Here is a 55,798-nt window from a genome sequence, read left to right as displayed (position 1 = left end):
ACGTTGGGGCGCGCGTTGACGGGGCGTCGGCGCATGTAGAGCGGCTTCGCCGCACGTGCACGAAACCTCGTAGCAGGGGTCGAGTTTCCACTCACGACCCGGAGTTGTGCACACCCTGTGGATAGATTCTGACGTGGGCGCTGGAAACCGGCCATCCTGAGGTCCATGAGGACAAGACCAGCGGGTACCTGGCAGCGATTATTGGACGAGCAGCACGGAATCATCACCACGAAACAGATGCATGCTTTCGGCGTCAACAAGGATTCGATCAACCACTACGTGGAAACCGGGCAGTGGCTGAGAGTGTTTCGTGGAGTCGTCTCGGTGACCAATGGGCCGCTGACTCGTGAGATGCAATTGTCTGCAGCGCTGCTGTACGCAGGGCGGGGAGCGTTGCTCAGTCACACCACCGCCGCGGAGGAATGGGGGTGGGTTCGGCCTGCGGCAGGCCCGGTTCACGTCACCGTTCCGTACGGATGCTCGGCCACCAGCAAGCCGGTGACGATGAGGCACGCCAAGCAGAACTTCACCTCGGAAAGCAACGAACAAATCCATCCCGGGGTAGTGGTCCACCGTTCCCGAGCCATGGGACACATCGGTGTCGAGACGAATCCGGCTCGAACGAGCACCGTCGATACGGTCCTCGATCTCGTTGTCGCAGAGCCGACGTCGAGGCAAGCGACGACCACATTGGTCTCGGCGATGTCTTCGGGTGGCGTGAACGTCTCAGCCATGACGAGCAAGGTCGAAGTCCGGCGACCGATGCGCTACCTCAAACCGATTTTGCACACGCTGGCTCTCATGCGCGACGGAGTCCATTCTGCACTCGAACACCGTTATGTACTCGACGTCGAGCAGGCACACGGTCTGCCGGTCGGGCAGCGGCAGGCCCCGGTATTCGTTGACGGCCGACAGCTTTTCGAGGACATTCGCTATCAGATCTGCGACCTCATCGTCAGGCTGGACGGCCAGGCCTTCCACTCTGCCAAGCAGCGGCGATTTCGCGATCGCAGGCGTGACAATGCCGCGGAGCTGAGGAACCTGCCGCGGTTGATGTACGGCTGGCGCGAAGTGACCGACGACCCGTGCGGTGTGTACCGCGAGGTCCGCGAGGTGCTGGTCAGAGAGGGTTGGGACGACGCGTCGTACCCGTGCGAACGTTGCGCCTTGTGAGTGGAAATTCGTAGCGGGCTACGAGTTTTCATTCACGTGCGGCGCAGCCGCTCTTTACGTAACTGCGCAACCTCGGCAAGCTCGAGGGGAGCGAGAGTGGTGCCCAAGGCACGCTCCAACAAGTAGTCCGCCAATTCCGGGTTTCGGGCGAGTACCGGGCCGTGCATGTACGTGCCGATCACAGAACCCTGCACGACGCCTTCGCGTCCGTCGCCGACACCGTTGCCGACACCGTGGGTGACCTTGGCCAACGGCGACGCATCCGGGCCGAGAGTCGTTCCGCCGCGGTGGTTCTCGAAACCGGTGAGCTTCTGAGTGAGTCCTTCGAGCGCGGGTTCGGTGACGACTTCACCGATCGAACGCGTCGCCTGCGGTGCGGTGGTGACGTCGAAGAGCGAGATGCCGTCGACGCGTTCGCCGGCAGAGGTTTCGTACCAGTGGCCGAGGACCTGGATCGCGGCGCAGATGGCGAGCACGGGCGCTCCGCGGGCAGCGGCGTTCTGTAGTCCGGGGTATCGGGTGAGGTGACGCGTCGCCAGGCGCTGCGCCGAATCCTCGGCTCCGCCAAGGGTGTACACGTCCAGTGAATCGGGAACCGGATCGCTGAGGGTGATCTGCACGACCTCGGCGTCGATGTCTCGCATCCGAAGCCGCTGCCGCAGAATGAGCGCGTTGCCGTTGTCGCCGTAGGTGCCCATCACGTCGGGCAGGACCAGACCGATGCGGACGGTGGACTCAGACATTTTTCACCTCACGTGCCAGCGCGCGCCCGAGATCGCGGAACGCGGTGTAGTTGGCGAGCACTTCGACGCGGCCCGGCGGACAGGACGCGATGGCCTGCAACGGATCTGCGATGGTGGTGTGCTGCGAACCCGCGTACAGCAGGCGAACTCCGAGGTCGGTTGCACGTTCGCCCGCGGCGACGACGGCCACGTTCTCGAAATGCTCGAAGCGGACGTCCCACAACCACGACAGGTCTTCGCCGTCGGGAACCTGACCGTTGACGGCGATGACGAGCCCGTCGCAGGTGGGGTCGATCATCGACAGCGCCTCCTGCCAGCCGGCAGGGTTTTTCGCGAGAAGCATTCTGACGGAATGAGATCCGTACTGGATGGTGGAGTAGCGTCCGGCTACTTCGTCGACGCTCGACGCGGCGGCGACGGCACCTTCCGCGCTCGCGCCGAGGGTCACTGCGGCGGCCACGGCCTGAGCTGCGTTGCCGCGGTTGGCTTTACCTGGCAGTGACAACGTCATCGGCAGGACGAGTCCGTCGGGCCCGTAGAGATTCTCGTCGTCGAGCCACCAGTCCGGCGTCGGGCGCTTGAAGTCGCTGCCGGTGCTGTACCAGTGCTCGCCCTCCCACAGGATGGGTTCGCCCGTGCTCGGGCAGCTGACCGAATCGCCGGCCCATCCGCCGCCGGCCGCGACCCAGACGACGTTCGGTGCGTCGAATGCTGCCGACGTGACGAGGACGTCGTCGCAGTTGGCGATGACGACGGTCTCGGGATGCCGGGCCAGTCCGGCGCGCAGCTTGCGTTCGATCATGTTGATCTCGCCCACGCGGTCGAGCTGATCGCGACTGAGGTTGAGCATTACGATGGCCGCCGGTTCCACCTCGTCGGAGACATGGGGGACGTGCAGTTCGTCGACCTCGAGAGCAGCCAGTTCGGCATCGAAGTGAGCGTGCAGGGCCGCGACGATGCCGGCATCCATGTTCGCGCCGTCGGCCTGGGTGGCGACGTCACCGAGGGTGGCAAGGGCAGCGGCCGTCATACGCGTGGTGGTGGATTTGCCGTTGGTGCCGGTGACGATGACGGTTCGTCGTCCGCGACCGAGCCCGCCGAGGATGTTCGGATCGATCTTCAGGGCGACGAGTCCGCCGATCATCGAGCCCTTGCCCCGACCCGCCTTGCGAGACGCCCAGGTCGCCAGCTCCGCCGCGCGCAGTGCCACACGGCCACGTGCACCGATACGTCTGCGCTCACCCACTTCAACCATCCGCCGAGTCTGGCACAGAAGAGCGTGCAGTTTCACGTCGGCGGTTTCTACCCCTCGGTCATTCCGCAGGCTCCACTCCCGCGACCCCCGGGTCGTTCCGCAGGCTCCACTCCCGCGACCCCCGGGTCATTCCGCAGGCTCCACTCCCGCCCTATTGGGTCATTCCGCAGGCTCCACTCCCGCCTCTCACACCGGTGCTTTCTCCCGAACTTCGACCGAACGTCGCACGGCCATGCCGCCGAGGCATCCGCCGATCACGACGACGCCACCGATCAGTGCGAGCACGGACGGGTTCTCGCCCAGGAATATCCAGGCACCGGCGATTCCGACGACGGGAACGAGCAGTGAGAACGGCGCGACCAGTCCGGCGGGGTTGCGGCTCATCAGGATGCTCCAGAGACCGCTGCCGATGATGGTGGCGGGAATCACGATGTAGGCCAACGCGACCAACCCTGGCCAGCCTTGCGGACCGAACGACTCCGTCAGCGCATGCCAGCCGGTGCTCGGGCCCTCGAAGATCGCGGACAGCGCCAGCATCGGCAGCGGCGGAACGACGGTCATCCACAGCATCAGCGTCATCGGCGAATCGGACTTGGCGAGTCGGTTTCCCAGATTGCCGAACGCCCAGCCGAGGCCGGCGAGGAGGGTGAGGATCACCGGAAGCAGGGAGGCGTTCTGAGCGCGGTCCCATCCGATCAGGACCATGCCGAGGACGGCGACCGCGATGCCGATCGCCTGTCTGCGAGAGACGTGTTCGCGCAGCAGAACAGCGCCGAGCACAACGGTGAACGGGGCGGACGACTGCAGCACGAGTGACGCCAATCCGGTGGGCATGCCTGCTGCCATCGCCGCGAACAGGAAGGCGAATTGCAGAAATCCGAACCCGAAGCCGTAGAGCAGCAACCACTTCAGCGGCACTTTCGGCCTCGGGACGAACAGGACGACCGGGATGGCGATGACCAGGAAGCGCAATGCGCCGAAGAAGAACGGCGGAAAATGATCGAGTCCGACGCGAATGGCGAGGAAGTTCAGTCCCCACAGCACGGCGACGGTCAATCCGAGGAGGCGGTCGCGAGTGGTCATGGCGTCCATCGTGTCCGCTGCGAATGATCAGCACAATCGAATATATCCGCATCAACAGTTAAGATTTACTGCATGAACGTGGAGCGGCTGCGGATCCTCGCGGAACTCGCCGACCGTGGAACTGTCGCAGCGGTGGCCGACGCGATGTCGATGACCCCCTCGGCGGTATCCCAGCAACTCAAGCTGCTGGCCAGGGAAGCGGGTGTGACGCTCCTCGAACCGGACGGTCGCCGGCTCCGACTGACCGACGCGGGACGTGCTCTGGTGCTGCGTACCGACGAGGTGCTCGCTGCGGTCAGCCGCGCTAGAGCCGAGATGGATCGGTACCGTGCGTCCCCGCGGGGACGCGTCCGAGTCGCGTTGTTCCCGTCCGGTGCTGCCCTGCTGCTGCCCGGGGTGCTGACGCGGTTGGGTAACTCGGACGTCGACATCGAGGCACGCGACGAGGACCTTCCTGCATCCTCGGTGCCGGAACTGTTGGCCGACTACGACGTGGTGCTCACCCACCGCGACGAGCGAGCCCCGTCGACCGCAGGCCCGCGCATCGAAGTGACGACCTTGATGCGTGAGCCGATCGATCTGGTGCTCCCGCCCGGTCATGGTTTGGCGCAACACGAATCGATAGACCTCAGGGATCTGGTCGACGAACGATGGATCAGTGTTCGCGGCGGATTCCCGGTCGACGACGTGCTGCTCTCGGTAGCCGCGGCCACGGGCGTCGAACCCCGAGTGGTCCAGCGAGTGAACGATTTTCGCGTCACCGAGGTGTTGGTAGCGGCCGGTCACGGCGTGGCCCTCATGCCGCGGTACGCCGTGGTGCATCCCGGTCTGGTGCGTCGAGAGTTATCGGGTGTTCGGGCCGGGCGCATCTACGAACTTGCGACCAGGCCCGACGCTCGACGCCTACCGGCGATCGCGGCCGTGCTCGACGCGTTCCGGGCGGAGGCAGACCTCAGGACAGAGCTTTGGCCTTCAGCGTCCTGAACTCGTCCTGATCGATGGTTCCGTTGTCCAGCAATGTCTTTGCGTGTGCGATCTCCTCCGATGCGGACCGACCGGCCACTTCTTTGATGTAGTTCTCCTGCTGGTCCTTGGCGTGCTGCAGGGCGGCAACCTGACGCTCGGCCATGTTGCCGCCGTTCACGATGAGGTAGATCAGCGCGGTGAAGAACGGCGCGATGATGAGGAAGAGCACCCACGCGGCTTTCACGAGCCCGGATGCTTTGTGGTTTCGGAAGAGGTCTCCGATGATCGACAGCATCACCATGAGGTAAGCCACGAATGCGAAACCGACGATGAGAAGCCAGAGAAAATCCCAGAAAGAATCCATGGCGAACTTCCATTCCCTAAAGTGCCCCGACGGCAGGTTCATTGTCGCACGCGGCGTACCAGCTGAGCGTCGATAAACAGCGAAAAGCCGCCCATTCGTGATGATATGGGCGGCTTCGCGTCGAGCAGAGAATCTACTTCAGTGCGCGGTTCACAGCCGACACCACGGCACGCAGTGACGCGGTGGTGATCGACGTCGCGATGCCGACGCCCCAGACGGTGGTGGCGACACCGGCAGGAGAGGTGACCGAGGCCTCGACGTAGGCCGCGGCCTGGGCGTCGTCGCCGGCGGACATGGCGTGCTCGGAGTAGTCGAGGACGCTGACGTCGTATCCGATGGTGGACAGTGCGTCGACGAACGAGGCGAGGGGGCCGTTGCCGGATCCGGAGATCTCCTGCTCCACGCCGTCGACCTTGACCGTCGCGGTGATCGTGTCGGTGCCACCGTCGTGCTCGGCCGCGATGACCGACTGCTTGATGCGCTCGAGGGGGCGGATCGGGGTCAGGTACTCCTCGGCGAAGACGTCCCACATCTCCTTGGGCGAGACCTCGCCGCCCTCACCGTCGGTGATGCGCTGGACGGCCTGGGAGAACTCGATCTGGAGTCGACGCGGCAGGTTCAGGCCGTGATCGGACTTCATGATGTACGCGACGCCGCCCTTGCCGGACTGCGAGTTGACGCGAATGACGGCCTCGTAGGTGCGACCGACGTCCTTCGGGTCGACGGGCAGATACGGGACCTGCCAGGTGACGTCTCCGATGTCCGAACCCTGTTCGTCCGCAGTGACTTTCATCGCGTCCAGGCCCTTGTTGATGGCGTCCTGGTGGCTGCCGGAGAAGGCGGTGTAGACCAAGTCGCCGCCGTAGGGGTGACGCTCGGCGACGGGAAGTTGGTTGCAGTACTCCACGGTTCGACGGATCTCGTCGATGTTGGAGAAGTCGATCTGCGGATCGACACCGCGGGTGAACAGGTTCAACCCGAGCGTGACCAGGCAGACGTTGCCGGTGCGCTCGCCGTTGCCGAACAGGCAGCCCTCGATGCGATCCGCACCGGCCTGGTAGCCGAGTTCTGCTGCGGCAACACCGGTTCCGCGGTCGTTGTGCGGGTGCAGTGACAGTACGATGCTGTCGCGCCGATCGAGGTTGCGGCTCATCCACTCGATCGAGTCGGCATAGACGTTGGGTGTCGCCATCTCGACTGTCGCAGGCAGATTCAGGATCAGCGGCTTGGCGGGAGTGGGATCGATGATCGCGGTGACCGCGTCGCACACCTCTTTGGCGTAGGACAGTTCGGTGCCGGTGTAGGACTCGGGGGAGTACTCGTAGCGCCAGTCGGTATCGGGGAACTTGGCTGCTTCTTCGAGGACCTTGCGGGCACCGTCGGTGGCGATCTTCTTGATGACGTCACGCTCGGCCCGGAACACCACTCGGCGCTGCAGGATGGACGTCGAGTTGTAGAAGTGCACGATGACGCTGCGGGCACCCTCGCACGCGACGAAGGTGCGCTCGATCAGCTCGGGACGGCACTGCGTCAGCACCTGGATGGTGACGTCGTCGGGGATCGCGCCGTCCTCGATGATCTCGCGGACGAAGTCGAAGTCGGTCTGACTGGCCGACGGGAAGCCGACCTCGATCTGCTTGTAGCCCATGCGAACCAGCAGGTCGAACATGCGGCGCTTGCGGGCCGGGCTCATCGGATCGATCAGCGCCTGGTTGCCGTCGCGCAGATCGACGGCGCACCACTGCGGGGTGCGGTCGATGATCTTGTCCGGCCACGTGCGGTCGGGAAGGGTGACGTGCTCGACCTCCTCGGCGAACGGCCGGTAACGGTAGGTCGGCATCGAGGAGTTCTTCTGGGTGTTCCAGGCGGGCTGGTCGCTTGGTGCGGGCCGCGAGGGCGGGGTGATGGTGCGAGTTCCCGAGGTGAATGCGTCGGCTGGTGACATGGTCTTCGTCTCTCCGTACAGATCAGAGCAATGTGTTCGACCGGCGCAACGAACCCCGCGACGGGAAGCCAGTCTGGTCTCAGACCCCGTCGCGGCTGTTAAGAAGGAGAGCTCGCAGCATGGGCTGAGTGTACTACCGCGCGCCGACCGCCTACCCCAGGGTTGACGAGTGGAATTCTGCAGTTGCTGCATCGACTCTGCGCTGCCAGTGCCCGATGTCATTCATTCGTCCGACGTCGGTGATCGTCCAGCAGTGCGCGAGGAGTTCGTACCCGAGGCGATCGACCTCGGCATGCTGCGACCACACCCGATGAGCCCACCGCCGATCGTTGTGTGCGGCCTCGGCACCGGCCAACGCGGACCCGACCAGCTCGAACTGGACGTCGCGCCGGGCGGTGAGAGCGCTCGATCCGGCCACGTCCTCGGTGCGCAACACCGTCAGCAGATCGGCGCTGAGCGTCAGGACTCGGCCGTCGGACCACTGCAATGCGCGCCTGAACGCCCCGGGAAGCAGCAGCCACAGCGCAGCGAAGGCCAGAGCGACGCCCACCGTGGTTTCCACGATCCGGTCCACGACGATGTCCTCCAGCACAGCTCCCGGATGTGTCAGTGTCCCCATCAGCAGGGCGAGCGGAGTGATGAACGTGACGGCCAACCCGTAGTTGCGCGCCACCGACACCTCGATCGCGAACTGCAACACCATCAACACCACGATGACGGCCAGACCGGTCAGCGGCGAGAGGAAGATGGCGGAGAACAGGGCCACCCCCGCGAGGGTTCCGCCGAGCCGCTGCAGGCCGCGATAGGTGCCGTGCACCCGGTCGGGACCCTGTTGCAGCACCAGGACGGCACCGAGGATCGCCCAGTCCGGTCGGCTCAGATCCAGCGCGACGCTGATCCCGCCTGCCGCCGCTGCCGCGCAGAAGACCCTGATCGCCGTGGACGATGCGTGTGAATCCCGGTGCAGCGAGCGCCGCAACCGGTAGGCGATGCTCGGCCTCGCCAGCGGCAGCTGATCCGGCACCGAGTCGACTGCCTGGTCGGCATCCATGCCTCGAGAGGTAGTGGCCGCGAACGCCCGATGGGCGTCGAACAGCCTCTGCACCAGCACCGGCCTCGACGACAACCGTGCAGCACCGGCGTCGTACACGGCGGCCCAGGCTGCGTGCAGACGCGCGGCCGCGACGTGACGATCGGCGGCAGACGGCGTCGGCGAGCTCGTGTATTTCTCGATCGCGCCCACCGCGGCTCCGACGGCCTCGCGCTCGGGTCCTCGCGGATCCCACAGCACCCCGGACATCGACACCAGCAGCGCCGACGCGACGCCGATCGCCGCGCAGACCGCTCCGTGAACGGCGCCGATGCCGGCCCCGGGGATGTACGACGACACCGCGCACACCAGCACGAAGAAGAACGCACCCGGCGGTCCGAGTCGCAGCGCAGCGATGACGTAGACCGCCACGAGAGCCAGGAGCGAGAGCAGGGTCACCGGGATCATCTGCGCCCATCCGGTACTCCCGAGATCGAGCGCCACCTGCCCGGCCGTCGCCCCGAGCCACACCGACGCCACCAGTGCGCCGCCCGCGGTCAGGACGACCCACCAACGCGAACGATAGGGACGCCCCTCGCCGTAGATGACGGCGAAACTGCCCGAGACCACCAGCAGGGCCTCGGTGTGGAACCCGAGAACCCACGCCGCGATCGCGGGGATACCGAACGCCAGAGCCGAGCGCAGTCCACCCGGCCAGCGACGGCCGACGGCAGGGAGCCCGAAGAGCACCCGCAGACCTCGTGGGGGTGGGGGTGGGCGGTGCTCGGGAAGGGTCACCCGAACATGTTAGGTCAGGTGTATCCGCAGGCGAACCGCCCTAAAGTCCCAGCTCGGAGCTACCCGGGCCACTGCTCGGGGCATTCGCTCGGTAGGGTTACCCCGGAACAATCGCCCGATTGTCGGCTATCCAGCGGAGGTAAACAGGCGTGGCTCTCATCGTCCAGAAGTACGGTGGATCGTCGGTGGGAACCGCCGAACGTATCCGACGCGTCGCTGAACGAATCGTCGAGACCAAGAAGGCAGGCAACGACGTCGTCGTGGTCGTGTCGGCCATGGGCGACACCACCGACGAACTACTCGACCTGGCCCAGCAGGTGTGCCCGGCCCCGCCGGCCCGCGAGATGGACATGCTGCTCACCTCGGGTGAACGCATCTCCAACGCGCTGGTCGCGATGGCCATCCACTCGCTCGGTGCCGAGGCCCGGTCGTTCACCGGCTCCCAGGCAGGCGTCGTCACCACCAGCGTGCACGGCAACGCCAAGATCATCGACGTCACCCCCGGCCGCGTGCGCAGCGCCCTCGACGAGGGTTCGATCGTGCTCGTCGCCGGATTCCAGGGCGTCAGCCAGGACAGCAAGGACGTCACGACGCTCGGTCGCGGTGGGTCCGACACCACCGCCGTCGCGCTCGCCGCGGCCCTGAACGCCGACGTCTGCGAGATCTACACCGACGTCGACGGCATCTTCACCGCCGATCCGCGCATCGTGCCCAACGCCCGGCACCTCGACACCGTCTCGTTCGAGGAGATGCTGGAGATGGCCGCCTGCGGCGCGAAGGTGCTCATGCTGCGCTGCGTCGAATACGCGCGTCGCTACAACGTTCCTGTTCACGTGCGCTCGTCGTACACCACGAAACCCGGAACGATCGTCTCCGGATCTATGGAGGACATTCCAGTGGAAGAAGCAATTCTCACCGGCGTCGCACACGATCGCAGCGAGGCGAAGGTCACCGTCGTCGGCTTGCCCGACACCCCCGGCTACGCCGCCAAAGTGTTTCGCGCGGTGGCGGATTCCGAGATCAACATCGACATGGTGTTGCAGAACGTGTCCAAGATCGACACCGGCAAGACCGACATCACCTTCACCTGCCCCAAGGCCGACGGCCCGACGGCAGTGGAGAAGCTCACCAAGCTCCAGGCCGAGATCGGCTTCGCTCAGGTGCTCTACGACGACCACATCGGCAAGGTCTCCCTCGTCGGTGCGGGCATGAAGAGCCACCCCGGCGTCACCGCGACGTTCTGTGAGGCCCTCGCCGACGCCGGCATCAACATCGACCTGATCAGCACCTCGGAGATCCGCATCTCGGTGCTGTGCAGTGACACTCAGCTCGACGAAGCAGTACGCGCGCTGCACGCCGCCTTCGATCTGGGCGGCGACGAAGAAGCCGTCGTACACGCAGGAACAGGACGATAGACGATGACCACAGTTGCAGTCGTAGGAGCCACCGGCCAGGTCGGTGCCGTCATGCGAACCCTGTTGGAGGAGCGCAACTTCCCCGCCGACACCGTTCGATTCTTCGCCTCCGCGCGCTCGGCGGGAAAGAAGCTGCCGTTCCGCGGCGAGGAGATCGTCGTCGAGGACGCCTCCACCGCAGACCTCGCCGGAATCGACATCGCGCTGTTCTCCGCGGGTGCGACGCTCTCACGTGAGCAGGCACCGCGTTTCGCCGCAGCAGGTGCCACCGTCATCGACAACTCCTCGGCGTTCCGCAAGGACTCGGACGTGCCGCTGGTGGTCAGTGAGGTCAACCCCGAGGACGCGAAGAATCCGCCGCGCGGCATCATCGCCAACCCCAACTGCACCACCATGGCCGCAATGCCGGTGCTCAAGGTGCTGCACGACGAAGCAGGCCTGCAGCGCCTGATCGTCTCGAGCTACCAGGCCGTGTCCGGCAGCGGACTCGCAGGTGTGGAAGAACTCGCCACCCAGGCGCGCGCCGTCATCGGCGACGTCGAAAAGCTGGTGCACGACGGTTCGTCGGTGGATTTCCCGGCCCCGAACAAGTACGTCGCGCCCATCGCCTTCAACGTCCTGCCGCTGGCCGGTGCGTTGGTGGACGACGGATCCGGCGAAACCGACGAGGACCAGAAGCTGCGCAACGAATCGCGCAAGATCCTCGGCCTGCCGGACCTGCTGGTCAGCGGCACCTGCGTCCGCGTGCCCGTGTTCACCGGTCACTCGCTGTCGATCAATGCCGAATTCGCCAACCCGCTCTCGGTGGAACGCGCTCGTGAGCTGCTCGCCTCCGCCCCGGGCGTCTCTCTGGTCGACGTGCCGACGCCGTTGCAGGCCGCAGGCGCGGACGATTCCCTCGTCGGCCGGATCCGCCAGGACCCGGGTGTTCCCGAGGGCCGCGGATTGGCACTGTTCGTCTCGGGCGACAACCTGCGTAAGGGCGCGGCGCTCAACACGATTCAGATCGCCGAGCTGCTGGTCTGAGCTCGTGCGCGTTGTGCGTCCCCAGGGGTACGCACAACGCGCACGACGGTCAGTTCAGGCGGTGACCCTCGGCGGAGGCGTCGAAGATGTGTGCGTGCGCGTCGTCGATACGGACGTGGACGCGGTCACCCTTCTCGGGTGGGCTGCGCCAATCGGCCCGTGCGACGATGGTCTCGGTGCGGCCGTTGATGTCCGCACGGCCGAACACGAAGGCCTCGGAGCCGAGTTCCTCGACCACGTCGATCTCCAGAGCGATTCCGCTGCTCGCGATCTCGATGTGCTCGGGCCTGATGCCGAACATCACCTCGGTGGCCGAGCCGAGAGTTTGTCGCGGCACCGGTATCACCTGATCGGCCAGGCGAACGCCGCCGTCGGTGACCGGGACGCGGAACAGATTCATCGACGGTGAGCCCATGAACCCGGCGACGAACGCATTGACCGGCTTCCGGTACAGCTCGCGCGGGGTGGCGCACTGCTGCAGCACACCACCTTTCAGGACGGCGACGCGATCGCCCATCGTCATGGCCTCGACCTGATCGTGGGTGACGTAGACCGTCGTCGTCCCGAGCCGGCGCTGCAACTGCGCGATCTGGGTGCGCGTCTGGACTCGCAGTTTGGCGTCGAGATTGCTCAGGGGCTCGTCCATCAGGAACACCTGGGGTTGGCGAACGATGGCGCGGCCCATGGCAACTCGCTGCCGCTGCCCGCCGGAGAGCGCCTTGGGCTTGCGATCGAGAAACGGCTCGAGGTCGAGTAGATTCGCGGCCTCCTCGACGCGAGTGCGAATGTCGTCCTTGTTCGCCTTCGCCAACTTCAGAGCGAAGCCCATGTTCTCCGCGACGGTCATGTGCGGATACAGCGCATAGTTCTGGAACACCATCGCGATGTCGCGATCCTTGGGTTCGGAGTGGGTGACGTCCTTGCCGCCGATGAGGATGCGACCGGAATTGACCTCTTCGAGCCCCGCGAGCATCCGCAGCGACGTCGACTTTCCGCAACCCGACGGGCCGACCAGAACGAGGAATTCACCGTCCTCGATGTGCAGGTCGAGCTCGTCCACCGCGGGGGCGTCTGAGCCCGGAAACAGCCTGGTGGTGCGCTCGAAAGTAATCGTTGCCATGACAGATAGATCCCTCCACCGGCAGGAACGTGCCGGACGATCCGAGTGTGGGGTGACGGCGGGAGCCGACGGGCACATAGTATGGCCCCAATCACAACAAGGAGAGAGGTGGCTCGGTGAGCGGATCTGTGTCCAGGCGAACCGCCCTTCGAGGGCTCGCCGTCGCCGCAGTAGCCGCTGGTGCCGCTGCACTCCCGGTGGCGTCGACGACGCGCCGCGCGATGGCCGACGACTTCCTTCGTGGCCAGAGCCCCCTGCTGTTCCACTCACCGCCCCTCACGCCGTTCCGGGACGAGCTGCCCAGGTTGCCGCTGATCAGCGGTACCGAGGTGACGTTGGACGCGCACAGCTCCACCCACGTGTTCCACGCCGATCTACGGCCGGCACCCACCTTCGGATACGGCCAGTGCGACTACCTCGGACCGACCATCGAGTCGCAGACCGGCCAGCCCTGGACACTGAAGTACTCCAACACAACCGCAGGCAACCCGCTCGCCGCCGACATCGACACCTCGCTGCACGGCATGAGCGAGATGGACCGCACGATGACACCGACGGCGCTGCACCTGCACGGGGCCGTCACCGAACCGGCGAGCGACGGGCACTCCGAGATGCTGGTGCGCCCGGGAGAGTCGATGACGCACAACTTCTCGGGGCTCAACGACGCCGCGGGACTCTGGTACCACGATCACGCGATGTCGATGACGCGCATCAACGTGTACGCGGGCCTGCTCGGCATGAACCTCGTGCGGGACCGTTGGGACACCGGTACGTCCGACAATGTGCTGGGTCTGCCGTCGGGTGAGTTCGAGCTGCCGTTGGTGCTGCAGGAAAAGATCATGAATCCCGACGGCAGCATGAGTATCCGTTCCAACATCACTGTGCCGCAGGGTAAATGGGAGGGCGGCGGCACCGGAGACGTGGGCGTCGTCAACGGCAAGATCTGGCCGACGATGGAAGTCGCCAGGGGAATGTACCGACTGCGCGTCGTCAACGCAGGGTCGTACAGCGTGTGGAACCTGTTCTTCACCAACAGACTTCGATTCTGGGTCATCGGGAACGACGGGGGATTGCTCGACGCTCCGGTGGAAGCCACCAGCATCCGACTCGCCCCGGCCGAGCGCGCCGACATCCTCGTCGATTTCGGTGCCGTGGAGCCGGGCGCACTGATCGAGCTGCTCAACGACGAGCCACCACCCGCTCAGGCGGCATCGCTCGGTGCGGTCCCGATGCCGATGTTCTGCCAGTTCCGCGTCGCGTCCGCGGCGGGGTTCCGGGGCGGCATGCCGACGCTGCTGCGCGGTGGCAAGGGGCAGCCGGATGTGTTGCCGCCGTTGCCGACCGCGACATTCACGCGAACGGTCACCGTCAACCAGCCGTCCGGTGGGCTCAACCTGGACATGACGCTGATGAACCTGAACAACCTGAGGTACTCGGACCCGGACATCGAGATGCCCAAGCAGGGGACCGTGGAGATGTGGAACATCGTCAACACGACGGTGGAGCCGCACCCGATTCACCTGCACCTGGCCCACTTCCGGACGCTGGGACGCATCCCGATCGACCTCGCCGCCTACCAACGTGATTTCCCCAGGCCCACATTCGGTACCCGATGGGCTCCGCCGGTGGAGAAGTTCCTCACCGGTCCGTCGGTGCCCCCGGCGGCGTGGGAAGCCGGGTGGAAGGACACCGTCAACACCTACCCGGGCACCGTCACGCAGATCCTCGTTGGATTCCCGACGGCCGACGAGCTCGGGTTCGACCCCGACGCCACCTTCGCCGGGCCGGCCGCGCACCACGGCGGCGAGCACGGTGGACACGACATGGGTGGGGGCGGCGAACTGCAGGGGTACATGTGGCACTGCCACATGCTTGATCACGAGGACCACGAAATGATGCTCAGGTACCGCACCGTCGCTCCGTGACAAAGCTTGTCGGTGGGTGGGTATAGCTTTCGTGGTGTGAAGACATGGGGGGATGTGTTCGGGCTCGGCGACCAGGATTTGGTCTCCGAGCTCGCTGGCGTGTCCTCCCTCGAAAACGAGCTCGCTGCAACGCGATTGACGCTGCTGGCGGAAATGGACCGCCGCGGTCTGGCCATGAAACTCGGCTACTCGTCGGTGACCCGGTGGTACGCGCGATCGGTGCGCATCACCGACGGGTCCGCGGCCCGTCAGATGGAGCTGGGGCAGTGGCTCACCGACCGGCCCAGCGTGTTGGGTGCCCTCGCAGGTGGTGACATCCACGCCGCGCACGCCTCGGCGATCGCCGACGGCTACGCCACCGTGGTGGTCGCCGACCCCACCCTCGACGAACAACGCCGCGACGCGGTCGTCGCCGAACTGCTCGAAACCGCCATGCGCAGCACCGCCGGGCAGGTCGCCTCCCGCGCGCAGGCACTGGCGCATTCTGCGGCCGAGGACGCCAGAGCCCGCCACGAGCAGGCCGAGAAGCAACGACAAGAACAGGAGCGGGAACAGGAGCGGGAGCAAGAGCGGGACCGTGCGAGCCGAGCTGACGCGGGTGACGCAGCCGGCTCGGGCGAGCCCGAACCTGCTCGGCCCGAACCTGTTCCAGCTGGACCGCCGCCGATACCGGTGTCGGAGAACCCGGAGTTGAACCGTTTCGATGTTCACCCGCTTGCCAGTGGCCGCTTCCAGATCGGCGGCAACGTCGACCGACTCCTCGCCGAGAAGCTGCTCACCGCGCTGTCGGCGTTGACCGCGCCGCAGCCCGGCCCCGGTGGTGAACGCGATCTACGTGGTCCGTCGAAGCGGCGGGCCGATGCCCTCGATCGGATCCTCGACCGGAACCTGAGCGGTGGTGGCCGCGGATCGGCGGGCGGGTCGCGGGCATCGGTGCACTTGATCGTCCCGCTGCGGGACCTGCTCGCCGACCGCGGACACACGCAATCGAACAGGCCAACAACGGGTTCGAGGGCATCCGGTGCAGGCGGCCACTCACAACCAAGAGATACCGAGGGCGGTCCCGATCGTGGCAACGGTCGTCGCGTCAGCGGGAACCGTGCTGATGCCGATGCCAGTTCACGGACCGGTGATACCGAGGGCGATCCCGATCGTGGTGCCGGTCGTCGCGTCAGCGGGAACCGTACTGGTGCCGGCGACGACTCAAGGGCCGGCAATACCGACGCGGGTCCCGATCGTGGAACCGGTCGTCGCGTCAGCGGGAACCTTGCTGGCATCGGTGACAGTTCACGGACCGGTGATGCTGGCGGCGGTCCCCACGTCAGCGAAAGCAGTGCTGGTGCCGGCGACAGTTCACGGACCGGTGATGCCGACACGGGTCCCGACGATGCTGATGGCGGTCACGACGTCGGGAGCGGTGTCGGCGACGGTTCACGGACCGGTGATCCCCGCGGCGATCGCGTCGGTCGCAGCGCTGCCGCCGGTGACCATTGCGGGCAGAGGTCTGCACCTGAGCCCGGTGATGCCGACTGGCCGTTCCACTTCGACTGGACCGGGCCGATGAGCCGCGCTTTCGCCGAACTTCTCACCTGCGATGCCGACCTCACCCCCGTCATCGTCGACCACCACGGCGTCCCGCTCGCCCTGGGCCGCAGCACCAGACTTGCCAGCGACGACCAACGCATCGCCCTGACCATCCGCGATCGGTGCTGCGTGATGTGTGGCCGCCCCGCACAGTGGTGCCAGGCCCACCACGTGAAGTTCTGGGAACACGGCGGCCGCACCGACCTGAACAACCTCGCGCTGGTCTGCGGAGAATGCCACCGCCTCGTCCACCACGGCGACTGGCAACTGCTCATGGGCGACGACGGACACCCCTACGCCGTCCCACCCGAATCCATCGACCCCACACGACAACCCATCCCCAGCTACCACCGCCGAAAGCGGCGCGCAGCCTGACAACACATCAGTCGCGCCACCCGGCCGTCCAAGCCATTCCCTCTCTCGGAGCCGTGCGCCGGCCGCGCGGCATTCGGCGCGGCTTCGGCGGGCTGGCCCCCTGCGCGCACGGTGCTGTCGATCAGCGCTGACGGGCCAGGCACCTCACTCATGACTCATGACCGGTTCTCCTGCCCGCCCGAGCTTTCACCGACGACCGGCTGGCTTTCAACAGTCGGTAGGCATCCATGTGGACCAGGTCGCTGGCGGCACCAGCAGTGGACTGTCCGTCGCCTATCCGTCGCGCAGCGGTCGACGGCCAGTGTCCGAGGGAGCTACGAGACCGCGGTAGTGCGTGGCGATCTCGCCCGGTGTGGTGAACCAGACGCCGTCGCTGTTGTCGAGCATGTGCTGCAGGGCGGACCGGAACCGGCGAAGTCGGTAAGGCTGTCCGGTGAGAAACGTGTGCAGAGAGATCGCGAGCACCACGGGTTGGTGCTGAGAGTTCTCCTTCAGTTCGTCGAAACTGTCGATTATGTTGCGCTCGAACGTCGCTGCGGTCTGGTGATGGTGAACGAACACCGGAAGGTCGTTCACCTCGTGCGGGTACGGAACGCTGAGCAGCGGGCCTCCGCGGGTCCTCAGCCAGACCGGCTGATCGTCGATGGGCCAGTCCAAGGTGTATTCGTAGCCGCGTTCGGCGAGCAAGTCCTCGGTCACTCGACTGGGGTTGGCACCGGGGCTCATCCAACCCCGAGGCGGTGCTCCCTCGTGGCGCTCGATGGCGGTCGTCACCTCGTCGATCGAGCGTCGTTCGGCTTCCTCGTCCTGATCGTTCGGTTGCACGGCGTTCGTTCGTCCGTGCGCGACTACCTCCGCATCGAGGGCGCGGAAGGCGTCGACCAGCTGCGGCGCATGGTCGTACACCTCGGTGTTGACCAGCAACGTCGGGCGAACTCCACTCCGGTGCAACGTCTCTGCGATCCGGAAGCCGCCGACGCGGTTGCCGTACTCGCGCCAACCCCAGTTGTAGGTGTTCGGCTGATCCATACCGGGTGTGTAGCCCAGCCCTGGCCCTCCGTCGTCGTACGGAAAGTGCTCGCAGTTGACTGCCACGTACACCGCGAGGCGCGCCCCACCCGGCCACTCGAATTGTGGGCGATCGCCGATGGGGGAGTAGTCGAAGCGGCCATGAGAAGCGAGGGGCATGGCGACAGAATTGCCCGCGGCGAGCCGAGACAAACGGCGGTCACTTGGACTCCGCTACGGCGGCGACGAGGTCCGCGATCTGAGGGTCCCGTGGTTCGAACACCTCGAAGATTCCTATGGCCACCAGCTGCGGTGCCAAGTCTTTCAGGGTCGCGACCACTTCGTCGTGTGCCTCGGTTCCGGGTTGCAGGTCGCGGAGTGCTTGCGCATTGGCGACGAACGCCGCCACGGTGCCTTTCCGTATTCGGACGCCGTCGAACGATGCCCGCTCTGCTCCGTCGGGAAGTATTTCCTCGGGGCGTACCGAATGACCGGCCATTGTCGATTCCTTCCGTCGAAGTAGTGCGTGTTTTGCGTACGAATTCCAGTGTGCTCCCAGTCAGCGCGACGAGGCCGTGCGTCGGTTGGCCGCCATACGCGCCTTCTTCTGACGGTTTCCGCAGGTGTTCATGTCGCACCACTTACGCGAGCGGCTTTGGCTGGTGTCGAAGAACGCGGCCCGGCACGTCGGGGACGCACACAGTGCCAACTTTCCGTCTCGCTCACCCGCGATGACGTCGATGGCGTCGGCCGCGACAACGCCCAGGGCATCCTCAACGGACGGTGTCGAACTCAGCTGCCAGCGGCGGTGACCCTCGGGTGTGAGAACAGCAGCGGCCTGCCCGTGAATACTGCGATCGTTGATGGTTCGGACGGCCGATTCGGGCAGTGTGTCTTGGAGTGCGGCAGCCGTCGCAGTGAGATGAATTGCCTCGCGCAATTCATGAGCCAGGCCCAGTTGAGCATCGGTGCAGCCCTCGACGGCTAGTCCGTTCACCGCCAACCAGTCGATGAGTCGGTGCGGTACCGGAATCCGTTCCACGGGGTCACCGCATCGTTCGGTCAGCGTGCCGGTGAACGCGGTCGACAGGACGCTACCGGGACGAAACTCTGGAAACCGTGCGGGCATGGAACCAGCTTAGCTGGTTGCGCTTCAGGAGTGACGACTGTAGAACTGGCTTAGACGGTTCAACCGAAATCAGGAGTGCCCATGCAGTCGCTCAGCAGCCCCGGAGTGTGGTCGTTCGAGTCCTTCACACCCGACGACGATCTCGACGATCTACGTGCACGATTGCGTGCTGCGCGGCTGCCGGAAGCCGAGACGGTAGCCACTACCGAGTTCGGCCGTCGGCGATGGGATCAGGGTGTTCCGCTCGCCGACCTGGAGGAGATCGTCGACTATTGGCGCACCGGCTACGACTGGCGGAAGTTCGAGGAGCGCATCGCCATGATCGGGCAGTTCCGCACCGTCATCGACGGTCTGGGAATTCACTTCTTGCACCGCCGGTCCACGCGCGCCGATGCCACTCCGCTGATCATGACGCACGGCTGGCCGGGCAGTATCGCCGAGTTCATCGATGTAGTGGACGGTTTGGCCCATCCCGATGACCCCGGCGTGCCTGCGTTCCACGTCGTCGTCCCCTCTCTGCCGGGGTTCGGTTACAGCGACAAGCCCAGCTCCAACGGTTGGGGAACCGAAAAGATCGCGACCGCGTGGGTCGAGTTGATGCGACGGCTCGGCTACGGCAAATTCCTGGCGCACGGTGGAGACTGGGGCGGCGTGGTCACCACCATCCTCGGAGGCCGATTCCCGGAGCATGTTCTCGGAATCCACACAACGCTCACTCAGGCACCGCCTGGTCTGGCTACGGCAGGCTTGACGGCCGACGAGCGGCGTTGGACCGAGGAGACCAGAGACTTCTGGCACCACCACTCGGCGTACGCGAAGCTGCAGGCCACCCGGCCGCAAACCATCGGGTACTCGCTCGTCGACTCCCCGGTCGGTCTGCTTGCCTGGATTCTCGACAAGTTCGCGGAGTGGACGGACACAGAGGACAGCCCGTTCGAGACGATCTCCAGGGACAGGCTGCTGGACAATGTCACCCTGTATTGGCTCACGCGCACCGGAGCATCGTCGGCTCGGATCTACTACGAGAGTCACAATGCCCTCGATCCGGAGCTCCGGGTCGATGTGCCCGCGGCGATAACCACGTATCCGCGCGATATCGAGAAGAATCCCCGATCGTGGGCTCAGGCGCGCTTCCGACAGATCGTGCGATGGACGGAACCCGAGTCAGGTGGCCACTTTCCGTCGCTGGAGAATCCCGTCTACTTCGTCAGAGATCTGCAAGAGGGGCTCGCTGCAGTGCTCGCGGCTACCGGTAGGCATTGAAATGTGGAGTACTACTCGTCAGGTCCGATGCTCAGCGGGGACGCAGCACGGACGGTGAGATGGGCATGGGCGAACCGGTCTCCCGGCGTGATGACGGTTTGCTCGTCGACGGATGCCCGGTGGTGGCGTCGACCGGCAGGTCAAATGGGTCGATACTGCCATCGACGATGATCTGCAGGATGGGGTAGTCGTCCTGCCCTGTGATGACGGGCGTCCTCTGTGCCGACACCACTTCGTCGCCAGTCTCTCGGCCCATGTAGGCGGGTGCGACAGCGTCGACTTTGCACGTTCTCGAGACGGGGTGAGACAGGGCAGTCCATCAATTCGACTGCTGCACAGTCGATGATGGCGATCATGTTCGGGGTGCGTTTGCGTCGCCGAGGAAGATCGGCGCTTCGGTGAGGCCCGCGTCGACGACGTAGTCGGCAATGGTGGGGTTGGGTCCGGTGGGTGCCTCGGTGCCGAGCCGTAGCCTCTGTGCATCCGTCCGATGCTGAGCGAGGAGCACCACGAATGTGAATGTGGCTCCACGAACACCGACGGTAGAGATTGTCATCGGCCCTCTTTTGCCTGATTCGACGCAGCATTCGCGTGGCTACAGCAGGTCGAACCGACCTGATCGTAGAGCCGAGACAGTGGAAATGGCTTGGAAAGCGGTGCGCGCAGTCCAGTCGACCTTCCGATCAACCGGTGAGATCGAGACCAACTGCTTCCCGAAGCGAACTTAAAGTCAGGCTGGACTGTTTGTTGATTTAGCGCTACTGTGCAAAGTGTGACTACCGACACAGGGCTCGACGACTCAGCGCCCACCGAGCGCCGAACGCAGGCCGAACGCACTGCGGGCACCCGGGCGAAGCTGCTCGACGCCGCGATCGATTGTCTGGTCGAACTGGGCTTCGCCAAGACCAGCACCCAGGAGATCGCGCGGCGTGCCGGTGTGTCCCGGGGGGCGCAGCTTCACCACTTCCCGACCAAGGAGTCCTTGCTGATCGCGGCCGTCGAGCACCTCGTCGATCGTCGTCTCTCGGAGATCCTCGAAGCCGAACCGGACCCCGAGCGGGGACCCGAGATCCTCGCCGACGCATTCTCCGGGCCCCTGTTCTACGCCGCGCTCGAGCTCTGGGTGGCTGCCCGTACCGACCCGGCGCTGCACGAGGCGATGATCCCCTTGGAGCGGCGCGTCGCCGAGGCCATTCAGGGCGGTGCCCAGATCGTCATGGGTAGCCGGATGTCCCCCGAATCCATCGAGCTCAGTGTCGAACTCGCCCGCGGGCTGGCCGTCTCGGCGCTGTTCCGCACTCCCGAAGCCGACGCGCAACTGCGCGGGCGGCTCCTTCCCGTCTGGTCCGAAAAGGTGATGGATTCGTGAACGCAACTCTCCCCGAACAGCTCGACGTGCTCGTGGTCGGAGCCGGCTTCGCAGGCCTGGCCGCGGTGGCGAAGATTCTCGCCGCCGACCCGACCGCCGACGTGACCGTCATCGAGCGCGCGTCCGACGTGGGTGGCACGTGGCGAGACAACACCTACCCGGGGTGTGCATGCGACGTGCCGACCTCGCTGTACTCGTTCTCGTTCGCCCCGAGCCCCAAGTGGAGTCACACCTTCGCGCGTCAGCCCGAATTGTTCGACTACCTGCGTTCGGTGGTGGATCGTCTGGACCTGAACGATCGCATCGTCACGAACTGTGAGTTGCAGTCCGCGACCTGGGACGAGGTGAACAAGCGTTGGTCGGTGCAGACGTCGCAGGGTTCGGCGAGCGCGCGTGTTCTGGTTGCCGCCACCGGCGCGTTGTCCACTCCGAAGATCCCGGACGTCCCCGGCATCGACACGTTCTCGGGCACCGTGTTCCATTCTGCGACCTGGAATCACGAGCACGACCTCACCGGCGAGCGGGTCGCCGTGATCGGCACCGGGGCGTCTGCGGTGCAGTTCGTCCCCGAGATAGTCGACCGGGCCGAGCGGCTCACCGTCTTCCAGCGCACCCCCGCGTGGGTGATTCCGCGCCTGGACCGCACCATCGGCCGGCTCGAGCGCACGCTGTACGAGCGAATCCCTCTGGCGCACCGCGCGGTTCGCGGTGTCATCTACGGCTACCGCGAGGCCTACGTCACCGTGCTGGCGGACAACCCGTGGCTGCTGCCCGCGGTGAAGGTGTTCGCGAAATCGAATCTGAAGCGCCAGGTCAAGAACCCGGTGAAACGTGCGGCGCTGACTCCCGACTACGCGCCCGGCTGCAAAAGGCTTCTGCTGTCCAATGATTGGCTGCCGACACTGGACCGGCCGGACGTCGATCTCGTCACGTCGGGGCTGACGTCGGTGACCGAGAACGGCGTCGTCGACGCCTCGGGCCGCAACCACGAGGTGGACACCATCATCTTCGCGACGGGGTTCACCCCCACCGAGCCGCCGGTGTCGCATCTGCTGCGCGGCAACGACGGTCGGACGCTCGCGGAGCACTGGGGCGGTAGCCCGCAGGCGCATCTCGGCACCACCGTCGCCGGCTTCCCGAACCTGTTCCTGATGTACGGCCCCAACACCAACCTCGGGCACAGTTCCATCGTCTACATGCTCGAGTCGCAGGCCAACTATGTGGTGTCCGCGCTGCACGCGATGAAGGATCGCAGGATCGCAGCTGTGGAGGTCAACGAATCCGCTCAGCGTCAACACAATTCGTGGGTCGATTCCGCGCTGGACGGCACCGTGTGGAATGCCGGCGGGTGCTCGAGCTGGTACCTCGACGCCAACGGCCGCAACTCCACGATGTGGCCCACTTACACATTCCGGTTCCGCAACAAGACGCGCGAGTTCGACGTGCCGAACTATCGGCTCGTCTCCGACACTCTCGAATCAGACAACGAGGTGGTATCCGCATGAGCGACTACGACGTATTGATCATCGGCTCCGGTTTCGGCGGCAGCGTTGCCGCGTTGCGGGCAGTCGAGAAGGGGTACCGGGTGGCGGTTCTCGAGTCCGGTCGACGGTTCGAGGACGACGAGCTGCCGAAGACCAGCTGGCGGCTGCGCAAGTATCTGTGGGCTCCGGCGTTGGGTTGCTATGGGGTGCAACGTATCCACCTGCTGCCCGATGTACTGGTGATGGCAGGGGCAGGCGTCGGCGGAGGTTCGCTGAACTACGCGAACACCCTGTATCAACCCCCGGCGAAGTTCTTCGAGGACCCGCAGTGGGGTTCGATCACCGATTGGCAGCGCGAGCTGAATCCGTACTACGACCAGGCCCGGCGGATGCTCGGCGTCGAGACCAACCCGACCATCACCGCCTCGGACAAGGTGATGAAAGAGGTGGCCGAGGACATGGGGGTGGGGGACACGTTCACCTCGACCCCGGTGGGCGTCTACTTCGGAGATCGCGGCCGCACCGCGCCCGACCCGTTCTTCGGCGGTGCCGGGCCCGAGCGCACCGGCTGCACCGAATGCGGAGCGTGCATGACCGGCTGCCGCGTCGGCGCGAAGAACACCCTCGTCAAGAACTACCTGTACCTCGCCGAACACGCAGGCGCGCATGTTCTTCCGTTGACCACCGTCGTGGACGTGCGGCCGAACGGCGGGGGCTACGACGTGGTGACGCGTCGGACCGGTGGCAAGCTGCGTCGCAAGGAGAAGACGATCACCGCCGATCAGGTGATCTTCTCGGCCGGCACCTACGGCACTCAGAAGCTGATGCTCGCGGCCAAGGAGAAGGGCTCGCTCCCGCGGTTGTCGGACAAGATCGGCTCGCTGGTGCGCACCAACTCCGAGGCCGTGCTCGCCGCGACCGCTCGCGGCCGTGAGGTCGACTACCACGAGGGCGTGGCCATCACGTCGTCGTTCCACCCGGACGATCACACGCACATCGAGCCGGTGCGATACGGCAAGGGCAGCAACGCAATCGGCCTACTGCAGACCGTGCTCAGCGACGGCGGCGGCAAGATGCCGCGCGTACTCAAGACGCTCGGCGTCGCACTCCGTCACCCCGGCGCTGCGGTACGGAGCCTGTCGGTGCATCGTTGGTCGGAGCGAACCGTCATCGCGTTGGTGATGCAGACCGACGACAACTCGCTCGAGCTCGGATCGAAGAAGGGGCCGTTCGGGCGTCGCCTCACCAGCAGGCCCGGCGCGGGTGATCCACCGCCGCAGTGGATTCCGCAGGGGCACGAGGCAATTCGTCTGCTCGCGGACAAGATCGGCGGTGACCCGGGCGGGTCGATCGCCGAGATCGTCAACATTCCGATGACCGCGCACTTCCTCGGTGGCTGCGCGATCGGCGACTCGCCGCAGACCGGCGTGATCGACGGTTACCAGCGCGTCTACGGCTACGAGGGGCTGCACGTGCTCGACGGTTCGGCCGTCAGCGCCAACCTCGGCGTCAATCCGTCCCTGACGATCACCGCCCAGGCCGAGCGAGCAATGGCGTTGTGGCCCAACAAGGGTGAGCCCGACCGGCGACCCGCGGTGGGCTCTGGCTATCAGGAGATCGCACCCACTCAGCCCGTGCAGACGGTGGTGCCGGTGTCGGCACCGGGCGCCCTGCGGCTTCCACTGACCGTCGTGGGGAGGGATTCCTGATGTGGAGTGTCACCGAATCCGATACCGATCGCACCGACTGGCCGGTCAGTCCGGCAGCGCCGTGGCCGGCGAACGTGCGAGCCACGATCTGGTGGCATCGGGCCCGCTCGTCGGATTTCGCACCTGTCGGTGCCAAGACGTTGCCGATCACGATGGCGATGGTCGTCGACTACGTCACCTCACCGGTCGGCCCGTACCGCGAGATCCTGGCGAGCCCGGTGCTGCGCCGCGACGTCGGACGCGTTCCGCGGATGGCGGTGCCGTTCATCGCCGTCGATTCCGCGACATCTGTCCACGGCGGCCGGACCAACTGGCACCTGCCCAAGGTGCTGGCCGAGTTCGAGGGTGACGTGCTGGGCGAGGCCGGGGCGAGCGGCGACGAATGGTCGGTGCGGACGACGTCCCGCGCCGTGGGACCGCAGTTCCCGATGCTCGGCTCCCTCGGTTTCGCGCAGCCCGTGTCCGGCGGCTCGGCCATCGCCACCGCGAGCCTGAAGGGCAAAGCCAGGTTGGCCCGCGTCGAGGTGGACGCGAAGGGCCCGACGCTGAGTCGCTGGATGCCGTCGGGCACGTATTTCGGCTTGCAGATCGTGACCGGTTCGATGCGGACGGGTGAAGCGCGCCTGGTCGGCCAGCCCTGAACCCTTTTTCTTGACTTAGTCCAGATTAGGGGCATACTGGAGTACATGCAGCTCACCGAACACGTCGACCCCGCAGCGCAGTTGCGCTCGGTCGGTCTCCGCGTCACCGGACCCCGGGTTGCAGTTCTGAAAGCGGTCACAGCCCGACCGCATTCGGACGCCGACGACATCGCTGCCGCCGTCCGGGAGGACGGTGGTTCGGTGTCGACCCAGGCCGTGTACGACGTGCTCAGGGCCTGCGTTGATGCAGGTTTGCTCCGTCGCATCGAACCGGCCGGCTCGGCCGCGCTGTACGAGAGTCGGACGGCGGACAATCACCACCACCTCGTGTGCCGAGAGTGTCATGTGGTTGCCGATGTCGATTGCGTCGTCGGAGCGGCGCCGTGTCTCGTCCCCGAGAACACCCACGGATTTGTCGTCGACGAAGCCGAGATCGTCTTCTGGGGTTTGTGCGGCGACTGCACGAGGCATTCCGTCTGGCACTGCGGTCCAGCGTACGGCCGCTCGGTTTCAAAGATCTATTGAAGAGCAGCCCTCTCCGAACTCGATTCAGCCCTACAGGAGGCTTCGTATGACCAAGCCGATCACCAACAAACCGACCACCAGCAACTCGGGAATCCCCGTCCCCAGCGACGATCAGTCGCTGACCGCCGGAACGCAGGGACCGATTCTGCTGCACGACCACTACCTCATCGAGAAGATGGCGCAGTTCAACCGTGAGCGGGTCCCGGAGCGCGTCGTGCACGCCAAGGGCGCAGGCGCGTTCGGTGAACTCGAGATCACCGGAGACATCAGCAAGTACACCAAGGCTAAGGCGTTGCAGCCCGGTGCCAAGACCGAGATGCTGGCGCGCTTCTCCACCGTCGCGGGCGAGCAGGGCAGCCCCGACACCTGGCGTGACCCGCGCGGATTCTCGCTGAAGTTCTACACAGAAGAAGGCAACTGGGACCTGGTCGGCAACAACACCCCGATCTTCTTCGTCAAGGACCCGATCAAGTTCCAGGACTTCATCCGTAGCCAGAAGCGCATGCCCGACTCCGGTCTGCGCGACAACAACATGCAGTGGGACTTCTGGACCCTCTCGCCCGAGTCGGCGCACCAGGTGACGTGGCTCATGGGCGACCGGGGTATCCCCAAGTCGTTCCGCCACATGGACGGGTTCGGTTCGCACACGTACCAGCTCATCGCAGAGGACGGCACCAAGACCTGGGTCAAGTTCCACTTCAAGACCGACCAGGGCATCGACTACCTGACGCAGGACAAGGCGGACGAGGTTGCGGGTACGTCCCCCGACCACCACCGTCAGGACCTCTTCGGATCCATCAAGAACGGCGACTTCCCCAGCTGGACCCTCAAGGTGCAGCTCATGCCGTACGACGAGGCCGAGAACTACAAGTACAACCCGTTCGACCTCACCAAGGTCTGGTCGCAGAAGGACTACCCGTTGATCGAGGTCGGCAAGATGACCTTGAACCGCAACCCGGAGAACTTCTTCGCGCAGATCGAGCAGAGCTCGTTCGAGCCGTCCAACACCGTGCCCGGCATCGGCTTCAGCCCCGACAAGATGCTGCTCGGCCGCGTCTTCTCCTACGCCGACGCGCACCGATACCGCATCGGAGCCAACTACGCGCAGCTGCCGGTCAACGCCCCGAAGTCCGAGGTCAACTCGTACTCCAAGGACGGCAACATGCGGTACTCGTTCAACTCCCCGGAGACGCCCGTCTACGCGCCGAACTCGTTCGGCGGCCCGTCGGCGGACACGAACAAGTACGGCGACGACGGAGCATGGGACTTCGAGCCCCGCTTCGTGCGCACCGGGTACATCGAGCACCCCGAGGACGGCGACTTCGTGCAAGCGGGAGCCCTGGTCCGTGAGGTCATGGACGACGCGCAGCGCGAGCGCCTCGTCGGGAACATCGTGGGGCACGTCCTCAACGGCGTCAGCGAGCCCGTTCTGAGCCGCGTGTTCGAGTACTGGACCAACGTCGATCCCGAACTCGGCAAGAAGGTCGAGGAAGGAGTTCGGTCGCAGCAGAACGAGACCGCACCGACCACGGGTGCAGGCGCAATCGACGATCCTGCCGACGAAGCAGCCAAGGTCTGATGTTGGGATCGGCGTCACAGCGGATGTGACGTCGATCCGGAACAACGGGGGTCGACCTGCCGTTGTGTAGTACAGACGGAAGAACAATAATGGTGTGCGATGCATACCGTCGTCCAACGGCAGGGAGGCCACATCATGACGAACCCCATCACCAGCACCCTCGACGCAGGCCAGCAGAAGATTGCCGGCGACGCGCTTCAGGGAACCGTGGTCGATCTCATCGACCTTTCGCTCATCGCCAAGCAGGCGCACTGGAACGTGATCGGCAAGAACTTCCGGTCGGTGCACCTCGAGCTCGACGAGCTGGTCACGGCCGCACGTGAATTCACCGACCAGGCCGCCGAGCGCGCCACCGCTATCGGCGTCAGCCCCGACGGGCGCGCAGCCACCGTCTCCTCGACGGCAGGAACCAAGGGCTTCGGTGCCGGATGGACCAAGGACAGCGAAGTCGTCCCAGCGGTCGTCGACAACCTCGCCGCGGTCGTGGAGCGTCTTCGCGGACGCATCGCCGACACCGGCGAAGCCGATCCGGTGACCCAGGACCTGCTCATCGGCATCACTGCTCGTCTCGAGCAGCTGCACTGGATGTGGCAGGCCCAGGCCAGCTGACGTTTTCCCACCCGACAGGCCCCTCGCGCACAGCGGGGGGCCTGTTGTTTGCCTGCACCACCCCCGGGTATCCGAAAACCATGCCTGTTTTGAAGCCGACGGTCGACGCAGTTCTGCTCGACATCGACGGCACCCTCGTCGATTCCAACTACGTGCACGTCGACGCGTGGTCGCGCGCGTTTCGTGAGGCCGGTGGTTCCGTTGCTTCCTGGCGTGTTCACCGCTGCATCGGGATGGACGGGTCGAAACTGCTCGAGACGCTCGTCGGGTCCTCGGACAGCGCGCTTGCCCACGAAGCGAAGAAGCTGCACGGCGAGTACTACGCTGCTGCGTCGGCGGATCTCGAAGTGCTGCCGGGTGCCCGTGAACTGTTGGCGGACTTGAACTCTCGCGGCATCACCGTGGTGCTTGCAACCTCGGCTCCGGAGAGCGAGCTGTCGACGTTGCGCGACCTGCTCGATGTCGAGGACTCCGTTGCCGTGGTGACGAGCGGCGAGGACGCCGACGTAGCCAAGCCGGAGCCCGACATCGTCGCGGTTGCACTCGAACGGGCCGGCGTCGAGGCATCCAAGGCGGTGATGGTCGGCGACAGCGTCTGGGACATCGAGTCGGCCGGTCGCGCGGGTGTACGAGCCGTCGGTGTACTGAGCGGTGGTATCTCGCGCGGAGAATTGCTCGACGCGGGGGCGGTAGCGGTGTTCGACGACCCCGCCGATCTGCTCGCCAACATCGAGGACAGTCCCTTCTACTCCGATGAAAAGGCAAGTGCTTGAGCGAGTTCCGCAAGCCGCACCCCAGGGTCGACGGTTATGTCCCCATCGAGAGCTACGGAGCCATCGGTGACGGCCGCACCGTGGCGATGATCGCCGACGACGGCCGGATCGATTGGTTTCCGGTTCCGAACCTCGATTCGCCGCCGCCGTTCGCAGCGTTGCTCGACGCGGGGAACGGCGGATACATCCAGCTGACGCCGCTGGAGGAGTTCACCGTCCAGCGCGAATTCGTCCCTGGTACGAATGTGCTGAGCACGACGTTCCGTACCGACACCGGTACCGTTCGAATCACCGACTCGTTGAACACCGGTGTCGCCGGGCGTCTTCCGTGGGTGGAGTTGGCCCGCCGCGTCGAGGGTCTCGACGGCACCGTCGAGTTGTCGTGGTCCGTGGCACCGGGCACCATGCTCGGCATCGCGTCGCCGTGGGCGTACGACACCGAGCACGGCACCGTGTTGCGGGTCGACGGATTGACCCTGGCCGTGCGGACTCTGGGAATCGAGGAGGTGCATGTCGCGGACCGCGACATCGGTGGTGTCTTCACCTCCCACCCGGATTCTCGGCATGTGCTGGGCGTCGTGGGGACGGAGAACGAGCCGTTGCCGCTGCCCGATCCGCAGCACCTCGACGAGGGGATCGACCGGACGATCGCCAACTGGCGCGTGTGGTCCGACGAATTCTCGTACCAGGGACCGTGGTCGGAGCATGTGGCGCGGAGCGCGCTGGCTCTGAAGTTGTTGCTGCACAGCCCCTCCGGTGCAATCGCCGCCGCTGCCACCACCTCTCTGCCCGAGAACAGGACCGGTGGCAAGAACTGGGACTACCGCTACGCGTGGGTGCGCGACGCCGCGTACACCATCCGTGCGCTGCAACGGTTCGGCCTTCGCGAGGAGATCCATGCTGCAGTGGCGTGGCTGCTGAAAGTGATCCGAGTCAACGATCCGTTGGTGAATGTCTTCTACACCCTCGGTGGTGAACTACCCGGTGGCACGGAACAACCCGACGTTCCCGGCTGGCGAGGCATCGGGCCGGTGGTCAACGGCAACGCTGCCGCGGATCAGCTGCAGCTGATGATCTTCGGTGACCTGTTCTCGATCATCCGCCAGTACGTCGACGCGGGGAACATTCTGGACGCGCAGACGGGGCGCCTGCTGGCCGCCATCGCCGACGAGGCCTGCGATTCGTGGCAGCGCAAGGACGCCGGGATCTGGGAGCTCGAGGACGAACAGCACTACACCAGCTCCAGGCTCGGTTGCTGGCAGGCGCTGGACTGCGCCGTGCACCTGGCAGAAGCAGGCGAGATCCCGGGGATACCGGATCGATGGAAAGCCGAGAAGGAACGCATCCGGCTCTACATCGAGACCGAGTGTTGGTCGGACGAGCGTCAGGCATACCTCGCGTACCCGGGTGCCGACGGTCTCGATGCGTCGGTACTTCTCGCGGCCGAGATGGATTTCGATCGGGGAGAACGTCTTTCGTCCACCATCGATGCGCTCGTCGAAGAACTCGGTGCCGGTCCGTTGATGTACCGCTACAGCGGGGTCTCGAAGGAAGAGGTGACCTTCGTGGCCTGCGCGTTCTGGCGAGTATCGGCGCTGTCCTGCGTCGGCCGAGACGACGAAGCCGCAGCTCTGATGGATCAGTTGGTGGAGCTGTCCAACGACGTCGGTCTGTACAGCGAGATGATCGATGCTTCGGATGGATCGTTTCTGGGTAACTTCCCGCAGGGCTTGAGCCACCTGGCTCTGGTGAATGCGGCGCTGACCATCGCGCGCTCGCACGACGCCACAGCCTGACAACCGACCTCTAGCGCAAAGTGGGATCGCATGGATTTGGGAATCGACGGTAGGGCCGCCTTGGTGACGGGGGCCGACTCCGGCATCGGCTGGCACACCGCGAAAATGCTGCTGGCCGAGGGTGTTCGCGTGGTCGTCAGCGACAAGGATCAGAATTCGTTGGACGAGGCCGCCGCGAAACTCGGTGCAGCGGAAGGGCGATTGTTCGCGATCGCCGCGGACGTCACCGACACCGATGCGGTCGAGAATCTGGCGGTGCGCACGCAGCAAGCCGTGGGGGATATCGACATTCTCGTGCAGTCCTCCGGCGTCACCGGCGCACAGGGACTGTTCCACGAGATCGACGAGGAAGGGTGGCGTTCCACCCTCGACATCGACCTGATGGGACCGGTCCGGCTACTGCGAGCATTTCTGCCCGCACTCCGCCGCGGTGGCTGGGGACGCATCGTGTTGCTGACCTCCGAGGACGCCGTGCAGCCGTACGACGACGAATTGCCCTACTGCTCAGCCAAAGCTGGCGTGCTGGCCCTCGCCAAGGGGCTCTCGCGCAGCTATGCGTCCGAGGGACTGCTGGTCAATGCAGTCTCTCCCGCGTTCATTCACACCCCGATGACCGACGCGATGATGGACAAGCGCGCCGAGGAGAAGGGAACCGACCGCGACGGTGCCATCGAGAGCTTCCTCGACGAGGAGCGTCCGTACATGGAGCTCGGACGCCGTGGCGAGCCCGAGGAAGTCGCCTCGGTGATCACGTTCCTGTGCTCGGACCGCGCGTCCTTCGTCAACGGATCGAACTACCGAGTCGACGCCGGTTCCGTCGCAACAATTTAGGAGAACAGCATGACCAATTTCGGATACACGTTGATGACCGAGCAGAGCGGCCCGAAGGAGCTGGTGAAGTACGCCGTCGGAGCCGAGAAGGTCGGCTTCGACTTCGAGGTCGCCAGCGACCACTACTCGCCGTGGCTCTCGTCGATGGGTCACTCGCCCTACGCATGGACGACGCTGGGTGCGGTGGCTCAGGCCACCGAACGCGTCGAGTTGATGACGTACGTGACATGCCCGATCATCCGGTATCACCCGGCCGTCGTCGCGCAGAAGGCCGCCACGCTGCAAATTCTGGCCGACGGACGCTTCACCCTCGGCCTCGGCAGCGGCGAGAACCTCAACGAGCACGTCGTGGGCGAGGGCTGGCCGTCCATCGACAAGCGGCAGGACATGTTCGTCGAGGCGCTCGAGATCATCAGGGCGCTGCACGCCGGTGGCTTGGTCACCTACGAAGGCAAGCACTTTCGCGTCGACTCCGCCCGGATCTGGGACCTGCCCGAGGGCGGCGTGCCCATCGGCATCGCAGCCGGTGGCGAGAAGGCCGTCGCGCGGTTCGCCGAGTACGGCGACCACCTCATCGCCACCGAGCCCGACGCCGATCTGGTCAAGGCATGGTCCGACAACCACGAGGGCCCGGCGCGGTCCATCGGACAGATCCCGATCTCCTGGGATCCGGACAAGGACGCGGCCGTCGATCGCGCGCACGATCGCTTCCGCTGGTTCGCCGGTGGCTGGGCCGTCAACGCCGATCTGCCGACGACGGCCGGTTTCGCCGGAGCCACCAAGTTCGTACGCAAAGAAGATGTGGCCGAGACGATTCCGTGTGGACCGGACCTGGACGCCATCGTCGAGGCCGTGAAGCCGTACTGGGAGGCCGGCTACACCGACATCGCACTCGTGCAGGTGGGCGACGAGACCCAGGAGCGCTTCCTCGCCGAGGCTGCCGGCCCGCTGTTGGAGAAACTGCGCGCTGCGTCCAGCTGACCCGACGTTCCACGAGGCCCCGATCGAGAGCATCCGATCGGGGCCTCGGGCTGTCACTGGACGTGAATGTCCTTGCGGTCGAGCGCCCTGCCGGCCGATGCGACAACCGAGACAGTGAGCAGCGCCATGGCCGTCAGGACCGACAGTGCGGCTCCGGTGGTCAGCGAACCCGAGTCACCGAAAGTTCCGGAGGTCAACTGGGTTGCGCGAGTGGCCAGGGCATAGGGCAGCACGAAGATCGCCCCGGTCACCTCGGCGGTGAGGAGGAACACCGACATACCGGCCCCGACGAGAGCGATGGCAATCGGCACCGCGAACGACCTGACAGCCATCGACAGAGCGGTGTGCAGTGCCGCGACCGGTAGTGACCCCACCACTATCAGCGCACCGGTCGCGAGGAGCTCGGAGGGGAGCGTTCCGTCGAGCGAGAAGACCACCTTGCCGAGAACAACGACGGCTGCCAGCATGACGATGTTCATGGCCGCGGTCAGTGTTGCCACCACCGCGGTCTTGGCGATCACGATGCGCGCCGACGGAACCGGCCCACTCATCAGGGCATTCCAATTCCCGCCTCGGTGTTCGGATTTCCAAACCAGTGATGCCAGTACCGCAACTCCGAGTGCGAGTGGGAACAAGCCCCAGAACACGACTGTGCGCAACCACAATGTGCGCCATCCCTCTGCCAATTCTGCGCCCGACGCGATCGTGTTGAAGGTTCCGACCCCCGCGATGATCAGCGGAAGGAGAACGACGACCGCCCATGCCTGCGAGCGCCTGAGCTTGATCATTTCGGCCGAGAACGCATTCATGCTCGTACCTCCTGTCGATCGAGTCGAACGGTCGTGAGCCAGAACGACACTGCCCCGACAACTGCGAGGGCTGCGATGCTGGCGTAGGACGGGTTCAGCGTCACCACCTGTTCGCCTCGGTAGTCGGCGGCAGACGCCAAGGAGTAGTAGCCCCACGGCGTCAAGTGTGCTGCCCAGGAGGGAAATCCGGAGGCGCAGATCGCGATGACGGTACCCACGATGCCGATTCCCAGCGCGACCAGTTGGTTGTCCACTCGCGCTGAGATCAGCAGGTGCACAGCGAGTATCACGAGGTTGATCGTCACCGCCGCCGCCGTATAGCCCAACCACAGGGCGGCAGGCAAGGGTTGGGTCACTCCGATGGCGGTTCCCAGAAATACACCTCCAGCACTGGCCGCCACCGTCGCGCCGGCAACGACGAGGCCCGTCGAGACGAGCTTCGCGCGCACGAGGGCTCCGCGGCCGGCTCCAGTGGTCCGGTTCAGCAGCCAGCCGTTGGATTGATGCTCGACTTCCATTGTGCGGCTTGCCATCACGGTGATCAGCAGCGGGGATGCGATGGGGACGGCAAGGGACAGCCCGGCCAGTGGCAGTGCCCAGGAGACCGTGGTCGAATCCTTCGACGCTGTTGCGGTGAGAGCCCCGACGAAGGTCAACCCGACGATTGCGGCGACCAACAATGTGGCGATCGCGCCGATGTGCAGGTGCCTGAGTTTGGCGAACTCGTTGCGTACGGTCGTCACAATCGGCCACCCTTCGTCAGATTCATGAATACGTCTTCGAGCGACTGATCGTCGCGCCGAACGCCGTAGACGCCTGCGTTCGCGCCGACGAGTTCTGCCACCACCTGTGCGGCACCTCGATCGTCGATGCCGGACAGCCTCAGCGTGTGATCCTCGACCTCGACCGAAATACGCTGTTGCAGAACCGAACGCGCGCAGGTTGGATCGATGACGTCGATGAGTACATCCGGAGTGGAGGCGGTGAACAGCTCGTCGCGGGTGCCTTGGAAGATCAAGCGCCCCTGGCTCAGGATCCCCAGCATGTTCGCCGTCTTGTCGATCTCGCCGAGCAGATGGCTCGAGACCATCACTGTCACGCCGTGTTCGGCGAGATGGCGGAGCAGGCCGCGGATCTCTTCGATGCCCGCCGGGTCCAAGCCGTTGGTGGGCTCGTCCAGGATCAGAAGTCGTGGTTCGCGCGCGAGCGCCATCGCGATGCCCAGGCGCTGTTTCATCCCCAGTGAGTAGTTCTTCACCTTCTTGTCGAGGTGCTCCTGCAGCCGGACGGTGGCCACCGCCCGGTCGATCTGTTCGGCGTGCAATCCGAGCGAGCGTTGCACGATGCGAAGGTTTTCCGCACCCGTGAGATGGCCGTATCCGGGTGGAGCTTCGATGAGTGAACCGATGTGCGAGAGCACTCCGCGGCGGGTCTCGTGATTCATCGGCTTCCCGAGGATCTCCACCTCGCCGGAGGTCGGTCGGATCAGGGACAGCAACATTTTCATGGTCGTCGATTTGCCCGATCCGTTCGGACCGAGAAAGCCGTAGACGCAGCCCTCAGGAATGCGAAGGTTCACGTCGTCGACGACGGTATGGGTGTCGTAGCGCTTGCCGAGGCTGTGAGTTCTGACGATGTGCATGCCTCGACGGTCCCGCATTCGGCGGCGAGAATCGTCGGTCCCGAGTATGTCCGGTGTCCTACTCGGGTATGACTTGCCGCCGAGTGGCGTCGTTACGGAGCCAGGGTCGACAGATTCTTCGAGATGCTCGACGTCAGTGCCTTACCGACGATCGCGGCGAGGCCGGGGACGGGTGCATCGAATCCGATCGTGTAGTCGAGCTCGGTGCCGCCGTCGGCGGTGGGGGTGAACTTCTGCACGCCCCAGTGGCCGCGTAGCGGGCCGCCCTTGGTGATGCGGTACTCGATCAGCGAATGGGGCTCGGAGGTGATCGTGGTTTCCTCGAACGCAGGAAGCGGACCCAGCTTCAGGCTGCGCGTCGACCCGACGCCGTTGCGGGAGGTGTCACCGTCCCGAACGCGGCCGATCTTCGCCATGAAGAGCGGGCCGAGGTTCTCGTGCTCCGACAACGCCGCGAAGACGACCTCGGGGGGAGAGACGAACCGGTGCTTGACGTGTACGCGGGTGGGGGTCGGCATGGGTCGTGAGATCCGTTCGCTCGGGGTCGACAGAGTCGACTCACAGTAGCCGTCCACCGCGTGAAAAAAAGGACCCATTCGATCGAATCGAATGGGTCCCTCTTCGTGGTCCAACTGTCGGGGTGGCGGGATTCGAACCCACGACCTCTTCGTCCCGAACGAAGCGCGCTACCAAGCTGCGCCACACCCCGTGTACCGCTGGAGAAGTCTAACTCACGACTGCCTCGGAACGCGAAACGCCCTCGTCGGAGACGTTTTTCGGACCCGTTCTCGGGGCCGGAGTCAGCGTGATCAGGGTGGCCTCGGGGCGGCAGCAGAACCGCGCAGGCGCGTACGGCGACGTTCCGATGCCTGCCGAGACGTGCAGCTGGGTGTGCGCGCCCCACTTGGACGGGCCCTTGACCCGCGAACGATCGATCTCACAGTTCGTCACCAGCGCGCCGTAGAACGGAAGGCACAGCTGGCCGCCGTGGGTGTGCCCGGCGAGGACGAGGTCGTAACCGTCCTGAGCGAACTTGTCCAGCACTCGCGGCTCCGGGGAGTGCGTGATGCCCAGGCGCAGGTCTGCGAGCGGATTGGGCTGGCCCGCGATGGTGTCGTAGCGGTCGCGCTTCAGATGTGGGTCGTCGACGCCCGCCGACGCGATCCGTACCCCGGCCACCTCGAGCTCGCGACGCACATGCGTCACGTCGAGCCAGCCCCGCTCGGAGAACGCGGCCCGCAGGTCGCGCCACGGCAACGAGTCGCCGGTGGTGCGCTTGTGGTTCTTGTCGAAGTACTTGAACGGGTTCTTCGGCTTGGGCGCGAAGTAGTCGTTGCTACCGAACACGAACAGGCCAGGCCGAGCCAGCAGCGGCCCCAACGCCTGCACGACGCTGGGCACGGCGCGCTGGTGCGAGAGATTGTCTCCGGTGTTGACGACCAGATCGGGTTCGAGGCGGTCCAGTTCACGCAACCAGTTCTGCTTCATCCGCTGTCCGGGCATCATGTGCAGGTCGCTGATGTGGAGTACGCGCAGCGTCGCCGAACCCGGCTCGAGCACCGCCATCGACGTCTCACGCAGCGTGAACGCATTGCGTTCGATGAGTGTGGCGTATCCGAGACCCAACGCCGCCGCGCCCGCCGTTCCGATCACGGAACTCTTCAACGGTGCTGCTCTGACGGCGTCGCGCGCCTGCTCTGCAGCGGAGCGCAGTTGCGAGGAGGCGCTGCGCAGTTGTGTGGAGGCACTGCGCAGTTGCGTCGACGTGCTGAGAAACGAGGGACTGAATTGTGCGGACACCTCATCCACGATACGGCAGCAACCGGATATGGACGTGCGAGCCGAGGACTGCGCCGCGTAGCGTTTCCGCCATGTCCGAACTCAAGGCCCGCCTCCGAACCGACCTCACCGCAGCGATGAAGGCGAAGGACAAGCTCCGCCTGGCAACGCTGCGCATGATTCTCGCCGCCATCCAGACCGAGGAGGTCTCCGGCAAGGAGGCCCACGATCTGACCGACGACGACGTTCTCAAAGTGCTTGCCAAGGAAGCGAAGAAGCGCGGCGAATCGGCCGAGATCTACACGCAGAACGGCCGCGGCGAACTCGCTGCGAACGAGCGCGCCGAAGCGCAGATCATCGACGAGTACCTGCCCACGCCCTTGACCGACGAGGAATTGGCGAACATCGTCGACACCGCGATCGCGCAGGTCGCCGAAGACCTCGGGGAGCGACCGGCGATGAAGCAGATGGGTCAGGTCATGAAGATCGCGTCGGGACTCGCCGCAGGCAAGGCCGACGGATCGCGACTGTCGAAGGCTGTCAAAGACCGCCTGTGACAATCGATGTGAGTGGAACCTCGTAGTGGACTACGAGGTTCCACTCACATGCGGCGGAGCCGCTCAGCGAGGTGCCGTGATCCCAGGGATCGCCGGAATCTGGATGCCCGGCGGTAGGTCCGGGATCTGGATGTTCGGCAGCGCGGGTGCCGGAGCCGGAGCAGGTCGAACCGAACCGTCACTGACGTAGATCGTGATGTTCGATCCGGGGACCGCCGAACCTGACGGGGACGTCGACACCACGGTGCCGCGAGCCGCCTGGTCGGCCGTGGTGGCCACCGTCACCTGGAAGCCTGCGCCCTGCAGAGTCGATGTCGCCGACGACTGGCTCTGGCCGGTCACGTCGGGTACCTGGCCGTTGGCCGAGCCGCGGACGTACTTCTGGTCGACGGGTGGCAACGCGACGGGTCCGAAGTTGGTGGCGATCGGTGTCATGGCGTCGAACCACGTTCGAGCCGGCTCGTTACCGCCGTACAGGTTGCCCGAGCTGCATGGCCGCAGCGGGAACGAGCAGATCTCGCTCGGCGTCGGTGAGTCGCCGTACGTGTACACGGCGGCGGCGTAGTTGTTGGTGAACCCGAGGAAGCCGGACGACCTGTTCGACTCGGTGGTGCCGGTCTTGCCTGCCATCGGCAGGGTCCAGCCGGCGGAGCCGGCCGCTGCGGCGGAGGTGCCGCCCGGCTGATCGTCCTTGCTCATGGCATTGGCGAGGGTGTTCGCCAGTCCGGGCTCGACGACCTGCTCACACGCCTGGTGAGCAACCGGAACGGGCTTACCGTCGCGGTCGAAGATCGAGTCGATGGGGGTGGGCGGGCACCACATGCCACCCGAGGCCAAGGTGGCAGCCACGTTGGACAGCTCCAGCGGGTTCACCCAGGTCGGTCCGAGGGTGAACGAGCCGAGATTCTGATCCTTCTGGAAATCGGCCATGGACTGGTCGGTGCCCGACGAGCCGGGGTCGTTGTACGACCGCAGGCCCAGGCGAACGGCCATGTCGACGGTCGGGGTGACGCCGACCGACTCGATCAGCTTGACGAAGGCGGTGTTGGGGGACTGCGCCAACGCGTCGGTGATGGACAGCGACGCCGGGTAGTTGCCCGCGTTCTCGACGCAGTAGGTCGCTGCCGGGCAGTTCCGTGCACCGCCGTCGCCGACGCCCTTGACCTCGACGCGCCTGGGCACCTGCAGCGTCGCGCTGGTTCCCAGTCCGCGCTCCATCGCCGCGGCGGTGGTGAAGATCTTGAAGATCGAGCCCGCACCGTTGCCGACCAGCGAGTGCGGCTGTGGCTGCACCGTCTCGTCGTCGTCGGCATTGAGGCCGTAGGTGCGGCTGCTGCCCATGGCGAGAACTCGGTGCTGGTCCTGGCCCGGCGCGACGACGTTCATGACGGTGGCGACGCCGTCGAGGTTCGGACTGGTGTTCTCCACCAGAGCGGCCTTGGTGGAGTTCTGTACCGCGGGGTCGAGCGTCGTGCGGATGAGGTACCCGCCCTTGTCGATCTGTTCCTGGCTGATTCCCGCCTCGGCCAGGTACTGCAGTGCGTAGTCGCAGAAGAATCCGCGGTCGCCTGCCGCGATGCATCCGCGAGGCAGGGTCTGGGGAACGGGCAGCACACCGAGCGGCTCGGACTTGAGCGCGGCGAGCTCGTCGGCGCGTTCGGGGAGGTTCTGGATCATCGTGTCGAGCACGGTGTTCCGGCGCTCGAGCACGCCCTCCTCGTTGGTGTACGGGTTGAGTGCGGAGCTGGACTGCACCATGCCTGCGAGCATCGCGGCCTGGACGGCGCTGAGCTGGCTCGCATCGATACCGAAGTAGGTCTGGGCGGCGTCCTGGATGCCGAAGGACGCGTTGCCGAACGGAACGAGGTTGAGGTACCGGGTGAGGATCTCGTCCTTGGTCAGTTCCTTGTCGAGCGTCAACGCCATGCGAATCTCGCGGATCTTGCGAGCGGGCGTCGTCTCGATGGCCGCTCGGCGCTCGGCGTCGGTCTTGGCCACCACGAGCAGCTGGTAGTTCTTCACGTACTGCTGATCGATGGTGGATGCGCCCTGCTCCACCTGACCGCTGGTGGTGTTGGTCAGGAACGCTCGGAGCGTGCCCTGCCAGTCCACGCCCTGGTGTTCGGCGAAGCGGCGGTCCTCGATCGAGACGATGGCGAGCTTCATCTCGTTGGAGATCTGGTCGCTCGGCACTTCGAATCGACGCTGCTCGTACAGCCAGGCGATGGGATTGCCGTTGACGTCCGTCATCGTCGAGACGGCAGGCACTGCGCCCTCCACCAACTCGGCCGAGACGTTGTCGACGGTATCGGCGGCGCGGTTGGAGGCGTACCCGAACCCACCGGCCAAGGGGAACATCACGCCGGCGAGCAATGCACCGGCGAGTGCTGAACATCCGGCGAGCTTCGCCACGGTTTTTCCAACTGACACAGAGCACAGCGTACGTGGGTGTGGCTCGGACCGGCAGAGGCCTGCATGCGCCGTGTGCTGCGCCCCTGCTCGGGACGGCCGTACCAGAAATGTGACCCCGCCGTCTTGCAATCGGGGCTCGCTTTACCTAAATTATGAGCACGGTGTGATTCGCATAACACTTGATAATGAATGTGGGGCAGCTCCTAGAATTTGTGCTTCGCCTGACGAGGTACAAACCGCTTCGAGCCTCCGGGACGTCCAGCGAGGACGTCCGCAACGCAAAGGGGTATCCGCATGCACACGACAACCGCGCCGACGCGACTCGACGTAGAAGAAGCAGAGGCACGCATCGCCTGGGTGTCGCACGCCCGTTGCAAGGGCACTGACCCGGACCAGCTCTTCGTCCGGGGTGCAGCGCAGCGCAAGGCCGCAACCATCTGCCGGCACTGCCCGGTACTCATGCAGTGCGGTGCGGATGCCCTCGACAATCGAGTCGAGTTCGGTGTTTGGGGCGGCATGACGGAACGCCAGCGCAGGGCGCTGCTCAAGCAGCACCCCGAGGTCGACTCCTGGTCCGAGTTCTTCGAGACCCAGCGTCAGCAGCAAGCAGCCATCTAGTCGCCTGCCGGGCAGAGCCGAATCAGCCTTTACGAGTCAGCTGATCGGCCACTGCACGCAGCGCGGCGAGGTCGGAGACCTCGAACGGCAATGACGGAACACCGACGATGGGCACGCGGGGGTGCGCACCGGTGAACCGGCGAAGCAACCGCACCTCACGCGCTGCCGTGACGGCGCGCTGAGCGTGGATCCGGAGGACAGCGGCGGTCAGATCCGCACCCGGGTCGTCGATCCGATCGAGTAGATCGGCCGCCGTCGCGGCGTGATCCGCCTGCACCGACGACAGCGTCGGGTGCGTTCGGTTCACCACCAACCCGGCCAGGGGCATCTTCTCCGCAGACAAGCGCTCCACGAAGAAGGCCGCCTCGCGCAGCGCGTCGGGTTCTGCGGCAGCGACGACGAGGAAGCTGGTGCCGTCCTCGCGAAGCAGCTGGTAGGTACGCGTCGCCCGCTCGCGGAACCCGCCGAACATGGAATCCAGTGATTGCACGAAAGCTGATGCGTCGGACAGCATTTGGCTACCGATCACGGTGGAGACGCCGCGCATGGCCAAACTCATCGCGCTGGTGACCACGCGGGTGATGCCGCGGCCGGGAGCGGTGAGCAGCCGGATGAACCGGCCGTCGAGGAACGAGCCGAGTCGCTGCGGTGCATCGAGGAAGTCCAGTGCATTGCGCGACGGCGGAGTGTCCACCACGATCAGATCCCACGACGAGTCCAGGGACAACTGCCCCAACTTCTCCATCGCCATGTACTCCTGCGTGCCCGAAAACGACGACGCCACAGTCTGATAGAACGGATTGGCCAGCACCTGCTCGGCCTTCTCCGGCGTCGAGTGCTCGATGACCATCTCGTCGAACGTGCGTCGCATGTTCAGCATCATCGCGTGCAGTTCACCCTTGGCACCGGCACCCAACTTCACCGGCTGCGGGCTGTTGTCGAGATCGCCGAGACCGAGAGCCTGAGCCAGGCGGCGGGCCGGATCGATCGTCAGCACCACCACCCGCCTGCCCTGCTCGGCAGCGCGCAGCGCCATCGCGGCCGCGGTGGTGGTCTTGCCGACTCCGCCGGCCCCGCAGACGACGACGATCCGCGACGTGGGATCGGTCAGGATGCGGTCGACATCGAGTTCGGTTGCTACTGGTCGAGTCATCGGACACCCTGTTCTGCAAGCTTGGCGGCGAGCTCGTACAAGCCGCCGAGATCGACACCATCGGCCAACATCGGCAGCGACATCCGCGCGACGTCGAGTTCGTCGAGCGTGGTTGCGCTCTCCACCTGAGCCGAGAGCGTTGCCGCGTGCTCGATCGATTCGGTGAGCAACCCCGCGAAGTCCGCCTCGGACAACGTGATTCCTGTCTTGGCGAGACCGTCCTGAATGGCGACGGCATCGATCTCGCCCTCGGCGATGGCCTCGAGGGACTCGGCGGGCAGGTACGTCGGTTCGGTGCGATTGACGATGACCGCGCCGAGTCGAAGATCTGCCGCCTCGAGCTCACGCACCGCGTCGGCCGTCTCCTGCACCGGCAGTGCCTCGAGCAGTGTCACCAGGTGCACGACGGTGTCGGCCGAGTGCAGCAACCGCACCACGCCCTCGCTCTGCGAACGAACCGGTCCGCCCTTGGCCAGGTCGGCCATGGCCTTGGTGACGTCGAGGAAGTTTCCGATGCGTCCGGTCGGCGGCGAGTCGACGACGATCTCGTCGTAGGCCCGGTTGCCCTTCTTGTCGGTTCGCACCACACATTCCTTGACCTTGCCGGTCAGCAGCACGTCGCGCAGACCCGGTGCGATGGTCGTCGCGAACTCGATGGCACCGATCTTGCGCATCGCGCGGCCGGCGAAGCCGAGGTTGTAGAACATCTCGAGGTATTCGAGGAACGCGGTCTCGATGTCGATGGCCAGTGCGTAGACCTCGCCGCCGCCGTCCGCCGAGGCGACGCGTGTCTCCTTGGGCGGAAGCTGCGGCACGTCGAACAGCTGCGCGATGCCCTGCCTGCCCTCGACCTCCACCAGCAACACCCGTCGACCACCGGCTGCGAGCGCCAGTGCCAAGGCGGCAGCGACCGTCGTCTTGCCGGTCCCGCCCTTACCGGATACGAAATGCAGCCGCGCGGCATCTGCCTTCGCCGGCCATCCCTCTTCGTTCGCTATGCCCACACCCCGACCATATAGAGGTCGTCCCCGGGCGTCCGACCGAAGTGTCTAACTCTGCTCGGAGTGTCGGCGGAGTCGGTCGACCAATCCCTGGGTGTACGCGTCGAGATTCGGTACTGCGTCGGGACAGGCGACCATCGCGATCGTCACCACGTCGGCGAACCCGAAGAAACCATGATTGAGACACCGGCCGTCTTCGAGAGCACCGAATCCTGCCGAGAAACGCGCGACGGCACCACACAGCTCGAGGTCCGCGCGGCCACGGTCGACACTGACGACGATCGTCTGGGCACCGACGTGCGACGGAGAGCGGTCGTGTTGTCGGAATCGGCGTCCCTGTACGAACCGGACGATCGGTGCAGGCACTCGCTCGTCCGCGCGCGCGACGCGGAGCAACGGTGCAGCCGTCACCCTGGCTCGTTCGGCCGCGAGCGACCGAGTGATCAGCTCGGCCCGCTTTGCGAGATCGGGTTCGCCGACGTGGAGGTCGACCGTTCCGACCACCGCACGATTCGCTGCAGGCCACTCCACGTCGCGAGGCAGGGCCATCGGGACGAACGCCGCAACGGTGCCTCCGGTCTCGGACAATGTCCTGCGACCGTCGCCGAGATACCGATCGAGACACGAGCCGACGGCGCAGAGAGCGGACACCGTCACCGACGCGGCACCCACGCGGACTTCCGTCATCTGTATCGGCACTATGCGGACGACTCGATACGGCCCCACGGCCCGGTTCAGCGACGTGGCGGGCACCGACGGCGGGCCGGGCGGCGTTGCCCGGTAGGCGCGAATCGCGCGGCGGGCCTCCCACCGCGATCGAACGAGATCCACCGGTGCCCGGACCACCGCACCGAGAGTGCTGACGACGGCGTTCTCTCGCTTGGGCTCGGTCTCCGGTGATAGAGCCGCACCTGTCGCGGACACTGGCTCGAACAGTGCTCGAACCATCCTCGATACGCCCAGCCCATCGGTCAGGGCGTGCCCGACCTGCAGTATCACCACCGTCACCGCACCCTGCATCAGCGGAGCAGAACCGATTCCACGGACCACGTGCAGGTGCCAGGAGTGCTCTCGGAGATCGAGACGAGTGCGGAGCAGGTCGCCCATCAAGTTCTCGAAGTCGGCCCAGGGCGCACCGCCGAGGTCGTGATCCGACATCCGCTCGGACAGCGGGGACGTATCGGGCACCCATCGCGGATAGTCGAGGTTCAGCGGTGCCTCCCGAAGCCGCAGTCCCAGGCCGGGAACGAGCGGCGCGCGGGCCTCCATGTGCGCGACGACCTCGTCGAACGAGGGCGCGGGGCGATCGACCGAGTCGAACGCCGTCAAGGAGAACTGGTCTCGAGAATCACCGCGGTCACGCGCGAAGTGGTAGATGGCGTCCTTGATATCCAGCCGATCCATGCGACGACTGTAGTTCCGGCCCCGCGCGGGCGATAGGCTCAACAGTCATGAGCGAAAAGATCATCTGGGAGTACTTCACCGCGCCGGTCCTGATTCACGCCACCAAGCAGATTCTCGACAACTACGGCTCCGAGGGCTGGGAGCTCGTCACGATCATGGCGGGACCCAACGGCGGAGACACGTTGGTCGCGTACTTCAAGCGCCCGAAGGTCTGAGCGCGCGTGGCGAATTGGAGCGAACGACTGTCCGAGCTGGGCATCGAGCTGCCCGACGTCGTCCCGCCGCTGGCGGCGTACGTCCCGGCGGTGCAGGTGGGCTCGCTCGTCCACACCTCCGGCCAGTTGCCGATCGTGGACGGAAACCTGACGTCGGTGGGCAAGGTCGGCGGCGACGTCACCGCTGAGGACGCCACCGCAGCGGCGCGCCTCTGCGCCCTGAATGCGCTCGCCGCCGTGCACGCGCTCGTCGGCATCGATTCGGTGGCCCGAGTGATCAAGGCGGTCGGCTTCGTCGCCTCCGCTCCGGGATTCACCGGCCAGCCCGGGGTGATCAACGGGGCGTCGAACGTCATCGGTGAGATCTTCGGCGATGCGGGCAAGCATGCGCGCTCGGCCGTGGGTGTCGCCGAACTGCCACTCGGTGCTTCGGTGGAAGTGGAGCTCATCGTCGAACTGCGCTGACGCGCAGTGGTGTGGCTAGGTGCCCTCTGGGGCACTCAACCACGCCACTGGGGCGCAGCCGCACATGTCACTGGGGCGCAGCCGCACATGTCACTGGGGCGCAGCCGCACTGATCACTTTCTGCAGGTGTAGGCCTCGGTGTACCGAGCATTCGTGATCGACACCCTTGTCGACCGACTCGAGGAATTCGTCCAGCAGGACGGCGAAGCAGTCGGTCGACGAGGTCGAGCGGTCGGTGAGGGTCTCGACTCCGTCGGTGCCGCTGAGCTCGATCCGCATCAGGGACGGCATGATCGGCGTCCGCAGCGACAGTTGCACGGTGCTCGTTGCACCGCCCTCGTGCTCGAGCACCACGGTCCAACTGTCCGACGCCACCTCACGGTGCGAGTAGGCAACGCGCGCAATGGTTCCCAGTGCGGCGTCGAGCAGATCGAACACGTGTGGGCCGATGTCGAGGATCGCCCCGTCGTCGTGTCGCCACTGCGAGTTCGCGTACGCCCCGCCGAGGACGGCACCGGAGAACCAGGTACCCGAACCCGCTGCCCACGGTCGCCCGGCGACCGCGTCGAGGAATTGCCTTGTCTCCGGGGCGAACCGGAGCGTCAGCGTCACCATCGAGCGGACGCCTGCGGCCGTCACTGCCGCGGCCAGTTCCTCGGCCTCGGCCACTGTTGCGGCAATCGGCTTGTCCAGCAACACATGTTTGCCTGCCTGCACCGCGCGGAGTGCGTACCCGGCTTGCACGGCCGGTGGTACCGCGAACGCCACCGCATCGACGGCACCCAGCAGGTCGTCGAACGATTCGAAGACCGGTGCCCCCAGCTCGGCTGCCGCTTCGGGTCTGCGTGCCCATGCTCCGGCGAAGTCGATGGCGGGATGGGCGAGTAGCGAGGGGGCTTGAGTCTTACGGGCCCAGGGCCCAGCTCCGACGAGTCCGACCTTCATGAATATCGACGGTAGTCCTCCCGGACACCGCGTGGAGCAGGCGACCTACAGTACTTTCATGGCCGACTCGAACCCCCAGCATCCCGCGTACGGACTTCTCCGGCAGGTGACGCCCACCGCGTCGGTTCTGCTCGCCGACAACCCGGGCAAGATGACGCTCGACGGGACGAACACCTGGATTCTGCAGGCACCGGGGTCGGACGAATGCATCGTCGTCGATCCCGGGCCGAAGGACAAAGCTCATCTCGACGCCGTCGCCGCGTCGGGCACGGTGGTGCTGACGCTCGTCACTCATCGACATGCGGATCACACCGGCGGACTGAAGCGGTTCCACCGCAAGACGGCGGCGCCGGTGCGTGCGGTAGGGGAGAAGTTCCTGCACGGGGGCGGCGCAACGCTGGCCCACGGCGAGGTCATCGAGGCAGCCGGGCTGCGTATCGAGGTTCTGCACACGCCAGGTCACACCGCGGATTCGGTGAGTTTCGTGTTGGACGACGCGATCCTGACGGGAGATACCGTCTTGGGTCGCGGCACGACGGTGCTGGACCCGAAGGACGGTTCGCTCGCGGACTATCTGCAGTCGTTGGACCGGCTCGAGGCGGCCGGTGCGGGGAAGACGGTACTTCCCGGGCACGGGCCGGAGTTGCCGGACACCGCCGAGGTGGCGCGAGCGTATCGCGCCCACCGTCGGCAGCGGCTGGATCAGGTTCGCTCGGCGCTCGCCGAGATCGGCGAGAACGCGAAACCGATGCAGGTGGTACGGCACGTCTATTCCGACGTGGACAAGAAGTTGTGGCCGGCTGCGCGGATGTCGGTCAAGACGCAGCTGGCCTACCTCCGCGAGAGCTAGCGAGCAGCTGTCTCGACGGAACTCGGCCTAGCGAGCTCTGCGTGCCAGCCGCTCGGAGTCCGAGATCAGCACGGACTTGCCTTCGAGACGCAGCCAGCCGCGGTGCGCGAAGTCGGCCAGTGCCTTGTTGACGGTCTCGCGAGAGGCACCGACGAGCTGAGCGATCTCTTCCTGCGTCAGGTCGTGGGTCACGCGCAGCGATCCCGCTTCCTGGGTGCCGAAGCGCTGGGCCAGCTGGAGCAGCGCCTTCGCGACACGTCCGGGAACGTCGGTGAAGATGAGGTCGGCCAGGTTGTTGTTGGTGCGACGCAACCGGCGAGCCAGTACGCGCAGCAGCTGCTCGGCGATCTCGGGGCGCTGATCGATCCAGTCCTTGAGCGCAGCACGGTCCATGCTGACCGCGCGGACCTCGGTGACCGTGGTGGCCGAGGACGTACGGGGGCCGGGGTCGAAGATCGACAGCTCACCGAACATGTCCGACGGTCCCATGATCGTCAGCAGGTTCTCGCGGCCGTCGGGGGAGCGTCGCCCGAGCTTGATCTTGCCCGAAACGATGATGTAGAGCCGGTCTCCGGGCTCACCCTCGTTGAACACCACGTGCCCACGGGGGAAATCGACAGGCTGCAGCTGCTTCGTCAGTGCCGCAACCGCAGAGGGTTCGACTCCTTGGAAGATGCCGGCCCGTGCCAGGACGTCGTCCACTTGCGCTCCTTTTGGGATGTCGGTGTCGCGGAAACCCGCACCACCGAAAGCGTTTGTACTCAGTTCGTGCCATGCACCGAACTGCGGTGCAGTTCAGGCGTCGACGCCGATCCGATGATCAAACACAACAATTACCTCAGGGGAGTCTACTTCGAGTCGGTGAAAACCGAGTGATCGACGCCACCACAGGTTGCCAGAGGACTCGGGCGTGTGTTCCCGTTCACCCGAAATTCATCCAAATTACGACCAATGGGACGAAACGCGCGCTCAACTGGCTCGTTGGTCGGCCAGGCCGTCGCGCGTGTCGATGGTCCGCGGCGGGGTCTGGCGGCGTTTGCGGGTGTTGAACCGGGCCAATGCGTGCGGGAAGCCCTCGTTCGCCAGAGTGGCGACCTCGGACTTGCTCGCCTGATCGAGGAATTCCTGTACTTCTTGCTCCCGGACGCCGAGCTTGCTCAGACGAAACTCGACGCGTTCCATCGCGAGTGCGAAGAGCATGAGTAGTACCGGAAAGAGCACCACGGCGAGTCCTTGCATACCGGCCAGTTAACACCGAAAAGATCTCGATACAAACACGGTCCGCTGCTGCCGCGAGGAACGTTACGCATTCTTGTCCGTACAGTTGTGGAGTGGATTCGACAGCTCCGAAACGCCCCGACGTGCGCAAACGCGAGGAGACGCACCTCGGGCTGGTGCGTCGAGCTCGGCGAATGAACCGGACGTTGAACACTGCCTTCCCGCATGTGTACTGCGAACTCGACTTCACCACGCCGCTGGAACTGGCCGTCGCGACCATCCTGTCCGCGCAGTGCACCGACAAGCGCGTCAACATGGTCACCCCAGCGCTGTTCGTGAGATACCGCACAGCCCGTGATTACGCCGAGGCCGACCGGACCGAACTCGAGGAGTTCATCCGCACCACGGGCTTCTATCGGAACAAGGCCAACTCGCTGATCGGTCTCGGGCAGAAGTTGCTGGAGAACTTCGACGGCGAGGTGCCCGCGACGCTGAAGGACCTCGTCACACTCCCCGGGATCGGCCGCAAGACGGCCAACGTGGTTCTCGGTAATGCCTTCGATGTTCCGGGAATCACCGTCGACACCCATTTCGGACGGCTCGTACGGCGCTGGCAGTGGACCGAGGAACAGGACCCGGTCAAGGTCGAGCACGCCGTCGGCGCACTCATCGAGCGTAAGGAGTGGACGCTGCTCTCGCATCGAGTCATCTTTCACGGTCGACGCGTTTGCCATGCCCGTACACCCGCCTGTGGGGTGTGCGTCCTCGCCAAGGACTGCCCTTCGTTCGGGACCGGTCCGACCGACCCCGCAACCGCAGCTGCGTTGGTGAAGGGCCCGGAAACCGATCACCTTCTCGCTCTCGCCGGAATCGTGCCGTGAACAAATCTGCCCTGCGGTGGTCACTGGTCGCTCTGATCCTGGTGGTCGGGATGGTCTACGCGCTGTGGCCCCGGAGCGAAGCGCCGACCGCGCAGCCCATGGATTCGCCCGGCCTCGGGCAGCGAACACCGAGCACGGACGAGCGTCGTGCAGTCGACACTCCCGAGGCCCTCGCACCATTGCGTCAGGACGCCGGTCTCGCCGCGTGCCCCACGGCGTCGGGCAACGCCGCGGGCCCGTTGACGGGCATCACCCTCGAATGCATCGGTGACGGCTCGTACGTCGACCTCGGGCAGGTGCTCGCGGGCCGCCCTGCTTTGCTCAACATCTGGGCGTACTGGTGTGGCCCGTGCGCCGAAGAGCTGCCCTATCTGCAGCAGTACGCCGACCGGGCGGGCGAGAAGATCGAGGTCCTGACCGTCCACAACGACGCCAACGAGGCCAACGGCCTGACTCGGTTGACCGATTACGGCGTCACCCTGCCCGGCGTTCAGGACGGCGGCGGCCGCGTCGCCGCCGCCGTCGGAGCACCCAACGTGCTGCCCGTTTCCGTTTTGATATCTGCGGATGGCACTGTCGCCAAGGTGCTGCCACAACCTTTCCGTAGCGTCGACGAGATCGCCGACGCTGTACGCGTGAACCTCGGAGTCGACTCGTGAGCGCACCCGACTGGCTCGGACGCATGCTCGACGTGGCAGGCAGGGCCGGCGGCCTGACCGACACCACCGGCATCAACCCCGTGCTGCAGCGTCAGGCACCGCCGTCCGACCGACCGCGGTCCGCCGCTGTGCTGGTGCTGTTCGGCGGCCCCGCCTCCGCAGATCCCACCTCGCCCGGTGGATTGCCCGCCGACGCCGACGTCCTGCTGACGCAGCGTGCGTCGACGTTGCGCGATCACAGCGGGCAGATCGCCTTCCCTGGCGGAGCCACCGACCCGGGCGACGACGGCCCGGTCGGCACGGCACTGCGCGAGGCGCAGGAGGAAACCGGGCTCGATCCGGCAGGCGTCGTGCCACTGGCGACGATGCCCGGCATCTACGTTCCGCCGTCGCGCTTCGATGTGGTTCCGGTGCTCTCGTACTGGCAGCAGCCCAGCCCGGTGCGCGTCGTCGATCCCGGCGAGACCGAGCGAGTGGTGCGAGTTCCGTTGCGCGAGTTGCTCGATCCGGACAATCGATTCCAGGTGCGCCACCCTGCGGGCTACCAGGGCCCAGCGTTCGCTGTGCAGGGAATGCTGGTGTGGGGATTCACGGGCGGTATCCTGGCGGGTCTGCTGGCTGTATCGGGCTGGGAGCCCGAGTGGGACACGGGGGACATACGCGATCTGGAGGCCAGCTTGACTGCGGTAGGAGCGAGGCTCGATCGGTGACAGGTTCAGGGTGGGTCGATATCGCGGTGATCGCCATCGCACTGCTGGCGGCGTCGTCGGGATGGCGGCAGGGGGCGGTGGCGTCGGCGCTGGCGTTTCTGGGGGTCGTCCTCGGTGCCGTTGCCGGCATTCTGGTGGCACCGCACGTGCTCGAACACGTCGACGGTTCGCGGACGCGGGTGTTCGTCGGTATCGCACTGATCGTGGTGTTGGTGATCGTCGGTGAAGTCGCCGGAATGGTCCTAGGGCGGGCCTTGCGCAGCGGAATACATTCGCGCGCAGCACGATCCGTCGACAGTACGGTCGGAGCCGGGCTGCAGGCGGTGGCGGTGCTCGCCGCTGCGTGGCTGCTCGCCATTCCACTGACGTCGTCCTCGCAGCCCGAGGTGGCCAGTGCGGTGCGCGGGTCGTCGGTGCTCGGTCAGGTCGATCAGGTGGCACCCGACTGGCTGCGGCAGGTACCCGAGGAATTCTCGGCGTTGCTCGACACCTCCGGATTGCCGGACGTCATCGGACCGTTCGGTCGCACCCCGGTCGCCGAGGTCGCCGCGCCCGATTCCGGTATCGCAGCGGGACCTGTTCCGGTGCAACTGCAATCGAGTGTCATCAAGATCAACGGCATCGCACCGAGCTGCCAGAAGGCTCTCGAAGGCTCCGGTTTCGTCGTCGGATCCGATCTGGTGATGACCAACGCGCACGTCGTCGCCGGCACCTCCGAGGTGACCGTCGATTCGCCCAACGGACCGCTCGACGCAGACGTCGTGCTGTTCGACCCCGAGGAAGACGTTGCCGTGCTTCGTGTTCCACAGCTGCAGGCACCGGTGCTGACCTTCGCCCCGATGCCAGCCGAATCCGGTACCGACGCCATCGTGCTCGGTTACCCCGGCGGCGGTCCGTACACGGCGAGCCCGGCGCGAATCCGCGAGATCATCAACCTCAGCGGGCCGGACATCTACCGCACCGGAACCATCCAGCGTGAGGTCTACACCGTGCGCGGATCGGTGCGGCAGGGCAATTCCGGTGGACCCCTGGTCAACTCGTCCGGAGAAGTACTCGGAGTCGTGTTCGGCGCTGCCGTCGACGACCCCGACACCGGATTCGTGTTGACCGCGTCGGAGATCGCCGACGAACTTGCACAGAGCTTCGCTGCCCCGGTGCCGGTCGGCACCGGAGACTGCGTCGTCTAGTCGTCAGGGCCTGGCGAAGTCCGGCTGGGCAACAGATGTACACAATCTTGTCTGAGTGGGGTCAGGATCGCCTCGGCCAGCTGCTCGAGCTGGTCGATCCGGCCGGGGCCGAGGTGCTCGAACACCCGTCGGCGCACTTGCTGCACGTACCCGGGCTCGATGCGGTCCACCGCCTGCGAGCCGGCATCGGTCAATCGTGCCAATGTTCGTCGTGCGTCCTCGGAATCGCTTCGTCGAGTGACCCACAGCTTCTTTTCCATCCTGGTCACGATGCGCGACAGGTGTGAGGGCGTGACGCCTGCGCCCGCGGCCAGCTGCGTCATGTGAACGTCGCTTTCCTCGCTCGTCGACAACCAACGCAGGACCTGATACTCCGCGTGTGTGAGCCCGTGCTCGTGGCCGAGGTACGCATCGAGGGCGCCCGGTAGCCACATCATCACTCCCACGAGCAGAGACCAGGTTCGGTCTTCCTGAGGCGAGAGGTGCGGGGCATCGGACACGGGTTACACGATACCGTTGCTTGCTGCGGAAAGTATTCTCGGGTAGATTGCTTTCCGCGGGAAGTAATCTCGCACCCGATGCGTAGTACGGAGAAGCAGATGCAGGCAGCGCGATACCACCGTTACGGTGGCCCCGAAGTACTCGTGGTCGAGGACGCACCGGAACCTCACGCGGAGGCGAACACCGTTCGCATCGAGGTCGGAGCCGCGAGCATCAACCCCATCGACTATCTGCTGCGCTCCGGTCGGTTGAGTGATGTGGTGCCGCTCGATCTGCCCGCCATCCCCGGCCGTGACGCGGCCGGAGTGGTCGACGAGGTAGGACCGGGGGTTGTGGGTACGCAGATCGGAGACGTCGTGTTCGGCGTCGGTGGGATCAGTGACACCACCGCGCAGTACGCAGTACTCACCGCGTGGAGCAGTGCACCCTCGGATTGGAGCATCGAGCACGCTGCGGCCGCCGGGCTCGCTTCGAGCACGGCATCCGCGGTCATCGAGGCTCTCGAGGTCTTCGGGAGTCTGGAAGGGAAGACCGTACTGATCGACGGCGCTTCCGGAGCAGTGGGCACCGCCCTGAGTGTTCTCGCGAGGGATTCGGGGGCCGAGGTGATCGGAACCGGAAGCCCGCGCAATCACGACTATCTGATCGGCCTCGGCGTACGGCCGACCACCTATGGTCCGGGGCTTGCCGAACGGGTCGCCCTCCTCGCGCCGGGCGGGGTGGACGCGGCTGTGCACACGGCGCCGTCATCTCTGCCGGAGGACCTGATCACGTTGGTGGGCGACCCCGCCCGCGTCGTGACCGTCCTGGACGCCGAGGGTGCCGAACATCTGGGTGCGCGAAAGATCGACGCTCGCAACGAGTCTCAGTTGTTGGAGCGCGCTTCCGAGCTGGGCCGACGCGGAATCTATCTGCCCCGGGTCGACCACACTCTGCCGTTCGCCCAGATCGCCGACGCCCACGCCGTGGCCGAGCGGGGAAGCGGCAAGGTCGTCGTCACCATGCGGTGACCCACCGCCGCGCGTAATCGAGCGCGTTCAGATTTCGTGCACGACTCGCAGGATCTCCTCGGACACCACGTCGGGTGCTTCCTGGTGGACGTAATGCCCCACGTCACGCACTGTTCGACGCGTCAGTCCCGGTGCCCAGTGCCGATCGCGATCGAGGGTGGTGGGCAGCACGTACGGGTCGAGGTCGCCGCTGATCTGCGCGACGGGAATCGAGGTACGTACGTCCACGGCGGCCATGAAGCGGCGTCCCTCGGCGCGGAACTGGCTGCGGAATGCCCAGCGCTGATATTCGAGCGCGCAGTGCGCAGCACCCGGAATCCGGATGGCCGAGCTCATCTTGGCTGCGGTGTCGGCGTAGTCCTCGGTGTTCTTCCACGCGGCCCCGGCGCGGCTGCTCATCAACTCGCCCACCGCAGCTCCGCCTCGGCGCGTCAGCAGCCTCTCCGGGCGCAGCGGAACCTGGTAGCGAACGAAATGCGGTAGCAACGCAGCGCGTTGCGCCGAATCCTTCAACACCGCTCGCCGCAGCGAGATGGGGTGCGGTGCGTTGATCAGCACCATCGAGCTCACCAAGCGGGGGTGCAACGCCGCACTGGCCCAGCAGACGAGACCGCCGTCGGCGTGACCGACGAAGGTGGCGTGCGGGTATCCCAGAGCGCGAACCAGTCCGACGATGTCGCCGGCCAGTGTCCACCCGTCGTATCCGCGTGGGGGCTTGTCGGAGTCACCGTAACCGCGCAGGTCGACGGCGATTGCCCGGACGCCGGACCGAGCGAGTGCGGCAAGTTGGTGTCGCCACGAATACCAGAAGTCGGCGAAGCCGTGCAGCAGGACCACCAGCGGTGCGTCCGGTGCATGTTCGCCGACCTCGACGACGTGGAACCGGATTCCGTTGGCGTGGATGTCGCGATGGATCCACTGTCCCGGATACCGGACCGTGGACGGATCGGGCTGATTCATACTGCTCGATTCGCCCGGGCTACTACTTCTTGTAGCCGGGAACCCCGGGGATGGAATCGTGCTGGTTCGGCAGCACCGTCGACGCCTGCTTGAGCGAGTCGATGGTCTTCTCGGGCTTGCGCAGTTTCTTGACCCTGCGGTAGCCGAGGAATCCGAACAGCGCCGCAGCCAACACCATGAACGCGAACACGATGAGGAATGCGGCCCAACGGTAGAGCCACACGTCGAGCAGCTCGGCCGCGAAGAAGAAGAAGAAGAAGGTGCTGAACAGCAGAACCGTCAGGGCGATGATGAAGAAGACGCTGCCCTGCAGACCCTTCTTGACCTCACCGGTGACCTCGGCCTTGGCGAGGGCGACTTCGGCGCGCACGAGCGTCGAGACCTGGGTGGTGGCTTCCTTGACGAGGTTTCCGATGCTGGCGCTACCAGGGGTGCGGGCATCGACATCGGTCAGAGGTATCGATGAAATCGTGTTCGGGACGCCGTTTCCGTATCCCTTGTCATTGCTGACGCTCAACTCTCGACCCCTTGTAATCGCTCTGCTCGGTGTTGTGCGGAAGATCGTATCGACAGTAGTGCCTGGGTAGCAGATTAACTGTTCCGCGAAGGGCGAGCGACGCTCGGCCCTCGTTTGGACGCGTACCTCGGTACCGCCTCCCGCAAACTCGCCGATCTTGCGCGATCGGGCACCGGACACGCCCGGGTCGTGAAATTCTCAGGTGTTCATCAGGTAATTTGCAGGGAACTTCCCCCTTTCAGGAGCATCCGTGAGTTCAGCACACGCCGTCGCGCCCGACGGCGCAATTCCCGCACCTCAGGTGCCGCGGTCACGCATCGTGATCGCCTCGATGGTCGGCACGTCCATCGAATTCTTCGACTTCTACATCTATGCCACCGCCGCTGTACTCGTCTTTCCGCGTCTGTTCTTCCCCGCGGGCAACGACACCACGGCGCTGCTGGCGTCGTTCGCGACCTTCGGTCTGGCGTTCATCGCGCGGCCCGTCGGGTCGATTCTGTTCGGCCACTTCGGTGATCGCATCGGACGCAAGGCGACCCTCGTCGGCTCCCTGCTCACGATGGGCGTCGCGACGTTCGCGATCGGCTTGTTGCCGACGTACGCCGCGGTGGGTCTGTGGGCACCGGCCCTGCTGGCGATCATGCGCTTCACCCAGGGCGTCGGTCTCGGTGGTGAGTGGAGCGGTGCAGCATTGCTGGCGACGGAAACCGCGAAGCCGGGCAAGCGAGCCTGGGCCGCGATGTACCCGCAGCTGGGCGCGCCCATCGGCTTCTTCTTCGCCAACGGCATCTTCCTGCTCATCGTCATCGCGACGGGCTACGATTCTGCGAACTCCGGCACCGACCACGCGTTCCTGACGTGGGGCTGGCGAATCCCGTTCCTGCTCAGCGCGATCATGGTCATCATCGGGCTGTACGTCCGGCTCAAGCTGGAGGAAACGCCGGTGTTCAAGCTGGCCGTCGAGCGTGGGCAGAAGGTCAAGACTCCGCTGGCTCAGGTGTTCAAGACCAGCTGGCGTCAGCTGATCATCGGTACTTTCGTCATGCTCGCCACCTACACGCTGTTCTACATCATGACCACGTGGGTGGTCAGCTACGGAACGGGCAAGGTCTCCGACGTCAACGGGCCCAAGCTGGCCATTCCGTACACCGACTTCCTGGAACTGCAGCTCATCGCCGTGCTGTTCTTCGCGGCTCTGATTCCGGTCGCCGGACTGCTCGCCGACAAGTACGGCCGCCGTCCCACGCTCATCGTCATCACCACGGCGATCGTGCTGTTCGGACTGTCGTTCCACTGGTTCGCAGATCCGGTGTCCGCGTCGGCAGGCAAGATGTTGGTGTTCATGTGCGTCGGCCTCGGCCTGATGGGTCTGACCTTCGGACCGATGAGTGCCGTTCTGCCCGAACTGTTTCCGACCAACGTGCGCTACACGGGCTCGGGAATCTCGTACAACACCGCGTCGATCCTCGGGGCCGCAGTCGCCCCGTTCATCGCCACCTGGCTGGTGAGCAGCTACGGCGTCGGCTGGGTGGGCGTCTACCTCGCCATCGCCGCGGCGTTGACGCTGATCTCGTTGATCATCATGAAAGAAACACGGGATCAGTCGCTCGACAGCGTGTGAGCGGCTGCGCCGCACGTGAGCGGAAACTCGTAGCAGGGGTCGAGTTTCCGCTCACCTGCGCTGAGCGCTAGCGGCCCTTCTTGATCGCCTCGAACACCTTCGGGTCGACGAGGGTGGAGACGTCGCCGAGTTCGCGGCCCTCGGCCACGTCGCGCAGTAGGCGACGCATGATCTTGCCGGATCGC

The 55,798-nt window shown here is 65.5% G+C and carries 57 protein-coding genes and 1 tRNA gene (1 of these 58 cut by a window edge); 30 read left to right on the top strand and 28 right to left on the bottom strand.

Annotation, left to right across the window (positions count from 1 at the left end):
* Together recR and CH283_RS10320 are read left to right on the top strand one after the other, a co-directional pair.
* Positions 1-39 carry the 3' end of a recombination mediator RecR gene (gene recR / locus CH283_RS10325; protein WP_032379989.1) on the top strand. 570 nt of this gene lie to the left of the window's left edge, so the window shows 39 of its 609 coding nt (coding positions 571-609); its start codon lies off the left edge, out of view; its stop codon occupies positions 37-39.
* 126 nt (positions 40-165) lie between these two features.
* Positions 166-1,173 carry a type IV toxin-antitoxin system AbiEi family antitoxin domain-containing protein gene (locus tag CH283_RS10320; RefSeq protein WP_094638724.1) on the top strand — a complete coding sequence of 336 codons (1,008 nt, stop codon included), beginning with the start codon at positions 166-168 and terminating at the stop codon, positions 1,171-1,173.
* A 32-nt stretch (positions 1,174-1,205) separates the two neighbouring features.
* On the opposite strand, the gene CH283_RS10315 is transcribed toward CH283_RS10320, so the two are convergent.
* The 3 genes from CH283_RS10315 to CH283_RS10305 all read right to left on the bottom strand — a co-directional run bounded on the left by CH283_RS10315 (position 1,206) and on the right by CH283_RS10305 (position 4,254).
* Positions 1,206-1,916 carry a type 1 glutamine amidotransferase gene (locus tag CH283_RS10315; RefSeq protein ID WP_094638723.1) on the bottom strand — a complete coding sequence of 237 codons (711 nt, stop codon included), beginning with the start codon at positions 1,914-1,916 and terminating at the stop codon, positions 1,206-1,208.
* Complete coding sequence (locus CH283_RS10310; RefSeq protein WP_094638954.1) at positions 1,909-3,171, bottom strand: Mur ligase family protein; 1,263 nt, start codon at positions 3,169-3,171, stop codon at positions 1,909-1,911. The genes CH283_RS10315 and CH283_RS10310 overlap by 8 nt, the downstream gene beginning before the upstream one ends.
* Positions 3,172-3,357: 186 nt before the next feature.
* Positions 3,358-4,254 carry an EamA family transporter gene (locus tag CH283_RS10305; protein WP_094638953.1) on the bottom strand — a complete coding sequence of 299 codons (897 nt, stop codon included), beginning with the start codon at positions 4,252-4,254 and terminating at the stop codon, positions 3,358-3,360.
* Between the two features lie 72 nt (positions 4,255-4,326).
* Between CH283_RS10305 and CH283_RS10300 the strand changes: the two genes are divergently transcribed.
* On the top strand, positions 4,327-5,238 hold the full coding sequence (locus CH283_RS10300; RefSeq protein WP_094638722.1) for a LysR family transcriptional regulator: 912 nt from the start codon (positions 4,327-4,329) through the stop codon (positions 5,236-5,238).
* Here the strand turns inward: CH283_RS10300 and CH283_RS10295 are convergent.
* The 3 genes from CH283_RS10295 to CH283_RS10285 all read right to left on the bottom strand — a co-directional run bounded on the left by CH283_RS10295 (position 5,207) and on the right by CH283_RS10285 (position 9,357).
* Complete coding sequence (locus tag CH283_RS10295; protein ID WP_094638721.1) at positions 5,207-5,584, bottom strand: SHOCT domain-containing protein; 378 nt, start codon at positions 5,582-5,584, stop codon at positions 5,207-5,209. The two genes, CH283_RS10300 and CH283_RS10295, sit on opposite strands and share 32 nt — an antisense overlap.
* Positions 5,585-5,717: 133 nt before the next feature.
* Positions 5,718-7,529, bottom strand: a complete 1,812-nt coding sequence (gene leuA / locus CH283_RS10290; RefSeq protein WP_094638720.1) for a 2-isopropylmalate synthase — start codon at positions 7,527-7,529, stop codon at positions 5,718-5,720.
* Between the two features lie 151 nt (positions 7,530-7,680).
* Positions 7,681-9,357: an FUSC family protein gene (locus CH283_RS10285; RefSeq protein WP_141215221.1), complete on the bottom strand. Its 1,677-nt coding sequence runs from the start codon at positions 9,355-9,357 to the stop codon at positions 7,681-7,683.
* Positions 9,358-9,506: 149 nt separating this feature from the next.
* On the opposite strand from CH283_RS10285, the gene CH283_RS10280 reads away from it, so the two are divergent.
* Together CH283_RS10280 and CH283_RS10275 are read left to right on the top strand one after the other, a co-directional pair.
* Entirely contained in the window at positions 9,507-10,772 is a 1,266-nt protein-coding gene (locus CH283_RS10280; RefSeq protein WP_032395287.1) for an aspartate kinase, read from the top strand.
* 3 nt (positions 10,773-10,775) lie between these two features.
* Positions 10,776-11,798 carry an aspartate-semialdehyde dehydrogenase gene (locus CH283_RS10275; protein WP_068054019.1) on the top strand — a complete coding sequence of 341 codons (1,023 nt, stop codon included), beginning with the start codon at positions 10,776-10,778 and terminating at the stop codon, positions 11,796-11,798.
* Positions 11,799-11,847: 49 nt separating this feature from the next.
* Here the strand turns inward: CH283_RS10275 and CH283_RS10270 are convergent, their stop codons facing one another.
* Positions 11,848-12,918, bottom strand: coding sequence for an ABC transporter ATP-binding protein (locus CH283_RS10270; protein ID WP_094638718.1), 1,071 nt, complete (start codon positions 12,916-12,918; stop codon positions 11,848-11,850).
* A 116-nt stretch (positions 12,919-13,034) separates the two neighbouring features.
* Here CH283_RS10270 and CH283_RS10265 point away from each other — a divergent pair, with 116 nt between their 5' ends.
* Both CH283_RS10265 and CH283_RS28730 read left to right on the top strand, forming a co-directional pair.
* Entirely contained in the window at positions 13,035-14,843 is a 1,809-nt protein-coding gene (locus CH283_RS10265; protein WP_094638717.1) for a multicopper oxidase family protein, read from the top strand.
* A 36-nt stretch (positions 14,844-14,879) separates the two neighbouring features.
* Positions 14,880-16,802 carry a DUF222 domain-containing protein gene (locus CH283_RS28730; protein WP_255183169.1) on the top strand — a complete coding sequence of 641 codons (1,923 nt, stop codon included), beginning with the start codon at positions 14,880-14,882 and terminating at the stop codon, positions 16,800-16,802.
* A gap of 273 nt (positions 16,803-17,075) precedes the next feature.
* Here CH283_RS28730 and CH283_RS10255 read toward each other — a convergent pair whose 3' ends face one another.
* The 3 genes from CH283_RS10255 to CH283_RS10245 are packed head-to-tail and all read right to left on the bottom strand — an operon-like array spanning position 17,076 to position 18,939.
* Positions 17,076-17,990 carry a polysaccharide deacetylase family protein gene (locus CH283_RS10255; RefSeq protein ID WP_094638716.1) on the bottom strand — a complete coding sequence of 305 codons (915 nt, stop codon included), beginning with the start codon at positions 17,988-17,990 and terminating at the stop codon, positions 17,076-17,078.
* 40 nt (positions 17,991-18,030) lie between these two features.
* Complete coding sequence (locus CH283_RS10250) at positions 18,031-18,309, bottom strand: hypothetical protein (protein WP_094638715.1); 279 nt, start codon at positions 18,307-18,309, stop codon at positions 18,031-18,033.
* Between the two features lie 60 nt (positions 18,310-18,369).
* Positions 18,370-18,939 (bottom strand): CGNR zinc finger domain-containing protein, encoded by a 570-nt coding sequence (locus tag CH283_RS10245; protein ID WP_094638714.1) that lies wholly within the window; start codon positions 18,937-18,939, stop codon positions 18,370-18,372.
* An 81-nt stretch (positions 18,940-19,020) separates the two neighbouring features.
* On the opposite strand from CH283_RS10245, the gene CH283_RS10240 reads away from it, so the two are divergent.
* Positions 19,021-20,202 carry an epoxide hydrolase family protein gene (locus CH283_RS10240; protein ID WP_094638713.1) on the top strand — a complete coding sequence of 394 codons (1,182 nt, stop codon included), beginning with the start codon at positions 19,021-19,023 and terminating at the stop codon, positions 20,200-20,202.
* Positions 20,203-20,233: 31 nt separating this feature from the next.
* On the opposite strand, the gene CH283_RS10235 is transcribed toward CH283_RS10240, so the two are convergent.
* Both CH283_RS10235 and CH283_RS10230 read right to left on the bottom strand, forming a co-directional pair.
* A complete protein-coding gene (locus CH283_RS10235; RefSeq protein ID WP_141215220.1) occupies positions 20,234-20,431 on the bottom strand; it encodes a hypothetical protein in 198 nt (65 codons plus the stop codon).
* Between the two features lie 123 nt (positions 20,432-20,554).
* Positions 20,555-20,758: a hypothetical protein gene (locus CH283_RS10230; RefSeq protein WP_094638711.1), complete on the bottom strand. Its 204-nt coding sequence runs from the start codon at positions 20,756-20,758 to the stop codon at positions 20,555-20,557.
* Between the two features lie 207 nt (positions 20,759-20,965).
* Here CH283_RS10230 and CH283_RS10225 point away from each other — a divergent pair, with 207 nt between their 5' ends.
* The 11 genes from CH283_RS10225 to CH283_RS10175 all read left to right on the top strand — a co-directional run bounded on the left by CH283_RS10225 (position 20,966) and on the right by CH283_RS10175 (position 32,499).
* Complete coding sequence (locus CH283_RS10225) at positions 20,966-21,571, top strand: TetR/AcrR family transcriptional regulator (protein ID WP_373557629.1); 606 nt, start codon at positions 20,966-20,968, stop codon at positions 21,569-21,571.
* Positions 21,568-23,076 (top strand): flavin-containing monooxygenase, encoded by a 1,509-nt coding sequence (locus CH283_RS10220; protein ID WP_094638710.1) that lies wholly within the window; start codon positions 21,568-21,570, stop codon positions 23,074-23,076. Before CH283_RS10225 ends, CH283_RS10220 begins: the two co-directional genes overlap by 4 nt.
* Complete coding sequence (locus CH283_RS10215) at positions 23,073-24,764, top strand: GMC oxidoreductase (protein WP_094638709.1); 1,692 nt, start codon at positions 23,073-23,075, stop codon at positions 24,762-24,764. Before CH283_RS10220 ends, CH283_RS10215 begins: the two co-directional genes overlap by 4 nt.
* On the top strand, positions 24,764-25,405 hold the full coding sequence (locus tag CH283_RS10210) for an acetoacetate decarboxylase family protein (protein ID WP_094638708.1): 642 nt from the start codon (positions 24,764-24,766) through the stop codon (positions 25,403-25,405). Before CH283_RS10215 ends, CH283_RS10210 begins: the two co-directional genes overlap by 1 nt.
* Before the next feature lie 45 nt (positions 25,406-25,450).
* Entirely contained in the window at positions 25,451-25,930 is a 480-nt protein-coding gene (locus CH283_RS10205) for a Fur family transcriptional regulator (RefSeq protein WP_094638707.1), read from the top strand.
* Positions 25,931-25,976: 46 nt separating this feature from the next.
* The gene (locus CH283_RS10200) at positions 25,977-27,509 is read left to right on the top strand and encodes a catalase (RefSeq protein WP_373454859.1); all 1,533 of its coding nucleotides are present in this window, start codon (positions 25,977-25,979) and stop codon (positions 27,507-27,509) included.
* A gap of 135 nt (positions 27,510-27,644) precedes the next feature.
* On the top strand, positions 27,645-28,118 hold the full coding sequence (locus tag CH283_RS10195) for a Dps family protein (protein WP_068054046.1): 474 nt from the start codon (positions 27,645-27,647) through the stop codon (positions 28,116-28,118).
* Positions 28,119-28,198: 80 nt separating this feature from the next.
* Positions 28,199-28,891 (top strand): HAD family hydrolase, encoded by a 693-nt coding sequence (locus CH283_RS10190; RefSeq protein ID WP_094638706.1) that lies wholly within the window; start codon positions 28,199-28,201, stop codon positions 28,889-28,891.
* Positions 28,888-30,687: a glycoside hydrolase family 15 protein gene (locus CH283_RS10185; RefSeq protein WP_094638705.1), complete on the top strand. Its 1,800-nt coding sequence runs from the start codon at positions 28,888-28,890 to the stop codon at positions 30,685-30,687. Before CH283_RS10190 ends, CH283_RS10185 begins: the two co-directional genes overlap by 4 nt.
* 30 nt (positions 30,688-30,717) lie before the next feature.
* Positions 30,718-31,518, top strand: coding sequence for an SDR family NAD(P)-dependent oxidoreductase (locus tag CH283_RS10180; RefSeq protein ID WP_094638704.1), 801 nt, complete (start codon positions 30,718-30,720; stop codon positions 31,516-31,518).
* A gap of 9 nt (positions 31,519-31,527) precedes the next feature.
* Positions 31,528-32,499, top strand: a complete 972-nt coding sequence (locus tag CH283_RS10175; RefSeq protein WP_094638703.1) for an LLM class F420-dependent oxidoreductase — start codon at positions 31,528-31,530, stop codon at positions 32,497-32,499.
* 53 nt (positions 32,500-32,552) lie between these two features.
* Here the strand turns inward: CH283_RS10175 and CH283_RS10170 are convergent, their stop codons facing one another.
* The 6 genes from CH283_RS10170 to CH283_RS10145 all read right to left on the bottom strand — a co-directional run bounded on the left by CH283_RS10170 (position 32,553) and on the right by CH283_RS10145 (position 36,615).
* Positions 32,553-33,308, bottom strand: a complete 756-nt coding sequence (locus CH283_RS10170) for an ABC transporter permease (protein ID WP_094638702.1) — start codon at positions 33,306-33,308, stop codon at positions 32,553-32,555.
* On the bottom strand, positions 33,305-34,051 hold the full coding sequence (locus CH283_RS10165; protein WP_094638701.1) for an ABC transporter permease: 747 nt from the start codon (positions 34,049-34,051) through the stop codon (positions 33,305-33,307). The genes CH283_RS10170 and CH283_RS10165 overlap by 4 nt, the downstream gene beginning before the upstream one ends.
* Positions 34,048-34,950: an ABC transporter ATP-binding protein gene (locus CH283_RS10160; RefSeq protein ID WP_094638700.1), complete on the bottom strand. Its 903-nt coding sequence runs from the start codon at positions 34,948-34,950 to the stop codon at positions 34,048-34,050. Before CH283_RS10160 ends, CH283_RS10165 begins: the two co-directional genes overlap by 4 nt.
* A 92-nt stretch (positions 34,951-35,042) precedes the next feature.
* On the bottom strand, positions 35,043-35,468 hold the full coding sequence (locus CH283_RS10155; RefSeq protein ID WP_068054078.1) for an SRPBCC family protein: 426 nt from the start codon (positions 35,466-35,468) through the stop codon (positions 35,043-35,045).
* A gap of 117 nt (positions 35,469-35,585) precedes the next feature.
* Positions 35,586-35,659, bottom strand: a tRNA-Pro gene (locus CH283_RS10150).
* A 17-nt stretch (positions 35,660-35,676) separates the two neighbouring features.
* Positions 35,677-36,615 carry a metallophosphoesterase gene (locus tag CH283_RS10145; RefSeq protein ID WP_231893981.1) on the bottom strand — a complete coding sequence of 313 codons (939 nt, stop codon included), beginning with the start codon at positions 36,613-36,615 and terminating at the stop codon, positions 35,677-35,679.
* Between the two features lie 206 nt (positions 36,616-36,821).
* On the opposite strand from CH283_RS10145, the gene CH283_RS10140 reads away from it, so the two are divergent.
* Positions 36,822-37,286, top strand: coding sequence for a GatB/YqeY domain-containing protein (locus tag CH283_RS10140; RefSeq protein WP_032395267.1), 465 nt, complete (start codon positions 36,822-36,824; stop codon positions 37,284-37,286).
* A 63-nt stretch (positions 37,287-37,349) separates the two neighbouring features.
* On the opposite strand, the gene CH283_RS10135 is transcribed toward CH283_RS10140, so the two are convergent.
* Positions 37,350-39,698, bottom strand: coding sequence for a penicillin-binding protein (locus tag CH283_RS10135; protein WP_094638699.1), 2,349 nt, complete (start codon positions 39,696-39,698; stop codon positions 37,350-37,352).
* 294 nt (positions 39,699-39,992) lie between these two features.
* Between CH283_RS10135 and CH283_RS10130 the strand changes: the two genes are divergently transcribed.
* On the top strand, positions 39,993-40,316 hold the full coding sequence (locus CH283_RS10130; protein ID WP_008712729.1) for a WhiB family transcriptional regulator: 324 nt from the start codon (positions 39,993-39,995) through the stop codon (positions 40,314-40,316).
* A 22-nt stretch (positions 40,317-40,338) separates the two neighbouring features.
* Here the strand turns inward: CH283_RS10130 and CH283_RS10125 are convergent, their stop codons facing one another.
* The 3 genes from CH283_RS10125 to CH283_RS10115 are packed head-to-tail and all read right to left on the bottom strand — an operon-like array spanning position 40,339 to position 43,874.
* A complete protein-coding gene (locus CH283_RS10125; RefSeq protein WP_094638698.1) occupies positions 40,339-41,469 on the bottom strand; it encodes an ArsA family ATPase in 1,131 nt (376 codons plus the stop codon).
* The gene (locus tag CH283_RS10120; RefSeq protein ID WP_068054088.1) at positions 41,466-42,473 is read right to left on the bottom strand and encodes an ArsA family ATPase; all 1,008 of its coding nucleotides are present in this window, start codon (positions 42,471-42,473) and stop codon (positions 41,466-41,468) included. The genes CH283_RS10125 and CH283_RS10120 overlap by 4 nt, the downstream gene beginning before the upstream one ends.
* A gap of 45 nt (positions 42,474-42,518) precedes the next feature.
* Complete coding sequence (locus tag CH283_RS10115; RefSeq protein WP_094638697.1) at positions 42,519-43,874, bottom strand: wax ester/triacylglycerol synthase domain-containing protein; 1,356 nt, start codon at positions 43,872-43,874, stop codon at positions 42,519-42,521.
* Positions 43,875-43,921: 47 nt separating this feature from the next.
* On the opposite strand from CH283_RS10115, the gene CH283_RS10110 reads away from it, so the two are divergent.
* Together CH283_RS10110 and CH283_RS10105 are read left to right on the top strand one after the other, a co-directional pair.
* Positions 43,922-44,089: a DUF4177 domain-containing protein gene (locus tag CH283_RS10110; RefSeq protein WP_094638696.1), complete on the top strand. Its 168-nt coding sequence runs from the start codon at positions 43,922-43,924 to the stop codon at positions 44,087-44,089.
* A 6-nt stretch (positions 44,090-44,095) separates the two neighbouring features.
* Positions 44,096-44,554: a RidA family protein gene (locus tag CH283_RS10105; protein WP_068054093.1), complete on the top strand. Its 459-nt coding sequence runs from the start codon at positions 44,096-44,098 to the stop codon at positions 44,552-44,554.
* 90 nt (positions 44,555-44,644) lie between these two features.
* On the opposite strand, the gene CH283_RS10100 is transcribed toward CH283_RS10105, so the two are convergent.
* Positions 44,645-45,499: a Gfo/Idh/MocA family protein gene (locus tag CH283_RS10100; RefSeq protein ID WP_176460210.1), complete on the bottom strand. Its 855-nt coding sequence runs from the start codon at positions 45,497-45,499 to the stop codon at positions 44,645-44,647.
* Between the two features lie 58 nt (positions 45,500-45,557).
* Between CH283_RS10100 and CH283_RS10095 the strand changes: the two genes are divergently transcribed.
* Positions 45,558-46,349 carry an MBL fold metallo-hydrolase gene (locus tag CH283_RS10095; RefSeq protein WP_094638951.1) on the top strand — a complete coding sequence of 264 codons (792 nt, stop codon included), beginning with the start codon at positions 45,558-45,560 and terminating at the stop codon, positions 46,347-46,349.
* Positions 46,350-46,376: 27 nt separating this feature from the next.
* Here CH283_RS10095 and CH283_RS10090 read toward each other — a convergent pair whose 3' ends face one another.
* Together CH283_RS10090 and CH283_RS10085 are read right to left on the bottom strand one after the other, a co-directional pair.
* On the bottom strand, positions 46,377-47,051 hold the full coding sequence (locus CH283_RS10090) for a Crp/Fnr family transcriptional regulator (protein WP_027494494.1): 675 nt from the start codon (positions 47,049-47,051) through the stop codon (positions 46,377-46,379).
* A gap of 267 nt (positions 47,052-47,318) precedes the next feature.
* Positions 47,319-47,588 (bottom strand): hypothetical protein, encoded by a 270-nt coding sequence (locus CH283_RS10085; RefSeq protein ID WP_068054099.1) that lies wholly within the window; start codon positions 47,586-47,588, stop codon positions 47,319-47,321.
* Positions 47,589-47,761: 173 nt separating this feature from the next.
* Here CH283_RS10085 and nth point away from each other — a divergent pair, with 173 nt between their 5' ends.
* The 4 genes from nth to marP are packed head-to-tail and all read left to right on the top strand — an operon-like array spanning position 47,762 to position 51,004.
* The gene (gene nth, locus CH283_RS10080) at positions 47,762-48,448 is read left to right on the top strand and encodes an endonuclease III (RefSeq protein ID WP_231893979.1); all 687 of its coding nucleotides are present in this window, start codon (positions 47,762-47,764) and stop codon (positions 48,446-48,448) included.
* 50 nt (positions 48,449-48,498) lie between these two features.
* The gene (locus CH283_RS10075) at positions 48,499-49,107 is read left to right on the top strand and encodes a TlpA family protein disulfide reductase (RefSeq protein ID WP_094638950.1); all 609 of its coding nucleotides are present in this window, start codon (positions 48,499-48,501) and stop codon (positions 49,105-49,107) included.
* 23 nt (positions 49,108-49,130) lie between these two features.
* Positions 49,131-49,817 carry an NUDIX hydrolase gene (locus CH283_RS10070; RefSeq protein ID WP_068054125.1) on the top strand — a complete coding sequence of 229 codons (687 nt, stop codon included), beginning with the start codon at positions 49,131-49,133 and terminating at the stop codon, positions 49,815-49,817.
* A complete protein-coding gene (gene marP, locus CH283_RS10065; RefSeq protein ID WP_068054104.1) occupies positions 49,814-51,004 on the top strand; it encodes an acid resistance serine protease MarP in 1,191 nt (396 codons plus the stop codon). Before CH283_RS10070 ends, marP begins: the two co-directional genes overlap by 4 nt.
* Here the strand turns inward: marP and CH283_RS10060 are convergent.
* On the bottom strand, positions 51,001-51,504 hold the full coding sequence (locus CH283_RS10060) for a MarR family winged helix-turn-helix transcriptional regulator (RefSeq protein ID WP_217901101.1): 504 nt from the start codon (positions 51,502-51,504) through the stop codon (positions 51,001-51,003). The genes marP and CH283_RS10060 overlap by 4 nt on opposite strands.
* A gap of 99 nt (positions 51,505-51,603) precedes the next feature.
* On the opposite strand from CH283_RS10060, the gene CH283_RS10055 reads away from it, so the two are divergent.
* Positions 51,604-52,515 carry an NADP-dependent oxidoreductase gene (locus CH283_RS10055; RefSeq protein WP_094638694.1) on the top strand — a complete coding sequence of 304 codons (912 nt, stop codon included), beginning with the start codon at positions 51,604-51,606 and terminating at the stop codon, positions 52,513-52,515.
* Between the two features lie 27 nt (positions 52,516-52,542).
* Here CH283_RS10055 and CH283_RS10050 read toward each other — a convergent pair whose 3' ends face one another.
* Complete coding sequence (locus CH283_RS10050) at positions 52,543-53,475, bottom strand: alpha/beta fold hydrolase (protein ID WP_094638693.1); 933 nt, start codon at positions 53,473-53,475, stop codon at positions 52,543-52,545.
* A 22-nt stretch (positions 53,476-53,497) separates the two neighbouring features.
* Complete coding sequence (locus CH283_RS10045) at positions 53,498-53,992, bottom strand: phage holin family protein (protein ID WP_094638692.1); 495 nt, start codon at positions 53,990-53,992, stop codon at positions 53,498-53,500.
* Between the two features lie 250 nt (positions 53,993-54,242).
* On the opposite strand from CH283_RS10045, the gene CH283_RS10040 reads away from it, so the two are divergent.
* Positions 54,243-55,613 carry an MFS transporter gene (locus CH283_RS10040; protein WP_176460209.1) on the top strand — a complete coding sequence of 457 codons (1,371 nt, stop codon included), beginning with the start codon at positions 54,243-54,245 and terminating at the stop codon, positions 55,611-55,613.
* The last annotated feature ends 185 nt before the right edge of the window (positions 55,614-55,798 follow it).

The sequence above is a fragment of the Rhodococcus sp. 05-2254-2 genome, assembly GCF_002259095.1.
In the GTDB taxonomy this organism is placed as follows: Bacteria; Actinomycetota; Actinomycetes; order Mycobacteriales; family Mycobacteriaceae; genus Rhodococcoides.
The sequence above is the reverse complement of the archived record's forward strand: the minus strand, read 5'-3'. Positions and strand labels throughout refer to the sequence as shown.

Excerpts from the sequence above, each read along its gene's own strand:
- CH283_RS10320 (WP_094638724.1), top strand. The coding sequence starts at position 166 with ATGAGGACAAGACCAGCGGGTACCTGGCAGCGATTATTGGACGAGCAG.
- CH283_RS10315 (WP_094638723.1), bottom strand. The coding sequence starts at position 1,916 with ATGTCTGAGTCCACCGTCCGCATCGGTCTGGTCCTGCCCGACGTGATG.
- CH283_RS10310 (WP_094638954.1), bottom strand. The coding sequence starts at position 3,171 with ATGGTTGAAGTGGGTGAGCGCAGACGTATCGGTGCACGTGGCCGTGTG.
- CH283_RS10305 (WP_094638953.1), bottom strand. The coding sequence starts at position 4,254 with ATGACCACTCGCGACCGCCTCCTCGGATTGACCGTCGCCGTGCTGTGG.
- CH283_RS10300 (WP_094638722.1), top strand. The coding sequence starts at position 4,327 with ATGAACGTGGAGCGGCTGCGGATCCTCGCGGAACTCGCCGACCGTGGA.
- CH283_RS10295 (WP_094638721.1), bottom strand. The coding sequence starts at position 5,584 with ATGGATTCTTTCTGGGATTTTCTCTGGCTTCTCATCGTCGGTTTCGCA.
- leuA (WP_094638720.1), bottom strand. The coding sequence starts at position 7,529 with ATGTCACCAGCCGACGCATTCACCTCGGGAACTCGCACCATCACCCCG.
- CH283_RS10275 (WP_068054019.1), top strand. The coding sequence starts at position 10,776 with ATGACCACAGTTGCAGTCGTAGGAGCCACCGGCCAGGTCGGTGCCGTC.
- CH283_RS10270 (WP_094638718.1), bottom strand. The coding sequence starts at position 12,918 with ATGGCAACGATTACTTTCGAGCGCACCACCAGGCTGTTTCCGGGCTCA.
- CH283_RS10255 (WP_094638716.1), bottom strand. The coding sequence starts at position 17,990 with ATGCCCCTCGCTTCTCATGGCCGCTTCGACTACTCCCCCATCGGCGAT.
- CH283_RS10250 (WP_094638715.1), bottom strand. The coding sequence starts at position 18,309 with ATGGCCGGTCATTCGGTACGCCCCGAGGAAATACTTCCCGACGGAGCA.
- CH283_RS10245 (WP_094638714.1), bottom strand. The coding sequence starts at position 18,939 with ATGCCCGCACGGTTTCCAGAGTTTCGTCCCGGTAGCGTCCTGTCGACC.
- CH283_RS10240 (WP_094638713.1), top strand. The coding sequence starts at position 19,021 with ATGCAGTCGCTCAGCAGCCCCGGAGTGTGGTCGTTCGAGTCCTTCACA.
- CH283_RS10230 (WP_094638711.1), bottom strand. The coding sequence starts at position 20,758 with ATGACAATCTCTACCGTCGGTGTTCGTGGAGCCACATTCACATTCGTG.
- CH283_RS10215 (WP_094638709.1), top strand. The coding sequence starts at position 23,073 with ATGAGCGACTACGACGTATTGATCATCGGCTCCGGTTTCGGCGGCAGC.
- CH283_RS10210 (WP_094638708.1), top strand. The coding sequence starts at position 24,764 with ATGTGGAGTGTCACCGAATCCGATACCGATCGCACCGACTGGCCGGTC.
- CH283_RS10205 (WP_094638707.1), top strand. The coding sequence starts at position 25,451 with ATGCAGCTCACCGAACACGTCGACCCCGCAGCGCAGTTGCGCTCGGTC.
- CH283_RS10200 (WP_373454859.1), top strand. The coding sequence starts at position 25,977 with ATGACCAAGCCGATCACCAACAAACCGACCACCAGCAACTCGGGAATC.
- CH283_RS10195 (WP_068054046.1), top strand. The coding sequence starts at position 27,645 with ATGACGAACCCCATCACCAGCACCCTCGACGCAGGCCAGCAGAAGATT.
- CH283_RS10190 (WP_094638706.1), top strand. The coding sequence starts at position 28,199 with ATGCCTGTTTTGAAGCCGACGGTCGACGCAGTTCTGCTCGACATCGAC.
- CH283_RS10180 (WP_094638704.1), top strand. The coding sequence starts at position 30,718 with ATGGATTTGGGAATCGACGGTAGGGCCGCCTTGGTGACGGGGGCCGAC.
- CH283_RS10175 (WP_094638703.1), top strand. The coding sequence starts at position 31,528 with ATGACCAATTTCGGATACACGTTGATGACCGAGCAGAGCGGCCCGAAG.
- CH283_RS10170 (WP_094638702.1), bottom strand. The coding sequence starts at position 33,308 with ATGAATGCGTTCTCGGCCGAAATGATCAAGCTCAGGCGCTCGCAGGCA.
- CH283_RS10160 (WP_094638700.1), bottom strand. The coding sequence starts at position 34,950 with ATGCACATCGTCAGAACTCACAGCCTCGGCAAGCGCTACGACACCCAT.
- CH283_RS10155 (WP_068054078.1), bottom strand. The coding sequence starts at position 35,468 with ATGCCGACCCCCACCCGCGTACACGTCAAGCACCGGTTCGTCTCTCCC.
- CH283_RS10140 (WP_032395267.1), top strand. The coding sequence starts at position 36,822 with ATGTCCGAACTCAAGGCCCGCCTCCGAACCGACCTCACCGCAGCGATG.
- CH283_RS10130 (WP_008712729.1), top strand. The coding sequence starts at position 39,993 with ATGCACACGACAACCGCGCCGACGCGACTCGACGTAGAAGAAGCAGAG.
- CH283_RS10125 (WP_094638698.1), bottom strand. The coding sequence starts at position 41,469 with ATGACTCGACCAGTAGCAACCGAACTCGATGTCGACCGCATCCTGACC.
- CH283_RS10115 (WP_094638697.1), bottom strand. The coding sequence starts at position 43,874 with ATGGATCGGCTGGATATCAAGGACGCCATCTACCACTTCGCGCGTGAC.
- CH283_RS10110 (WP_094638696.1), top strand. The coding sequence starts at position 43,922 with ATGAGCGAAAAGATCATCTGGGAGTACTTCACCGCGCCGGTCCTGATT.
- CH283_RS10100 (WP_176460210.1), bottom strand. The coding sequence starts at position 45,499 with ATGAAGGTCGGACTCGTCGGAGCTGGGCCCTGGGCCCGTAAGACTCAA.
- CH283_RS10095 (WP_094638951.1), top strand. The coding sequence starts at position 45,558 with ATGGCCGACTCGAACCCCCAGCATCCCGCGTACGGACTTCTCCGGCAG.
- CH283_RS10085 (WP_068054099.1), bottom strand. The coding sequence starts at position 47,588 with ATGCAAGGACTCGCCGTGGTGCTCTTTCCGGTACTACTCATGCTCTTC.
- nth (WP_231893979.1), top strand. The coding sequence starts at position 47,762 with ATGAACCGGACGTTGAACACTGCCTTCCCGCATGTGTACTGCGAACTC.
- CH283_RS10075 (WP_094638950.1), top strand. The coding sequence starts at position 48,499 with ATGGTCTACGCGCTGTGGCCCCGGAGCGAAGCGCCGACCGCGCAGCCC.
- CH283_RS10070 (WP_068054125.1), top strand. The coding sequence starts at position 49,131 with ATGCTCGACGTGGCAGGCAGGGCCGGCGGCCTGACCGACACCACCGGC.
- CH283_RS10055 (WP_094638694.1), top strand. The coding sequence starts at position 51,604 with ATGCAGGCAGCGCGATACCACCGTTACGGTGGCCCCGAAGTACTCGTG.
- CH283_RS10050 (WP_094638693.1), bottom strand. The coding sequence starts at position 53,475 with ATGAATCAGCCCGATCCGTCCACGGTCCGGTATCCGGGACAGTGGATC.